Origin of the sequence: Chryseobacterium sp. UNC8MFCol, from assembly GCF_000482305.1 — a bacterium.
In the GTDB taxonomy this organism is placed as follows: domain Bacteria; phylum Bacteroidota; class Bacteroidia; order Flavobacteriales; family Weeksellaceae; genus Chryseobacterium; species Chryseobacterium indologenes.
The window spans coordinates 297,604-355,274 of sequence record NZ_KI535292.1 but is presented as its reverse complement, the minus strand read 5'-3'; the positions used below and the strand labels follow the sequence as shown (position 1 = coordinate 355,274).

Here is a 57,671-nt window from a genome sequence, read left to right as displayed (position 1 = left end):
ATAAAAGATTTTTTAAGTTCCTTTCCCGAAATTCTGTAATTAGTTATCAGTAACATAATCACCCCGCTGCCGCGCGAATCCTTTCGCGCGGCATTTTATTAATAATTACTTTTTGTAGACTAGCTCATTTTTATATCTTTATCTAAAACATATGGTGATGAGTAGAAATTATAAATTCCATAATCCGGAAGAACTATATTTTGTAAGCTTTGCTGTAGTAGGTTGGCTTGATGTATTTATTAATGAATATAAATAGCTTTTGTTGGAAAGTATAAGATTTTGCCAAAAAACAAAAGGTTTAGAAATTCATGCCTGATGCATCATGTCCGGTTATGTACATTTGGTTTTTGGAAGTATAAACAAACAGAAACCAGAGTTATTGATTGGAGATTTGAAAAGGCTTACAAATAATTCAATTGTAAAGGCTATCAAAGAAAATCCTAAGGAAAGCAGAAAAGAAATCTTATTGGATTACTTTTAAAAGAAGGTGCAAAAAGCTCAAATGTTAACAAGTATCAATTTTGGCGACATGATAATAAACCTATTGAATTATGGAGTAATAAAGTTATCAGTCAGAAAATTAACTATATCCATCAAAAACCCGGTTGAAGCAGGTTTAGTTTTTCGTGCAGAAGCTTATAAATATAGCAGTGCGGTTGATTATTCTGGTGAAAAAGGACTTTTGGACAATACTATAGTTTTTAGAATGTTTGATTTATAGTTTTCTTGGCCACAAGAAAGGATTCGTGCGGTAGCGGGGATTATATGATAGAAGGCGGTTTAAACAGTAGAAATTGGTCTAAGATTAAGAATTCCATACCAGGAGCAAAATCTACGATAGATAATACTCCAAGAAATATCGATATTTTTACTGGCTCTGTAAATAAATCCAAGCCACATATAACAATTAACCCTCGATAAAATCATGAAAATTGAACAAGAAATAATGCTTAATAAATATGGGCAGGGAATTATTACTCATGAACCTTTAGTAAGCTTATTTATAGAAATGAACACCGCTGAACAAAATAGTTTTATGAATGACTTTTTGTTTTTAATAATGCAATCTAAGCCATTGAATGAAGATATAGAAAAAGCTATTGGAGGAAGCGGATTAAAACCGACTTTTACACCATGTACCCTACTTAAAAAAGGAGTTGATAATAATAATCTTAAAAAAATTATCCAATTACCAGAAAATGAAAAATTTAAAAGCTTCAGATTACTTCTTGAACTTTATAAAATTGCCTACCAAAGACGATTTGAAGCAGAAAAAAATCATCCAAATAAATGGTGGTATTGGGATTTAACCAATCCAGGTATTGAGAATAAAATTTATAGTTTGTATAGTTAATTTAATATGAACTAAACATCAAAAAGCTACTCGTTTGAGTAGCCTTGTTGTTTATAAAATGTCTTGCAATTTAGTTTGTTTAAGGAATGCATCAAGGAGAGCGAAGACATGCTGTCTATTGTTCTCTTTTAGTTTTTGGATGTCAAGAATTTTGGAGACGATATTTTTATCCAGTAGAATATCCGTAGATCCGGGGGAAACACTTTTTTTAATGACTGATTCTGAGTCACAAGAGTCATTGTTTTATAGATTACCAGTAAATAATTTTGAAAGAACCGATGGAAAGGGAAACAGTTGTGGAAATACATATCAGACTTATATATGGACTGAAAGCAAGTCTGAAATTCAACAAAAAGTAGTTAACCCAACCTCAAAGAACGTTTTTAAACAAGCTATAACACCGCCATTTATATTAACAATATCTAGATTTTAAATCGAAAAACTTAAATTTAATAAATATGAAAAAAAGTATAAGTTTAATTTTATTACCTTTTTTATTTTCTTGCCAAAATATTAGTAATGAAGATATATATGGAAAATATTCACCCATATCATACAAGAATACATGTGACACTTTAACGATTAACAGGGATGGGGTTTATAACAGAGTAATTTACAATATAAAAGGAAAGAAATTGTTGAATTACAATTCGAAATATAAATTAAAAGGTAACACAATAGAGTTTAATGATTTTTATTTAAATTTTGATAAAGATTTAATTGCCTTTCCAGAAGATGTGAGGGATACTGATATGACCTATACTACTTTTTTTGAGAAAAAAGATAAAAATATTGTACTTTGCTTTGGCTACCATGATGGGGAGAATTGTTATAAAAAGATTATAGAATAAAAAAACGCTGAGCAAAGTCGCCCGAAAGTTTAGCACTGACGCCCGCTGCCGCACAAATCCTTTCGTGTGGCATTTAGTAATAATTACTTTTTGTAGGCTAGCTGAGTATAAGAACTTTTGTTGGAAAGTATAAGATTTTGCTAAAAAACAAAAGATTTATAATTTGATGCTTGGTGCATGATATCCAGCAATGTGCATTTGGTTTTTAGAAGTATAATAAAACAAACCCTGCAATTTTATTATTTTGTCAGTATTTCCATCAGTAAGAGAATGGAAACCAGTTTTTTCGACGATTTATAATCCGGGCTCAGCTTTTCACGGATTTCGCCCAATGCTTTGCTCAGTTTATTACTGACCGTTTTATTGCTTATTCCTAATGCTTCTGCTGTTTCATTTACCGACATATTCTTTCGTATTCGCATATCATATACTTGTTGTTCAGTTACGGGAAGTTGGCTGACCACTTCATCAATCATAGACAACAGATCTGATATTTCATTTTCCTCAAGAATTTCGAAATATTCCGAATCCGTAAGTTCTGATTCGTTGGGGATATCAAATTCGTCAATACTCAGGGTAGGAGGTGCTTTTTTGTAGTTGTTATAATAATCAAGTATACGGTAGTGAAGGTGGCGCAATAGATAGCCTCTGGCACTTTCAGAATCATCGGTTTGGATGCTATCCGTATTTTCAAGGATTTTTATCCAAAGATCCTGAAGAACTTCTTCTGCAATCTCCTTATCCTTTGTACGGACAAAAACAAAACGGTACAGACTATCCCAGTATCTTTCATACAGCAGCATAAATGCAGGGCGGTCTCCTGATTTTATTTTCTTTAATAATATGGAATCTGTCGGGCTCATAATCTGACCACAAAATTACCTAAAGGAAAATTAACTTTTTATGAACTTTGGGTGTATTAAGATTAAATATTTCTGAAAAACACTCCTTAAAAAGGAGCCCAATGTTGAGCAAATGTGAAAAACTGGAAAAATTATTAACAATTTGGGTGTAATATGAATAAAACGTTAATAATGCCTTAGGGAAGTTTTTCATTTTCACTGTCTTATAGATAGAAGTATCTGTGAATACCATGAAAGACTCTATGAAACGTTTAACCTATAAAAATATTGAATCCTTTGTTTTCAGACTTTGGGAAAGAGAAGTGACAGAAGATACCATCTCTGAAAAAGAAAGTGAACTTTTAAAACAATGGAAGTATCATACCGACCGGGATCTGGATCTCATTCATATGAAAGAATCAAAGGAAAGGGTACTCTCCGGATTAGAAAATTATTTTCCGCCAACAGCTATCATTCCTGTCAGCAGGTTTAAAAGATCTCTCTATAAAACCGCCGCAGTCATTATTCTGCTTTTGTCATTGGGAGGCATTTTTACCTATACAATGTTCATAAAACCTGATGTTTACATTGCAGGAGCCGGAAACCGTACTGTTTATCTTGAAGACGGATCTGTGGTTACGTTATTACCGGGAGCAGAACTTAAGATAGAAAAATCATTTCCTGCCTCTACCAGAGTAGTAGATTTGAAAGGAGATGCCGTATTTTCCGTAGCAAAATCAAAAATACATCCATTCATCGTCAATGCAGATGGTTTCAGTACCAAAGTATTGGGAACGATATTTAAGATTTCACAGTCCGGGAAGAAAAAAGCTGTAGATCTTTATGAAGGTAAGGTGGCGGTCTCTTCTGCAGGAACCCCGGTTTCTTACCTGAAGCCCAATCAGAAATGGACCAATTTCGGAATTGCCCATACCACAGCCATTATTTCAATGGTGCCGGATAAAAATTCAGGCAAAAAAGCTTTTGAGCTCTTGTCTTTAAGTTTTAATGATGTCCCATTAAAAGAAGTGATTACCATTCTGGAAGGAAACTACACTACAAAAATCCATTATCCCAAAGAAATGGAAGATAAGAAAATTACAGCCGATTTTACAGGAGGAACCTTCGGACAAAATATTGAATCACTGGCTTTCATACTGGGATTGGAGGTTCAGGCAAAAGATAATATCTATACTCTGAAAAAATAACAACAACCATCGAAAAAAATATAGTCAGATAATTTTAAATCAAAAAGAGAACACTTACGTATGAAAAGTTTGAAATGTGGGTTTACCATAGCAGCGTTATTTTTTACTGTCGCAGCAGAAGCACAGGAGTTGGTTCAGAAAGTTTCATTTTCTGTTCCAGCCAGCAAACCGTTAATTGAAGTATTGGAAGAATTTGCAGGAAAAAACGGGATGAGACTGGCGTATTCAAAGGTAGATATAAAAGAATTGAAGGTAAAAGGAGTAAAATGTGAAAATACATCTATCAACAGCTGCCTGAAAGATATTACCAGCGGGCTTCCTGTCGTATTTCGGTTACACGGAGACCTTATTTCAATAAAATATGAAGGTTCTAATGTTTCTATATCGGGAAACGGGCGTATTGCCGGAAAAATCGTTGATGAAGTGGGGAATCCCATCGCAGGAGCTGAAGTAGGTATTGCAAACAAGACCGTACAGACGGATAATAACGGAGATTTTACGGTAGACCTTCCATCGGGAATCTATACCCTTACGGTAAAGGCTCAAAAATACAATACGCTCAGGGTTGAAAAATTATCCGTTGTCAATAAAGAAACCAATACCGTATCATTTGCTTTAAATGCTGCCTCAGACAAAATTACAGACATTAAAGAAGTGGTGGTGACGGCAACACGTAAAGCAGATACACAGGCCGGACTACTTACCCAGCAGAAAAAAGCAGCTCAGATGAGCGACGGGATTTCCGCCGAACAGATCTCCAAAACACCGGATAGTGATGTGGGAGGAACCTTAAAAAGAGTCACAGGAATCACAACCATAGACAATAAATATGTAGTTGTACGTTCAATGGGAGAACGATGGAATACAGCAGCCATGGACGGGATTAATCTTCCCAGCACAGAAGCTTATAATCAGAACTTCTCATTTGATATCATTCCCACTGCCATGGTAGAAAGTGTCGTGGTAAGCAAATCAGCTACTCCGGATATGAATGCCAATTTTGCAGGAGGTTATGTGGAAGTGAAAACCAAAGATATTCCCAATGAGAACTTCACCACAGTAACATTTGGAACTTCGTATAATGACCAGGCAACCTTTAAAGAAGCTCTCACCCGTAAAAGAGGCAAATATGATTATTTCGGGTACGACGACGGAACAAGAGATTTTCCGAAAGGTCTGGAAGCCATCGCTATAAACAATCCTAAGATTTTCGATCAGTCTAAACAGTTTGTGAATGACAATTTTACAACATATAAGACCAGGGGAGACATGGGATCTAATATCCAGGTAGCTTTAGGACGTACCTATGCTCTCAAAAACAACAGCAAATGGGGTTTTGCAGGGGCCTTCATCATTAAAAATGAACAGAATAAACTCGATATTGATCATACGGGAAGAGGAAACTGGCTGGACACCAACAGCCCCAGAGATCCTGAAGGGAATATTACTTTTTATAATTTTAAAAACCAGGGAGCATCATACAATTACAATTCTACCGTAGCAGGAATGCTTAATTTCGGTTTACAGATTAATAAGAACAGAATTTCATTCCGTAATTCATACACCCATATTTATGATAATACACTGACAAGAATTACAGGCTGGAACGAATATACCGGCGGAAGCGGTATGGCCTCCAATGCTGAAGCTTCCTACAATTACTTTTACAATGGAATTATTCCCAATAACGATCCCTCACAGATTAAATCCTTAGATAAACCTTTTACCGGAAATACAGATTATCCTGTGTACCAGATGTTTTTGCAAAACAAATTGGAAGGAAATCATAAAATAGGAAATATGGAAATCAACTGGTTTGCAGCCAGAACCGGAGTTTCCTCCGATACCAAAGATTATACAATGCATCAGACTTTGTACAATTTTATAGGACACGAGATTTTAAACTATCATGAGGTCAACAACTCTTCCAGTGATTTTGCAAGAGGTTACATCGCCAGTAAGGAAACTGATTACAATTATGGGGCTTCCTTCAAGTGGAGTTTTGACCGGAATACATTTAAAAATGATATAAAAATAGGCTATGCAGGAGCTTCAAAGAATAATACCAATCAACAGCAGAAATTTTTACTGAGAGTAGATGAAAAAAGAAATGTACCCAACAGTAAGATTTTACAAATGTACGGTGCTCTTGGTGATTGGTTTGACGGTTCTCATTATGCACCCGGAGGAATTGTGTGGGAAACCAGACCGTTGTATAATAATGATAAATATGAAGGAGAAGTAGAGCAGCATGCCATGTATGTGATGTTTGATAACCGTTGGAGGAACAAATTCCGCTTAGTCTGGGGGTTGAGAGCAGAATATTTCCAATATGATCTCATTTCTCAACAGATCGATTCCGGCGATGCAAGAAATGTCAATAAACCGGTGATCGACGACAAGCCGTGGCAATGGATGCCTTCTGCCAATTTTACGTACAGCCCTACCAATAAGATGAATGTGAGACTGGCGTACAACAAAACCGTTATCCGGCCACAGTTCAATGAAAGAACAGGTTTGCCCTATTTTGATCCCATAGCCAATGGCCAGATTTATAATACCTCAATGGTATCTTCTGTAGTCAATAACTACGATTTTAAGTTTGAGTGGTTTCCCGGATTGGGAGAAATATTCTCTGCAGGAATCTATTATAAAAATATTGATAACCCTATTGAGCGTGAGGGATTCATTTCCGGTGAAGGAAACCTCTATCTCTATAATGGAAATTCAAAGAATGCCAAATTGAAGGGCCTTGAAGTGGAGGTCAGAAAAAACCTGGGTTTTATTGCTCAGAATCCAATTCTGTCTCACCTTTTTGTAAGCGGGAATTTTACCTATAACAGCACCAAAGTAATCGCTTTCAAAGACAAAGAAAAAACAGGCCCTGAGGATGCTACTTACGAAGTATCGAGACCGTTGTACGGGCAGACTCCCTATGCTTATAATTTAGGATTAATGTATGATGGAGAAAGACTTGGGTTGAGTTTTCTCTATAATGCAAAAGGTGACCAGTATATCACCGTTGGGTATTCATATAACGGAGAAGAAATACAGCGTCCTTATGCAGTGGCAGATGCACAGATCTCTTATAAATTCCTTAGAAACCGGAATCTTGAAGTGAAACTGAATGTGAAAAACCTTTTTAACAGGGTTAAAGAGTATTACAACAATTTCAATTCTTATGTAGCCAAAAAGAATGGCGGGGGCAGTGATGTTCTGACAGACAGAGAATCGATGGAACTGGCGCCCGGGGCTACAGATAAGTATGATAAGAATATTGATAAAATCTTATTCCGTGCTTACAGTGGAAGAATATTCGGATTAAATGTAATTTATACATTTTAATCTTTGATACAATAACAGATAAGAGCTCTTGACAGACCTCCACAGGTTTCGGAATCCTGAATATGAGCCGGATACATACTGATGAAGCGCACATCAGTACCGGATCAGCAAACAACCGGCCACTACTGTCTTTCCCGGACAATGGTGGATGCACAGGGAACGCAGGCAGATCAGCTCCTCATGAAATGCCTGGCGTACATAAAAACCAAATCGCAGGAATATAGAGGCAGGTATTTCTGAATATTAAAAACTTCCGGTATTACAAAACAACAACCGGATGCAACAAAAATTATAACAATGAAAAGATTAACTCTAATTGCAGCTGCTGCATTATCCCTTACTGCTTGTCAACATGATAACCTTGCAGATTCTTCTACACCGTTCGAAATGAAGCCTACTTCAGCTGAATACCTTACAGCTTCTTCACTTCCTGTTACTAAAGTGAGTGGTCCTATTACTTCCAACACAACGTGGAGCGGAGTGATCGAGATTGATGGTACTGTAGCTGTGAAAAACGGAGCAACACTTACCATCCAGCCGGGAACCTTCATCAAAGCTAAGCCAAACGCTGCCGGAGAAGGTTCAGGAATTCTTGTGATTACTAAAACAGGTAAGATCAATGCTACAGGTACAGAGTCTCAGCCAATTGTTTTTACAAGTTATAGACTTTTAGATGGAGATGAAGATACTACAGCAAGTCCGGGAGATTTCGGAGGTGTAATTCTTCTTGGTGATGCTCCTACCAACGTACCTGCTACGACAACTATTGAAGGTCTTACAGGAAGTGATTATTATTTCGGAGGTTCAAATCCTTCTCATAATGCAGGAATTTTGAAATATGTACGTATCGAATTCGCAGGATATGATTTCGTAGGGGCAAACTCCGGTAATGAAGTAAACGCTTTATCTTTAGGAGGTGTTGGAAACGGAACCACTTTAGATCATATCCAGGTATCTTACGGTCAGGATGATTCTTTCGAATTCTTCGGAGGTACCGTAAATGCTACCAACTTAATCTCTTTCGCTGCTGAAGATGATAACTTTGACTTCGATAACGGATATACAGGAACGATTACTTGTGCTCTTTCTTTAGCTGATTACAATTCAGCACACACAGTAAGCGGTGGAAGCCCTGATTCTAATGGTATCGAGCTTGATAACAATGCTACAGGTACATCTACTGCCTTGATTACAAACCCTGTGATCAACAATCTTACCATCGTAGGACCAAAATTTGGTGCAGCAGGACAAGGTGCCGCTTATGAAAACGGGATCCACATCAGAAGATACGGTAAATTAACGTTAAATGACGTTGTTGTGACAGGATATCCTACAGGAATCAGAGTAGAAGGTACAGGATCTGAGCTTTCTGCAGCTTCTAACTTAGGCTCAATCAAAGTTCATGGCTTTACAACTTCTGTAATGGGAGCAGGTACAGCAGGAATTCCTGTTGCTAATCTTCTTACGGGAACTACCGCTGCATCTTGGGGCATGAGCCAGCCATTCTTTAACGAAGGAAGCTGGAATGTATCGCCAAGAAACTGTGGAAACTTCCAGGGGATCTGGACAAAATACAATTTTGCCATTGTAGAGTAAAAAAAATTAAGCAGGGAACAGCATATGCTGATTCCTTGCTTTTCTATTTAAAAATCTAATGTAAGTATTATGAAAAAAATAATTTTATCATCTGTCCTGTTTTTAACTCAGCTGGCTACAGCACAAACCATGGTGTGGGGGAATACTTTTGATACTCCGGCTGATCTTCAGGGATGGTCTTTCCATGATTTGAATAACAATAACAACGGATGGATTCAGGGGCAGAATATTTATCACAACGGAACAGATATGGTATATGGAGCTGCCGGTGTCCTTCGTCATTCAATAAGTCTCTTACCAAACGGAAGTGCGGCAGGATTTACTACGGAAAATGACTGGATCATTTCTCCTCCTATTGATCTGACAAATGCCGGTGGAGTAGTTACTCTTGTTGCTTCTATCGGAAGACAGAGAACGACTCACACTATCGTGGGACGTGATCTGTATATCTTCGTAAGTACACCTCAAAAAGAAGTTCCTGCACTGTCTGATTTTCAGGCGATGACGGTAGACGGATCTGGAAATGATCTTCCAAGTCCTTACAAAATACAGGTAGGAGGCTCTACGAATCCTTTCCCTGCCGACCTTACTCAATTTGTAGAGAATCAGGTGGATCTTTCCGCTTTTGCAGGGAAGAAAATTTATATCGGAATGTGGTCAAACAGAAAGCCTTCCGGTAATAATATTCAAAATATCAATATTGATGAAATGGCTATTTATGCCACAGCATTTTTAGGAACAAAGGATGTAAAAAAGAATAAAAATTTAACACAGATAGCAGAAAATCCGGTAAAAGAAACTTTGAAATTAAAGCTTAACCCGGCCTTTAAAGAAAGTACAGCGATCGTAGCCATTTACAATGCTGCAGGGCAGAAAGTCATTAATGTTCAATATGCTCAATCTATTCATATCGGAGAATTGTCTGCGGGAAGTTACATCGCAGAAATTACCGATGGGAACACCGTTGAACGTTTGAAATTTATTAAAAAATAATCAATTAAGTCAGGTAAATCAATTATTACCGGGAATCCCTGATTGTCAATATATAAAATGGATAGCCCCCAAAAAAAGGTGATCCGAAGCATATCCGACTAGTTTTTTTATAATTGTGTATTGCCCCGCAAGAAGGGCGGGGCAATATTTTTAAGTTTAAATGATATAATTAATTCAAAAAGATGAATAAGATCTTTGCATTAGTATTCTTTACCATCCTGTTTTCATGCGCAGACAACACTGTCATGGAAAAATATGATAAAGCACAAAAGCCTGGAGAAGTCACTATTAAGGGGTTCTCAAAACCTGATGTACTTCAGCTGAGGTTCAACGGAGTTCCGGTTACTATTAACGGAAGTACTTCGTATACCAATAAAATAGAAACTCAACTTCAGTTTGTTCTTGATGAGGGTGAACACAACAAACTGGGAATATATAACAATGAAACAGGAACGGAAATTGCAAAATACACCATCAGCTACGATAATGTAGACGAGTATAAAAACCTGTATTTCTTTAACCTTCCCGGAGTTTTTCTCCAGACGTATGCTGTAAAACCTCAGGTGAACTTTGGGAAGATAGGATTTGAATTTATCTTTCCCAATCTGGGACAGTTTTCAGGATCATCCCTTAAAAATGTAAAAGGGATTCTGAAAAGAGATAACGGAGTAGTACTGGCCGAATTTGACAACATCGGAAAAGATAATTTTACTGCTGTGAAAATTTATAATTCTTTTAATCCGCTTACCCCTGCCTATCTTGAACTGTACAAACCCGGAACCACAGAACCATATGCAGGATCCCAGAAGATTGAAGTTAAAATCAATCAGCATACAGGAGCCAATATGATTGTTCTTCAGGAAAAAATGGAAAACGGAATATGGACGGTAAAAGGAGATATTGATATCTCGGGATATCTGTAGCAATATGAGACAAACTGTAGTATTTCAATGGCTTATTATAGCAGCCTTTCTGTTTTCGTGTACCAATACGGCGGATGACGGCCCGCCCGTCTTTCCGGAAGGAAGTACGGAGTCTGCTAATCTGTGGGTACAGGACAGTATGAGGCGGTATTATTATTGGGCAGATCAGATGCCTTCCAAACCGGATTATCATCTTCCGGCTAAAGATTTTTTCAAAAGTTTGCTGTCTCCTCAGGACCGTTTTTCGTTTATGGTCAATACTCAGGATCCCTCAAGCTATCCGCGCTCTATAAGGAATATGTACGGTTTTGATTATACGGTAATTCAGCTTGCCGGCGGGCAGGTCGTGACTGTGATAAAACTGGTCCTTAAAAATTCACCGGCGTTCAACGCAGGACTGGAAAGAGGAATGATCATTACAAAAGTAAACGGTAAACTAATTACGGCAGACAATGCAGAAGCGATCACTTCATCCATGAAAGAACTGACGGTGATTGATCTTAAAGTCGGATCCTGGAAAAACAATGCTGTTGCCGATGAAAAAGATATTACCGTGTATTATGGCTACTCCTCGGAACAACCTTTATTAGCCGGGATTTTTGATAAAAACGGTAAAAAGACAGCATATCTTTATGTGTATGACTTTCCGGATGGAATGACCTCTGCACTTTATCAGAAATTTGCAGAATTTAAAGCTGCAGGAGTTCAGGAACTGATCCTGGATTTAAGATATAATTACGGAGGTTCTGTATCCTCAGCTGCCGCCCTTTGTTCCTTGATTCCTTCAGGGATATCTGGAAATTCTCCTTTCATTATTTTTAAAGGAAATAAAAATGGCGGCGAAGTCAGAAGAACATTTGCCCAACAGGTTGCCTATGATCCCAAAGCCCTTGATTTTAATACATTGCGGACCAATGCACTGGGCCTGGGTAAAGTCTATATTCTGACGTCAAACAGTACAGCATCGGCGGCAGAAATAGTAGTTAATAATCTGAAACCTTATATACAGGTCATCCAGGTAGGAGATGTTACCTTAGGAAAAGATATGGCCGGATTTATCGTAGAAGACAAGCGTAAACCGAAAAAAATACCATGGCAGATTCATCCCGTTATCTATAAAGTGTTCAATGCCAATGGATCAGGAGAATACAGTAACGGGATTACTCCACAAACTAAAGTCAATGAGTTTATTGAGTTGCCATTGCGTCCTTTGGGCGATCCGGATGAAACATTAATTTCATCAGCGTTGACTGATGTATATGTAAAATCAGTGAACGGTCATTCCTCCTCACATCAGGTTAAGATTTTATATCAAAGTGATGTGCCCGGTGCAGAGAGGAAAGCCTGGTAAAATGGGAGACTTGTCGCCATTTTATCTGTTTCAGTTTTTATTACCATTTCACCCAATTAAACAAAATAGTAAAATTATGCAGGGAATAGAACCTAAACTTCACACAAGCCTCACCAGCAAGATCGAAAACTATCGTCTTCTGGTTGAAGCTTTGGAAGACCCTGAGTCCCGGTCTTCTGATATTGCGGTGCAAATTTCAGAACTACGTAATTTGTATGAAGATTATTTGTCCAGTAAAAAGAACCTTGAACAAAGTATAAAGAATTACAAAGAATATCATGAGAATTTAAGAAAAAGACTGACGGTAAGATACCGGGAACTTAAAAGGAAGGCAAGACAGAAATAACAGCTTTATTGCCTGATTTTATAGCGGATTTCATACATTTATACCTTCAATCTTACAGTGATGAATGTATGATTTTTGATGAAACAAACCTTTCCGGATTCATAAACCTGTTCTGGCAATTTTCATGGCCACAATGGATCGTGTTCAGTTTTGTCATCAATATCTTCTTGTATCTGTTCTCTATAGGGCTGTATCTCTTTATTGATAAAACCTGCCGTAAAAAAGCATTGCAGGAAAGCGATCATCCCGTTACATCATCTGATGCGTGGCTGAGCCTGCTTACAGTGGCTTGCAATAGCCTGGTTTTGCTGACGGGAGCTTTTTTATGGAAGACCGGATGGATAGAGTTGGGACAAAATAAATCCGCAGGTATCATTTTCCTTGAAGTAACAGCATTGCTCCTTTGTATGGACCTGTTCATGTATTTTTTTCATTATGCAGCGCACTTACCACTTATATACAGGATGTTGCATGGAAAGCATCATACGCATGTAAGCACTAATTTTTTAAGTCTTTTTGTACTGCATCCTTTTGAAACAATCGGATTTGGACTGATGATGCTGGTTATTTTGGCGGGGTATGACTTTTCCGTAATTTCAATTTCCATCTACTTGATCATCAATCTTATTTGGGGAACGATAGGACATCTCAACCGGGAGTTTTTCCCTGCCAGTTTTGATAGACTTTTTGTGGGGACGACCAGGTTTCATAATCAGCATCACTTGGATGAAACCAAAAATTTTGGATTTTACACTTCTATTTGGGACAGATTATTCCGAACCTACAAATAGGATCTATATAATTGTTTAGAGCCGGATGTAGCGAATTTTTGTCGCTTATTTTATAAGATCGCTAAAAGTCACACTTAGCTGTTGTCATGGCAAGCCGAAGGCGAAACAATCTTTTAATACTCTTAAAAATCTGCCATTTCTTATCGTTTTAAACCAGTATCTTTTGTTGACCTTCAGTTTTTTATACTGTCCATTTTTATGATTAAAGCTTAATTTGATTTAAAACTTTAGCTAGCAGGTAATTAAAATTTTCCAGTTCCTGGGTAGTGAGTATAGAGGCTGTCTGCCGGGTAATATTCTTTCGGAAAGTTTCAGAGTTTTCTACGATAAACCTCCCTTTTTCCGTCACCGAAAGATTGAATTTCCGCCGGTCGGTTGTATCCTGTTTCTGGATAATAAAGTCATGACTGAGCAAAAATTTTAATTGCTTTGATACCGCTGCCTGACTGATTTTAAATGCCGTAGAAATCTCTCTTCCTGTTGCATTTTCCTTCCTCATGAGAAACTCAATAATATTATAATGGGTAGCCGTAACTCCATTAATATCACCTCTGTTCATGTGAGCAAGAATAAGACATTGAAAATCAGTAAAGGTGTTAAAAAATTCTTTTTCAATGGTTTTCATAAATAATATGCTTAACTTAGTTAATTATTAACAAAGTTAAGTATTTTTATCATGGAAAATATAGAAATTACCAATGCCAGACAAAATAATCTCAGAAATGTTTCCATAAAAATTCCAAAACATGAAATTGTGGTTTTTACCGGGGTTTCCGGTTCCGGGAAATCATCACTGGTTTTTGAAACCATCGGAGCAGAAGCCCAACGTCAGATTAACGAGACCCAAAACAGCTTTATCAGAAACCGCCTGCAGCATTACGGAGTGCCGGATGTAGATAAAATTGAAAATCTTAACGTTCCGATCATCATCAATCAAAAACGATTGGGAGGAAATGCCAGATCTACAGTGGGAACAGCTGCTGATGTTTCCGCTTCTTTGCGGCTTTTATTTTCTAGAATGGGAAAACCTTTTGTTGGATATTCCAATGTTTTTTCATTTAATAATCCCCAGGGAATGTGCCCCGAATGCGAAGGACTCGGATTTGTGCAGGCATTGAACATCAATACCCTGATTGATAAAAACAAATCGTTACTGGAGGGAGCAATCCGTTTTCCGACATTTCAGCCGGGAGGCTGGCGTCTGACCAGGTATACCTTATCCGGTTATTTTGATAATGATAAAAAGCTCAAAGACTTTTCCGGTAAAGAATGGGAAATGCTCTTATATGCTCCGGAACACAAGCCTAAACATCCTCATAAAGATTGGGGAAAAACCGTTAAATATGAAGGAATCATCCCCAGAATTGAAAAAGCATTCCTGAAAAAAGATTCCAAAGAAAATATTACAAGAAAAGATGCCCTGAATACTATTGTTATGACCAAAACATGCCCTGTATGCGAAGGTAAACGTCTAAATGAAAAGATATTATCCTGTAAGATCAAAGGTAAAAATATAGCCGATTGTTCTTCGATGGCCATTGATGAATTATTGGAATTTATCAATTCACTGGATTCTAAAATGTATGAGGTTGTAATCAGCGAGCTTTCCGTAAAGTTGCAGAACATTATCACCATCGGACTGCAATACCTTACACTGGACAGAAGTACAAACACCCTTTCAGGAGGTGAATCGCAGCGTATCAAAATGGTACGGAGTCTGGGAAACAGCCTGGTTGATCTCCTGTACATTTTTGATGAACCGAGTATCGGTCTTCATCCCAAAGATCTGCAAAATATCATATCGATTATCAAGCAGATCAGGGATAAAGGGAATTCTGTTTTAATCGTAGAGCATGATCCGGATCTGATCAAAATGGCAGATCATATTGTAGACATGGGACCCGGCTCGGGAAAGAATGGAGGAGAGGTAGTATACGAAGGTACCTTTGAACATTTGAAAGCTTCCAAAGGCAAAACGGGCGCTTATTTTGCCAGAAAGCCCTCTGTAAAAAATCAATTCAGGAAGCCTGACGGAGTATTGAAGATTGAAAATGCTAATTTATACAATCTTAAAAATGTCAGTGTAAACATTCCGACCGGGGTGATGAGCGTCATCACCGGAGTGGCAGGATCCGGAAAAAGTACTTTGATCAATCGTGTGTTGCCGGATTTTTTCCCCGATCTCACCATTATAGACCAGTCATTGTTTGCAGCGAGCGCCCGGTCGAATTTGCTTACCTATCTGGGAATATCGGATACTGTACGCAAACTTTTTGCCCAATCCAACCATGTTTCAGAGAAGCTGTTCAGCAGAAACAGTGAAGGCGCATGTCCCAATTGTAAAGGATTGGGGGTTGAAAGAATAGACCTTGCCTTTATGGATGATATTGAGCAGCCTTGTGAAGTCTGTAGCGGGTCAGGTTTTAATCCTGATGTATTAAAGTATCAGTATAAAGGAAAAACGATTGCAGAAGTGATGAGCATGACGGTTTCGGAAGGTGTTCTTTTTTTTAAAGATGAATCTGTGCTTAAAAATTTCGATCTTTTACTGCAGTTAGGATTAGATTATCTGACATTAGGACAAAGATTGGACAGTTTTTCAGGAGGTGAAAGACAGCGTCTGAAATTAACGAAGGAACTGAAAAATACCGGTCAGATTATTGTTTTAGACGAACCCAGCACAGGTTTACATCCCAGTGATACACAAAAACTGCTGACTTTTTTTAATCATCTTGTAGAACAGGGTAATACATTAATCGTGATTGAACACAATCTGGATATCATCGCACAAGCCGACTGGATCATCGATATTGGCCCCGGTGCAGGAAAATATGGAGGGAAAATTGTATTTGAAGGAACTCCGCAAGATCTTTTGAAAGACAAAAAGTCATATACTGCAGAGTTCCTAAGAAAGCATATTCACTAGATTAAAAAAAGAAACCTCCTCCACTTTGAAACATTATCCTCTCTAATACCGTTTCAGATTTCAGATCCCAGATTTTTTTCAGTAGGTGAACCCTCCAGCAATAAAGTCAATTCGTCACATCGAACAATTTTATCATCCTGAATGGTGAATTCTGCCAATACTTTATGTCTCACAATGCTGCCATCTTTCAGGGCCGACTTTGCGATATGATGCGTAAAAATAATATTTCCGTTTTCAGCATAATTAAGGATATCGATCTTTTGTTCAGTTACTTTCTCTTTCAATTTCTGAATGTGCAGAATAAACTCTTCGTAATTGAGTTGTTTGTGATCTACAAACTGAACGTAATCTTTTGAGAAATATTTTTCAATCAATGATAAATCAAATACAGGATTTTCTAAAATACTGCTGAAAACCTGCTGGATAATATGTTTCATAAAGGTATTGTTATAACACAAAATTATATCCAAATTTGATAAGCAAACGATAACATTTGTTAACGGTTTATTGAGAAAATAACCATAAAGATTCTGGATGGAGATGCGAGTACACAGGCTTTATTGTTGTATAAACCACAAATGCACGAATAACTTTCTTGTAGAGCGTATTCGTGCATCCGTGGCCTTACATTATTTAGTTTCTATAGAAGGTATGTTTGTAATAACCAGCCATTTGCCATCTTCATAAACACAGGTGATGAGTGAAGAAAACCGCAATGCTGAACTTTCAAGAGAAACCTTAGCATAAGCGATATTGTTTTTCTGTTCCACAAAATGATAGGTGATCTGACGAGGCTTTCCGCCAAATATTTTATCCCGGACGAGGTTGATGTATTCCTGCTTAGGAATGATGAAAATTCCCGGTTGATCAAAAAATCCGTCCTGAATATTCTGATAATCTTTGTGGAGAATTTTTTCTAATAGTTTGGTGTCACTATGATCTCCACCTTTAATGAATTGCTCAATGGTGTATTTAATCTGTTCCATAATCAATTGAATTGTTTTAAAATTTCGGATTGTTGTAAAACGATCTTTTCTGTATTTCTGATTTCATCTGTTACCGTACCATTCAATGGGAAGTAGCTGATATCAGTAATTCCCATGTGGTTTAATAATTGGGTAAGGTGAATTTCCAACGGATTTCGTGTTTCGGGAGTCATCCCACCCATTGAAGAGATGATAAAGGCTTTTTTGTTATTGAGTAAACCTTTAAGAGAAATATTTCCTGTAAAGGTTTTTTTTGTTCTGATAACGCTGTCAAAATACGCTTTTAATGAAGAAGGAATGCCATAGTTGTACATAGGACAGGTAATCAGAATATCATCACATTGATATAACTCATCAATGAGTTCGTTGGATAAACAAATACTTTCCGTATCGGGATTTTCGCTGAAGAAGGCATTTACCGTCTGTTGGGTGATATGAGGAATAGGCCACAGGGTTACATCTCTTTCAATAATACTACCATCAGGGTGTTTTATTTTCCAATGCTGAATAAAATAATCACCTAATCTTCGTGAATAAGATTGCTCTGTTCTTAAACTGCTGTCGATTCTTAGAAGTCTTTTCATACTTTTTTCTTTAAAGACACACAGCATTTCTGAAACGTGACAGATTATTGCAGTCTTTTTAATTTTTCAGGATCTACAATAGAATAAATTTCACGGATCATGCCGTTGGCATCAATATCCAGGATGTGACAGTTATAAATTCGGTTGTCCTGCCAGAAACAAATGGCAGGCTGATGATTAAAGATATGAAAACTATGAGGTTTTTTACCCAAAAACTGTTGTTGTACATAAGCGAGAAGCTGTGCCGTAGCTGATTTTCCAACTTCTACTGCTTTGATAACGCGTATCCGTTTTCCACCGTCTGCAGACAGCTTTATTGCATCAGTAAGCAGTTTTTCGATATTGGGAATATCTCCTTCACTTAAAGCCAGTTGATACTGCTGAAGAATATCCGCATGAACAGAGATATTGACGCTGTCCGGCTCATATTTAATATCCTGCAATTGCTGTCCGGCACGGCTTAGTAGTTTCCTGGAATTTTCCACTGAAATATCCAGGGTTTCCGCAATTTCCTGATGAGAATAGTCAAAGGCTTCTTTTAAGATATACACTGCACGTTCTCTTGCATTCAGCTTTTCTAAAAGAACAAGAAGGGTGTAGCGTGCAGTTTGTTCCTTAATCAGTTTATTTTCTGCATTTTCAAAAGAAAGAGGCTCCGGAAGCCATTCTCCATACACCATTTTTTTACCGTGTCTGTTTTTAAAATTAATCGCATGATTAATGGTGCTTTTGATCAGAAAATTAGTTTCATTCCTGATCTCGGATTTATCCAAAGAAATATATTTTTCAATTACATCCTGTACCAGATCCTGCGAATCTTCATAAGAACCGGTAATATTATAGGCATAGGTAAGCAGACTGTTGTATTTTTCCTGCATAATATTTCTTTTTAAGACAAACTTAGTGAAGAAAACGTGACAGATGATTAAAAGATAAAAGATAAAAGATAAAAGATAAAAGATAAAAGATAAAAGATAAAAGATAAAAGATAAAAGATCTTGTCGTTAAACTTCAATAGCTGCTTTTCGCGAGCATGATTTGTGACAATTGGTGCATCTGGGGTCAAAAAGCAAAACTATTGATATTTCCCCAATTTGGGCGGGCTTTAGCCCGCTTTCAATTTTACGGTTACATGTTAATCCTACATGATCACAGAATCAATCATAAAAAACCGCATCGGATCCTTCCCATGCGGTTTATAGAATGTCGGTTTTACGGTTAATCGTTATCCACTCTGATCCATTTTCCATTGTCTGTCCCTTCATAGAAGTGATCGTTATGATAAATGACAGCTCCCACGACATGCGGTTTGCTTGCCGGAAGTGTCAATGTTTCAGGAGAAGCGTTAGTATTTCGGATCATAAAAACATCATTTCCTTCCCTGACCACGATTCCTGTTCCTGAAATAAACCTGTTTAAGCCGTTGTCAGTCGGAGGATTGGCTATTGTTGAAGGAAGTAATTCTGTGATACGCCGTGCTCCGGCTGAAGCGGTACAACCCCTCAGAATACCGTTCATCAGCATCATCACGCCCGGAGTCGGACATTCCGGATTGACATTGATCACAATTTCTTTATTGTTGAGATCTATCGGACAAGCCTGACCATTGGCAAATCTCATCCCTTTCAGACGGTAAACAAATGTTCCGACCTGGTTCCCGGGATGTAAAATAATGGCTTCTCCATTGCTCGCTGAGGTAATCGTTTGATCCGGCCCACCGTTCAGAGTATAGGTGAAAATATAAGGCTGCGCAAGTGATCCTTTGAATTTTACCTGCACGTCGCCAGTAGTCTGTCGTATGGTACTTGTTGACGAAGAAATGGTAGAATCAACCGGTAAAGTAACGGAAGAAATGCTGAAATCTTCAGTAATATTACATCCATCCTGACCATAGGTAACATTCACTCTGTAATTTCCGGGCTGTGCAAAACTTATCGACGAGCTGTTACCGATCACTACTGAATTAAGTGAATTGATTTTAGTCCATGTATACGATGCATTAGGATCTGTTCCAAATAAGGTGGAGGCGTCATAAGTCTTTGGAAATTCCGAAGCACAAAGGGTTTTATTTCCCCCGAAACCTGCGGCCTGTACATCAGTCGGAATTATATTCAGATTGGCGGTATTTCCGAGATCCTGACTGTTCCCATAAGCATTGACCGGGCGTGAGAAATTCATATCCTTAATAGAAGCATAGAACATGGTGTATTTTGCTGCAGGATCAAGATTAATCATATTCTAACCTGTCGTTGATCTGAGTACAGAAATTCTGTTACATGGAGTTCCTGTCATAAACAGGTTTTCAGTAACTGTCTGGTGGCTGTTTACCTGATAAGATCCGGGATTGAAGTATAATGTTTTATATTTTCCGGAAGAGGAGAGCGTACTTACGGAATTCACTGAAGAACTTCCCAGAAAGGTCATCTTACTGAAATCCCATATTTTTGTTCCCGTATTGAGATTTCCATCCTTCCATATCGTAAGGTCTCCCAGAATTGAAGCTTCCGGAGTATTGGTGACAAAATACCCTGTTTCTATTTTGGTTTCAGACAGTTTCAAAGTCACCGGATTATTTCCTGAATTAATACTGAAATACGGACTGTAAAAATTATAGGCAGGCAGGCTTGCCATATAAAAGTTGGGTGTCCCCGCACTGTTTACTCTTGTTCCGTTCACAACTGATTGACCGAAATCGACAACAGGATTATTGCTGGTAGTTTGGTTCCAGCTAAAATTAACGAGGGTCATGGGCTGGCTGTTGGTTTTAAATCCGGCCACATTATTAAAATTAATATCTCCGAGATAAGGACTTTTCAATTCAAAATAATCCTGTGCATTGATATTAAGGTAGATATACGCTCCTCTGGTATTGATATAACGTGTTTTTCCACTGACCGTTCCCTGAGACAGAATGATATTGCGGGGTAAGCCATAAGGTGAGACGGGAACATTGATCTTAAGATCATTTTGCAGCACCAGGTTTCCATATACATTCAGGTAATACATAGCATTGGTGCTCGCTCCGAAATCCAGTATCGGTTGGTTAATAGCATTATTGAATGTAATATTATTAGCTTTTGAAAGATTGCTCCCTTTGATTATAATTTTACTCTGTCCGGCTGTAAATCCCGAATTCTGATCGAAAAAAACATTATCAGCACCATTTGGAATATCACAACCTGTAATCGGTGCTCCTCCCGAAGTCAAAGACCAGTGCAGCGGATCTCTCCATTCTCCCTGACCGCCTACCCAATAAAGATTTCTTGCATTGGCCGGGATTGCATCCTGAAAATTAATTCCGGTATTTCCTCCCAAATCGGTACTTTTTGTGGTGAGATAGGTTTGACCTCCCGAAGACGAAATCATTTTAAACTGCACCCTGTCCATTGAATAACCGGAAGGATTGCTTGTATAATCAGGAAGGATCAGTGACCTCGGCTGAAGGCTGTTGGATGAAAAAATAAGCTTATCAACACAGTCTCCCAGCATCAGCAGCGACTGGTTTACCTGAAGATTGGCTTCTAAAGCAATATGGTTGTTCTTTTCGATCGTCAGGTGATTAACCGTCAGCGGAGATTTTATGGTTAAAGAAGGATTTACCTTATCAAGTCTGGATCCCGATGCTGAATGAACAATGAAGTTATTGATAATTCCGCCGGTCAGGTTAAAATTCATTACATAATCGTTAGCACCTGTTGTATTGGTAAATTCTATTTTTTCAAAATAATGACTAAGGTTGTTAGAGGTAATTTCATTCGCTATACTCCCTGAAGCTTTGATGATTTTAATGACACTGTTCGCAGTATTGACAACAGGTTTAGCGGTATTGACCATGAAAGTGGAGTTGATGGTAATATCTGCGTTATTCATCAGCAACTGATCTCCGTTTACATTCAATGTCACAAGTTTCAGAAGAGTTCCGCTCATGTCCAGAACATTTCCCGGAATATTGTTTTGAATGATATGAGAGTTCCCGTCAAGGTCATAGGCTGAAGTTCCCCTGTTTATTTTCCATCTGGCATTTCCCGAAAATGTAAGCACGGAAGAAGCTCCGTTAGGAGTCAGGCTCTTGATAATATCAGAGGGTTTATTGGTATTAATAAAGGTAAATCCGCTGAAATATCCCGCATCATAATATCCGGGATGAAGGACCATATTTCCGTTCACATACATTTTATAATAATTGTTCGTTCCCCCGAAATATGATCTTGAGCTGGCCGGTAAGCCACTAAAAGTAATATCATTCACAGTTACATCACCGGATAATTGTATGGCGGTAATGCCATTGGTCATAAACCCTGAATTCTGATCAAAAAATACATTGTCATTGCTTGTGGGAATACCGCAGGTAGAGGTAACTCTCGAACTTGTGGAATCAAGTGACCAATGTGTAATATCAGTCCAGTTTCCCGATCCTCCTTTCCAGTAAAAATTTTTGGCATTGGCGGCAGTGAAATTGATCCCGGAGTTATTTCCGCCGTCAGTTGAATTACCCGCATTGATGGGCTTTGCCCCCTGTACCGGGTTGATATATGCTGCATTAATTCCGGAAATATTCATTCTGTTCAGCTCAACAAATCCATTTCCGTTGATGGCATTTCCCAGAACAAGATTATTTCCTCCCGATCCCGTAAAGTTAACCGCCAGATCACAGTCATTACGGTTGTAGACAAAGGTTTTGTTAACCATTAATTGGGTGGAAGAATCGTTCATCATAATATGGGAAGAAGAATTGATGATGAAATGATCCGTTTTATTAGCATCAAGAAATCTGATATCTCCTGCATTTACCTGAAGTATTCCGGTATTGACAGATCTAAGATCTCCCTGAAAGGTACCTTCCTTAAAAATTTTGCCAAAGTAGTGATTGCCGTTCCCTGAGTAATAATACTTTCCGTTATAGTTTTGGACATACACAGACGTGTTGGGTGCTGTAATCGTCTGTCTGGTATTGATATTCAGGGTAGTCATTTGCAGGATAGCATTATCGATACTGATCGTGTTACCGCCCAGCCAGAATTCCCGGGCCTTAATTTTTCTGCCGTCTGCATACAGATTACTCACGATAGCATTGTTATCAAAATTAAAGTTGGCGGCCACCTCCACATCGTATGGGGATGAAATGGTAGCAGACATCAGGTAGAAATTATCATTACCGGAAACATTCAGCTGGGCTATTTTTTGCCCTTCAAAGTTCATATAACGATTGGCAGCCGGACCTGTATTATTGTATTTAAAGATATTGAACATGCTGGCAGATGCCAACATATCCTTTTGGAGGTATACATTACCGTAGACATAGGTGACAGGATTGTAGACCGGGGTAGCAGGAGCGTTATTCCAGGTCATGTTATGGACAAAAACGGGTCCTGTAGCGGTAATAGTATTGTTTCCTAAAGTAAAACCGGAGGAAGCATTAAAGACTACATCATCGTACATATGAGGAATACAATTGGCTGCCGCACCGCCCGAGGTAAACGCCCAATGGGAAGGATCGTTCCAGCTTCCGCCACCACCGATCCAATACAGCGTTTTGGAAGGAATTCCGGAATATGTAATATTACCGGTATTATTGCCACCATCCATTCCGGCAGTCATTGATCCGCCGCCGGTAAGTTTTACCGCAATGAGATTATAATCCGACAGGGAAGCTGTACCGTTTCCATTGATTGAGGAAGGGAGAATCATATTCACAGGAGTTGTATTGTCTACTCCTCCAAATCGTGGAATATTTCCGTTACATGAAGAATTGGCAATCATTGTCTGAGTAACCTGGAAATAATTGGGGGTGAGACTCTGGTTTTGTCGAAAGGTATACAAACCACCGTTTAACACGAGATTATTGATGTCAAACTGCTGCGCTCTTAGTACCACATTTCCTCTGCCCAGACTAAGATTTTTAATTTCATATCTTTTTCCCGAAAAATCACAGCTTCCATCACCCAAAACCACATCATTTGCTTGTAATACATTGGCCGTGATATTGAGTCCGTAAAGATCGATTTTATTGATATTCAGCTCATTTCCCGTGATAGTACTGCTTCCGGTTCCGGTCCCTGTTAACTCGTCTACTTTCAGGGAATTACCCGCAGAAATCTGATAATATGCTCCTGTTGGCAGGGTGATTTTTTTGATATCCTGTGTTGTCTGAATAGTCAGCGATGAAAAAGAAAGTGTAGCCTGGGTGAGGTTGGCAGTTGAATTAAACTGCATGGCATTCGTTGCTGTCAGGGTAGAGGTTCCGAATCTGGAGGCCGCAGTTGATGTATGGGTCAGATTCTGTGCGGTGATGTTTTTATGATCGGTGTCAAGAAGTGCACTGTCATTGATATTGAACTGAAAGAGGCCATTACTGGTAAAATTTTTGACCAGCTTAAAAGTCCCGTTCCCTTTAAGATTAAAAGATGAAATATACGATGTGCCGACGAATCCCGGACTGATCAGGTTATCTTGGATATCAATGAGATTGGGCGTCTGATTTGAGCTGTCTGAATACAGATTCATGGTAACATTGTAATAGACACCTGCATTGGATTTCCACTTCAGATTTCCGTAAATATTAAAAACACTGTCTGAAGGAAATGCAAGTTTTCCTGTAAATGAATCATCAATAATGAAATCTTTACACGTTGCTGAAGAAGGAATTGTCAGCAATCCTCCCGCTGAGGTAAATCCGCTTCCGGAAGTGATGTATACATTATCATAACGGGACGGGATAATGGTGGCGGTCTGCCCGGACACGGAACCGATGCGCCAGTGGTTCAGGTCGCTCCAGGAACCTGTTCCTCCTACCCAATAATAGTTGTTTTGGGCCAGAAAAGTTTGGCTGACCAGAAATAAGAAAATAAAATACAGTTTAAGTTTCATGGTATTTGAATAGCAAGATTAACAATGAGCCGAGACTTGTATATCCGGCTCCCGATGCGTTGCAGAGGTCTAAAATTGACCTTCAATCAATTATTTTGACTTTTTCATCAATTGCATCTCTCTTTGTAATTCTCCGATTTTTTTATCTTGTTCCTGAACCGTTTTTAAAAGCAGCGGAATCAGCTCATTGTAATTTACGGATTTGTATCCTTCATGATCTGTGCTAACGATATTAGGCAGGAATTTTTCAACTTCCTGGGCAATCAGACCATACTGGAGCTGAGCATTTCCTCCTTTCTTTTTTCCAGCCTCATTCCAGAAATAGGTGACAGGTCTTAACTTTAATAATGATCCTTCTGACAAGTCTATGTCCGTAATATTTTGTTTCAGTCTTTCATCAGAATTGTAATCAATCGCACTGGCTTTTATGGTCCCCGCTACATCCAGTTTTGCCGAAGCTGAAGGAGCTGTTCCGATTCCGACACTTCCGTTACCTGAAAAAACAAGATTTTTACCGTTGAGATCAACATTTCTTGCTGCCAAAGGAGTGGTAATACTGCCATCTGCCGTGTAAATATTAGAATTTATCCCTACACTCTCCCAATTGTTACCGTTCCAGAAATAATAGCCCGGTTGCGTTATTTTTGATACTTTTGAAGTAGGAGAGGCGGGGGCGGCAGTTGCATAAATCATCAGTGATTCGGTTCCCGGCTGTATATTGGAGGTCATGGTCTGAATCTGATCTCCGGTGAGGCGGGGAATCAGGAGACCCTCAGCTTGCGAAGAACCATCTGTTTTGGCATTGATATCCAAAGTTGCTTTGGGATTTACCGTATTAATACCTATTTTACCAGCCTGAGAGTACATGGATGAGCTCATAGAAACAGTGCCGAAAAGGCATAAGATGAACATTGCAGAATAATTTTTCTGCAAAAAAATAGAGTTTTTCATAGTTTTTTTAATTGCTGATTATTTGAATATATCTCAATCTCCTTAGTGCGAAGATGACGTTTTCAGGAGGTTTTTTACGATGAGCTTGGATTTTTCAATCAGTTCATTGGATCTGTATAGCTGGCTTGTAAGGATGCAGCTTTCAAAAAGTAAATAAATATGTGCAGCAAGAATGTCATCCTTAAGATCTTCATCGAAAGATGCTCTCAGTTTACTTTTATGAGTGCGGATCAGGGTATGGATTTCTTTTTTATCAACCGGTATTTCGGACATAATATTCAAAAAACTGCAGCCTCTGAAATCCTCTTTTTGATTCATATATATCAGAAAGTCAAATGATCTTAAGAATTTCTCTTCAGTGGTCTTCGCGTCAGAGGTAAAACTTTCAAGCTCGGAAACCCAGTAATCAAATCTTCTGTTGAAAAACTCGATGCAGAGATCGTCTTTTGACTTAAAATGCTGATAAAAGCTGGCCTTAGAAACATCAGCTTCCTCTATAATCTGATTGATACCGGTGCTGTTATAGCCCTGTTGATGAAACAATGTCATCGATGTCTGTAGAATTCTTTCGCGGGGTTTAGGCATAGGATTGAGGTTTGCAACAAATTTAAACAAAAAATGAACAGACTGGTATGTGTGTTAATAAAATCTTAAATGTAGATCATAGCTGTTGTTGCACATCCATAGTTAATCACCTCGTAAAAAGCTTTTTCGAGTTATAAAGAACAGATATAAGATTTATTTTTCTGAAAATGTTTTAGACAAATCCTCTTGCATAAAAAAGTTGGAAAAAGAAAAATAGTAAGGTAAAAATCCAGACTACATAAGGATGATAACGGAAATTTTCTTTCAGAATATAATGTAAAGCCTTCAATAATTTGAAAAGTCCGATCATACCGAGAATGAGAAATAGTAAAAATACGATAAAAAAAGCGTAATCCCTTGGTGTGTAAGTTTCAATTTTTTCGAGATGAGTAAGGTAAGACTGTACATCAATGGTCTGTCCCAGAAACATGGCTGAAAGTATTAATAGAAAAAACGGGGTAGAAGTGTACACTGTAGTATAAATAAATGAAAATAATAAGGTACGGAACGTTACTGAATTTACCTTTTCCCTTTTATAAACCAATAGAATGACACTGAATAAAACAGCGGTAAAATTATTCATCAAAAATATAAATAAGGCTTTTTCAACCATACTTAACCCTTTGATTTTGGAAATGAAATTTTGCTCTCCACCATAATCCATTAAAAGAACCGAGATCATAACGGATGTATATACAGAAAGTTTAATAGGCGACAAATAGTCCTGGAAACGTTCAGTCTCATCTTTTTCCATTGCATGCACGGAAAAATCATAACAACGGGACGGCTGCTGAAATAATTTGAAAATAGTTACAGGAACTAATAAGATTTCAATAATAATCTGGAGACAAAGTTTCTCAAAGCTATCAATCAGTTTCTCGAACATACGGATCTGGTTTAAGTGAGGAGGGAATCTACTTCGTATGCAATTTAAATAAATTTTGCATAGGTTGTCCGGACAAGAGCAGATGAAATTGAAAATAACTGTCAGGGCATGAAAAATAGCCATAAATTAAACTGGCTGGAAGAAATTTCTTCCGGCCAGTTTAATTTTTATTTAGGTAACCCTTTTTTTAGAGCATCATGTGCCTTTTCAATAGCTTTCCTTTCCTTCCAGTCCATATACCTTTTTTTGTAACGACCTTTCATGAAATTGTCAAAATTACGTTGAATGGCCAGATTCCAAAGGGAATGTGCTTTTACAGCCCAGCTTTTATCCCAGGCACGTAAAGAAATAGAGAACGACCCATCAAGATATTTCATCCAGTGCCACCATCCGGTAGGCATAAACAGGGTATCTCCATGTTCCAGGAAACATTCAATACCTTCAATGCCGTCCAATGCAGGAAATTTTTCAAAATCAGGGTTGGCAATATCATAATCTTCTAATGCATAGGTTGCATAGGGAAGTTTGTAGAGACGTGTTTTCCACTTGTATTCAAAAAGAAGAACATGTTTTCTGCCGTTGAAATGTGTATGGAAAATGTGGGGCATATCAATATCGTAATGAAGGAAGGTTACAGAACCTTTGCCTCCGAAAAACATACTCGGATATTTGTCAAGAAATCCTCCCATCAGATTCTTGGGCGGAATATAATCGTCCAGTAATTTGGGAGCAAATTTAATAGGATCAAAAAAGAAAATTCTAAGATCGGTAGGTTCCCGCTGAATCAGATCAAGATAATCTGCAAAAGGCATCTTCGTTGTCGGAGTATTGATAGGTGCTGCAGGATCAGCTTTAGAACTGTCATATAAGGGAACTTCAACATCACCCACGACCTCTTTCATGTAATCCATCGTCCATTTTTGATAGGCAGGCCATTTTCTAGCCATATTCTTGATAACCACTGGCTTACATGGTTTTAGATATTTTTCACGGAAGTCTTCTTGTGAAATGTCATCTACAACATCGATAGGTTTAAGGAGTATTCCCATTCGTTCAAATTAAAGAGCTAAATTATTAAATATTTATGAACAATAAAAGGAAAGCATTTAATTATTTGGAATTAATATAAATAAAAATGAAAAATACTCTTCACGCCTCTTCAATAAAGATTATGTCGGCATATTATTCTAATTATTTCCGTTATAAATGTTTCTGAGTATCATCACAAAGCTCGGTATAAATCACTGAACTCCAAAATCAGGATTAAATACTTGTATCCAAAATAAAAGGAGCCCTTGCACATGAGCAGGGGTTTTGTTTTGCATCACAATTCCAATCCTTATATTTGAAGTATGAAAAAAACAGGTATACTCGCATTATTTTTAGTCGTTTTCAATAGTGGATATCGTGCACAAATGAAATCTTTACCAAAGTTGGAGTCTGGGGTTTCATACGAACTGGCCCAAGTACGAAAGAATACATTAAGTGATATTAAATATGACTTGCATCTGAAAATTCCCGAAAGCAGATCGGAAAGCATTACAGGAACAGAAGTACTGTCTTTCAACTATAAAAAACAAAATGATGCGCCGTTGCAGATCGATTTTAAAGAAGAACCTTCTTCACTCATTGCTGTATCCGTGAACGGACAATCTGTAAAACCTGTTTTGGAAAACGAACATGTCATCATTGATGCAAAATATCTGAAGTCAGGAGCCAATCAGATTCATTTTACCTTCCTTGCCGGAAACGGCGCTTTGAACAGGCGTGACGGATATTTGTATGCTTTATTTGTACCGGATCGCGCACGAACGATGTTTCCGTGTTTTGATCAGCCTAACCTGAAGGCCAATTATTCATTAACATTAACTATACCTGAGAAATGGAGCGCTATTGCCAATGGGAAATTAAAAGATACCACTTCTCAACAGGGACAAAAAACCTTGCAGTTTGCTCAGTCGGATTTACTTCCTACTTATTTATTTTCTTTTGCTGCGGGGGATTTTAAAAATTTTACGGAGAAAATCAGTCAGGAGGACTCCAGAATGCTATATCGTGAAACCGACTCTGTAAAGATCAAAAACAGCATGGATTCTATCTTTACACTCTACCAAAATTCTCTTGATTATTACGAAAAATGGACAGGTATCAAACATCCTTTTCAAAAACACGGAATGGTAGTGATCCCGGATTTTCAATTCGGCGGAATGGAACATCCCGGAGCGATCCTATTTCAAAATTCCACCTTGTTTTTAGACCAGAATGCTACTCAAAATCAGTTGAACAACCGTTCCAATCTTATTGCTCACGAGGTAGCTCATCTGTGGTTTGGGGATATGGTGACCATGGATTGGTTCAACGATGTCTGGATGAAAGAGGTATTTGCCAATTTTATGGCAGATAAAAGTACCGGAGCTTCCTCAGATAAAAGTGTATATGACCTGAAGTTTTTAACGACCCATTTTCCGGCTGCTTATGGCATAGATCGTACATTAGGCGCCAATCCGATCCGACAGGTTTTAGATAATCTGAAAAATGCAGGAATGATGTACGGCCCGATTATTTACAACAAGGCACCGATTATGATGCGTCAGCTGGAGCTGTTGACCGGGGAAGAAAATTTTAAAAAAGGAGTAAGTGAATACCTTAAAAGATATGCCTACAGCAATGCTAGCTGGCCGGACCTGATCACAATCCTTGATCAACATACTCCGGAAGACTTACAAAGCTGGAATAAAGTATGGGTGAATGATCCCGGCAGGCCTGTCATTGATTATACGATCAAATATAAAGGCAATACAATTGACCGCTTTACCATCACCCAACATCCGGAATATGGAAAAGAGCAGAAGTTATGGCCACAGCAGTTTCAGGTAAGTTTATTCTATGCTGATAAAATAGAGAAAGTAAATGTAAAACTATCAGGTCAACAACAGGAAATAGCAGAATTAAAAGGAAAAGCAAAACCTCTTTTCGTCCTGCAAAATTCCTCAGGAATAGGCTATGGCGTGTTTGGAATTGATAAAACCATGATGCCCAACTTTTATTTAATAAAAGATCCGGTAAGCAGAGCCAGTGCCTATATTTCACTGTATGAAAATATGCTGAACGGTTCAGGAGCCACTCCACAGGATGTATTACATTTTATGACCGAACAACTCTCAAAAGAAACTACAGAACTGAACCTTCGGTTGATTACCGGTTATATTTCCACTATTTATTGGGAGTTTCTACCCGGAAATGTTCGATTGAAAGAATCAGAGAATGTAGAAAATATGGTATGGAAAGCACTACAAACCCAAGCGGCAAAAAATAATAAGAAAATTTTATTTGACAGCTATCAGGGAATTTTCCAGTCTCAAAAGGCATATGATACCCTTTATACGATTTGGAAAACTCAGACCCCGCCAAAGGATGTGTCCCTTAATGATGAAGATTTCACAAGTCTTGCGCTTTCTTTATCATTGCGAAATCCCGACAATAATAATTTGTTGCAGGAACAGTTGGCAAGAATCAAAAATCCGGACCGTATCAATCGTTTTAAAATTATTATGCAGGCAGCTTCATCAGATCAGAAAGTACGGAACGATTTTTTTAACGGCCTTGAACAAAAACAGAACAGAGCCAATGAATCAGCTGTTGGTGCAGCACTTGGTTATCTACATCACCCTTTAAGACAACAGACGTCTATTCAGTATCTTCCAAAAACATTGGAGATGTTGCAGGAAATACAAAAGACCGGTGATATCTTTTTCCCGGATAACTGGCTTCGGTCAACCTTTAGCAGTTATCAGGATCCGAAAGCATTGGAAATGGTGAACCAGTTTATTTCAAAACACCCGGATTATCATACTATTTTGAAACATAAAATTTTACAGGCAACAGATAATCTGAAAAGAGCACAAATTCTGGTAAAATAGAATTTTTAGATTTGTTTTTAAAACCACAAATTTCCTCAATTATCTTTGATGATTGGGGAAATTTTTATTGTAGGATTATCAGGAATCCAGAATAACAAATTTATTTCCCCATATTTCTGGGATCTACACAGATTTTTATGTATATTTTTTGCCACTAATGCACGAATAGTAAAAGACATTTGTGCATTAGTGGCAAAATAAATCAGACGTAGACAACAAAGCGTAGTTCGAATAAAAATCTTTGATTTTTTAAAAACTTAAGTGTTCTTCTCATTGCACTACCTTTACCTTAAAAGACTTAAGTGTTCAAAAAAACTTTGTGCCTTTTGTGGTTTAATTATCTTCCAAATTCTTAAAAATCAATGAGATATGTGGAATCAGTAGAAAATAACACTAAGTATAAAATACAGTCCGTTGAAAGGTTTGTCGTATACTAGTATTTTCAGATACACATCTTCCATTTTTTTAAAAATAACTATCTTCGGCTTCATAAAAAAAATGATATGCAAGTATATGAAGGGATTTCTGTGGGGTTGTATCTGTTGCTAATGATAGGTATAGGCATATATTCCTATAGAAAATCGACAAGTAATTCAGAAGAATTTTTAATTGGAGGACGAAAAATGGGAGCTGCTGTTACCGCTTTATCTGCAGGAGCTGCCGATATGAGCGGGTGGCTGTTGATGGGAGTTCCTGGGGCCATGTATTTATCCGGGATTTCAAGTTCGTGGATTGCTATTGGTTTAACGATCGGTGCTTTTCTCAACTATATTATAGTGGCACCAAGGCTCAGGATTTATACGGAAGTTGCTCAAAACGCCATTACTTTACCCGTATTTTTTGAAAACAGATTTAAAAATAAGAATCATCTGTTAAAAATTACCTCTTCTATTTTTATTCTGGTATTTTTTACCCTCTACACATCCGCAGGAATGGTTTCCGGAGGAAAATTGTTTGAATCAGCTTTCGGAATGGATTATACCGTAGGGTTGTTATTAACCAGCCTGGTTGTTGTTTTATACACCTTTTTAGGCGGGTTCCTGGCGGTAAGTCTTACCGATTTTGTTCAGGGAACCATTATGGTGCTGGCTCTCGTTATCGTTCCTATTGTTGCCATAATGCAGATTGGAGGAATTGGAGAAACCTATTCGTTGATCGAAGCTAAAGATCCTAAATACCTGGATTTATTTAGAGGAACAACGACGGTAAGTATAGTATCTTTATTAGCCTGGGGGCTTGGATATTGCGGACAGCCACATATTTTGGTTCGTTTTATGGCCATTGATAAACCTAAGGACTTAATAAAAGCAAGAAGAATTGGAATCACCTGGATGATTTTTACTGTTGCCGGAGCATTAGCCATAGGATTAGTAGGAATTGCTTACCTGCAAAAATTTGACCTGGAAACCATGGTAAAATTTGATGGCTCAAAAACAGAAGCGGAAACTATTTTTATTTATTTCTCCCGTATTTTGTTTCATCCGCTGATTGCGGGATTCCTGTTGACTGCGATTTTGGCAGCTGTGATGAGTACTATTTCTTCTCAGTTACTGGTAACTTCGAGTTCATTAACAGAGGATATTTATAAAGCTTTCCTGAATAAAAAAGCAACTTCAAAACAACTGCTGATTGCCAGCAGGTTATCTGTACTATTGGTGGCCGTGATTGCGGTTCTTTTATCCTTAAACCCTAAAGACAGTATTCTTAACCTGGTAGGAAATGCCTGGGCAGGTTTTGGTTCCGCATTTGGACCATTGATTCTGCTTTCTCTTTTGTGGAAAAAGACAACATGGCAGGGAGGATTTGCAGGAATGTTGGTGGGTGGTATAACTGTGCTGGCATGGGTATATCTTCAGCATCCGTTAAAAGACTGGTATGAAATTATCCCTGGATTTACCCTTTCTCTATTAACCAATATTGTGGTTTCATCATTGACTTATCAACCTGATACCACTATTGATCGTGAATTCAATGAGATGAATAAGATCATGCAGGAAGAATTGTAAAGAAATATTACGATATTATAATACAAAAACCCTCACTAATAATGAGGGTTTTGTATTTGGGTATTCAATCAGATTAGTTGCTTTTGTGTTGCATATTTTGAAAACTCTTCTCGATCATGATATCCGACAATCAAGACAAAAATACTTAAAAGCCATCCTGCTTTCCAGATATTGATGTGGAACGCAGAAGCAATTTCTGGCAAAACTCCAATCACTGCAAATTCCGTAGTGGTAATTCCAAAAACGCCCATATAAAGTACATACATATTCCTGTTCATATTCATAATTTTTTTGTGCAAATTTGCAAAATGAACTATTGGAAAGCTATATACTTACCTTTTTGAAAGTATTAGCCCAAAAAACATTATTATGCCTCAATTTTTTCACGATAAAAGACTTTATTATACTCCCATTGAATTTGGTCTAAGCCATATTGGAGGAACCTGGAAAATGCCTATTTTGTGGAGATTACAGGAAAAGCCACTGCGTTTCAGCGAACTGAAAAGAGACATTCCGCAAATCACGGATAAAATGCTGACCAGCCAGTTGCGTGAATTGGAAAGTAAAGAAATGATTCATCGTGAAGTATTCCCTGTTGTTCCTCCAAAAGTAGAATACAGTCTGACCGAAAAAGGGAAAAAATCTATTCCGGTTATAGAAACCATTATGCAGTTCGGCTATGACCTGATGAAAGATGAGGGAATTGTTTTCCCGCCCAAAGAGTGATTATATCCGGTTATTTTTCTGTTAAATAAAAGCTTTTTCATACCTTCACTCTAATTTGATCATAAAAATCTATTTCAAATGAAGCTGAAATTAGGCATATTAGACCAGTCACCTGTTACAATGGGTAACAATGCTGCATCAGCATTAGCCAATAGTATCAACCTCGCCTTATTTGCCGAAGAAGCAGGATATCACAGTCTGATGTATTCTGAACATCATGGAGTAGAAGCGTATGGAAGCTCAAGTCCCGAACTCTTATCCGCCATCGTTCTCAGCAAAACAAAAAGAATAAAAGTTGGAACAGCCGGAATTATGATGAGGAATTATTCCGCTTATAAAATGGCTGAATGGGCTAAGCTGCTGGGAACTCTTTATCCTGAACGTTTTGTGCTGGGACTGGGAAAGGCTCCCGGAGGCTTGAAAGATGCAGTTATGGCTCTGAATAATCATAAACCGGTAGTATTATCCAATCTGGAAACGAAACTGGAAGAGATCATTCGTTACATGACGGAAGAAAGTGAAATGTACGATGAGCTTATTGCTCAGCCTACCCAGGTAAAGCATCTGCCGGAAATTGTTTGGCTCGGCTCCGGAATGACCTCTGCTCAGGAAGCCGCAAAACACGGAATAGGTTATTCTTTTGCTGCTTTTATGAACAGTGAAAATGGTAAGGAATATACCGAAGCTTATCTCAGGGAATTTGATCCGGCACAATATGCTTCCAGGCCGTCATTACAGGTGGCTCTTGCCGTCTCTGTTGCGGACAGTCCTGAAGAAGCGAAGCGTAATGCTTACGGGATGGCTTATCAATTTTTACAATCAAGGCAACTGGTTAGCCCCGAACCTGTGTATCCTGCCGAAATAGTGGAAAAAAAAGTATTGGGAACCTCTCATGAGGACGATTTTTTTACTATCTTGGACAGAATTATCACAGAGACACCACAAACGATTTCTCAGCGATTACAATTGATCTCAGAAAAATACCATACAGATGATCTTCTGATATTATGCAATATGTATCATGAGGAAGATCGTATAGCTACTTATCAGAGTATTATCAAAAATAATCAATAATTCCTGTAGCTTTCTCTTGCTTTTGTTAAGTTATATCTATTAACATTAATTTAATCCTTACGAAATAAAATATGTCAAAATTATATATCATGACCGGCGGTCCCGGTGCAGGAAAAACAAGTCTTTTGGAAGAACTGGAGAAGCAGGGATTTATAATTGTACCTGAAGAAGGCAGAAGAATTATCAAAGAACAAATGATCGCCCACGGAGATGCTTTACCATGGATGGACAGAAGAAAATTTGCAGAACTTATGTTTAAAGGTTCTGTAAATGCCTATCAGGAAATGAGTAAACGTACAGCAAATGATACTGTTTTTTTTGACCGTGGAATACTTGATGCTATAGGCTATATGAGGCTGGAAAAACTTCCTGTACCCAAAGAAATGGAAATAATCGCCTGCGAAATGGCTTACCAAAAGAATGTTTTTATTTTTCCTCCCTGGAAAGAAATTTATAAAAATGATCCCGAAAGAAAACAAACTTTGGAAGGAGCAATATCTACATTTGAATGCATGCGGGAACTCTATCTGGAATATGGTTATAATATCATTGAGGTGCCGAAACTTAGCATTCAGGAAAGGGCCGGATTTGTTCTGGACTCTATTGATTAATTATTTGTAATTTGGAGAGCATGTTTTAAATCTATAAACATGAATATGGTCAATGATTCAGTACGGAGGGAAATCGTTAAGCTTGCAGATCATGATTTGCAGGTAAGAGAAAAGCTGGCTTGCGAGGGAAAACTTTCAGAAGGTTACCATCCGGAAATGGAAAAAGTTCATCAGGAAAATGCAAAACGCCTCCGTGAAATTATAGCAGAAATAGGCTTTCCGACGATCTCAAAAGTAGGAGAGGAGGCCAGTGATGCTGCCTGGCTGATCATTCAGCATTCCATTGGTGAGCCTCAATTCATGAAAGCCTGCTATCAGATGATGGAAGAGAATAAGGAAGATGTTAATCCTAAAAATAGAGCCTATCTGTACGATCGTATTCAAGTATTTCAAAGCAGACCGCAAAGATATGGCACCCAGCTTTATACAGCAGGAATCTTTCCTGTAGAAAATAAAGAAATGCTTAATGAAGAACGTGTAAAAGCAAAGCTGCCACCGTTGTCGGCGAAACAGATCAGTCAAATCCCGGAGATTGAAAATATTCCCGAAATCGATAATAAAAATCAGGAATATAACAGTTGGAGAAAAAAAGTCGGGTGGCTATAATCTGTTCAGTAATAATAAAGAAAGCCAGTGGAGAATTCCATCAGCTTCCTTCATAATGTTGCTGTTTTTTTATTTTAATACAATCGGGATGAGCAATCCTTAGTCTTTCAATAAGGGTCTTGGATCAAATAATACTTTCAATGAATGAATTTTCCCATCCAAAATTTCATACCACCCTGAGGTTAATACTGTCTGTTTGCCCATATTGATATTATACCAGAAACAAATGTCCTGGTCTGAGGTAAAGGTTTGAAGAATCTCATATTTGAACTTCATCTTCTTCATATCTTCAATATAAGAAGATGCGCTTTCTCTGCTACCCAACACGCCATTGAACTTAAAATCCGGATCAAGACAGCTTTCGGCTTTGTCAAAATTTTCCTCATTTAAATATTGGATAAACTGTTCTGCTACGTTTTTGGTTGTATCGTCCATAAGTTTTTGCATTTATTTAAAGACAAAATTAGCAGTTCCGGGTCTATTGAGTTTGTGATTATCGTCACAAAAAACTAATCCGTATGTACTTATTTTTGAACGTTGATGATAATGACAGGAGGGCGATGTACATGCTGTTGAAAATCGGGGCGTAATCTCAGCAGTTCCTGATCAGGACAGGGTTCTTCAAGATTTTTCAATACAAATCCGGCTTCCAGAAGGTCATTGACAATAGTACTGAGCTGATGATGGTATTTTTCCACATCTTTTACAAACCAGTCTTGTTTTCTAAGCCCTTCCTCACTGTACCGGTTAACCGGCCAGTATGGTTCACCATCTAGTTCTTGCCACGACTTCAATGCAGCAGTACAGACAGGATGCTCCATCGAAAACAGAAATTGTCCTCCGGAAGTTACTCCGTTGAAGATTTTTTGAAATAGTATCTTTAGATCTTCAATATAATGCAGGGTCATTGAGCTTATAATCAGATCGAATCTGTTTTGTCCAAAATGATAATCTTCAAGGGCAGAACACACCCAATCTACTTTTGCAGATGAAATCCTGTTTTGTGCTTCCGATAACATCTTTTGTGAAATATCCAGTCCTGTGATCTTTTGAGGATCCTGGATAAGCAATGCCTGAATCTGATGTCCCAATCCACAGCCCATATCAAGAACTGTTTTTCCTTTGACCGGAATTCTAAGCCTCTTCATTACAGGTTGTTCTAATAATTCATTAAGTCCCTGATCTCCGTCGCGCATTGCTTTATAACGCGTGAAAAATTCGGTATTATCGTAAATATTTTGTTTCATAGGATATTTCTAAGTATGAGTGCGCACAGATATTTTTTTATGCTTAGCCTTAAGGAATTTTTTAAAATCCGTTTAAATTACAAAAAAATGAAGGCCACAAAAGAAGAATTACACCCGTTTCTTCAGATCCTGACGTTTATCATACAAAAACCTGCAGTCCGAACTACAGGTTTTCCGTGATATAACGCATTGTATTATGTGTTGACTAGAGATATTTAAGTATTTTATCCAGTAAATTGTCTATTTCGTTGATATTGTTGTTAATGCATTGTTCTGCGGTGTTGTTTTGCAGACAGGCTTCCAGTTTTCCTTTTAATCCCAGAAGCGGTAAATAGAAGATGATCGGGATTTTTGCGATAACGGCCGGATCATTGAGGTCTTTGTCTATATAATTTCCCAGACAGTTAAGCGCACATTGGGAATCTATATGTCCGGGTGATTGCGGGCAGCTATTGATACAGGCAATCAATGCATTTCTGTCCCGGGCAAATACAAGCTCTACTTTAGCGATTATGCCATCATTGTCGGAAATAATATGTACATCGTAAACAGCGCCACTCTTGGCCGTTACTGTTTTATGCGCGGTAACAGAACTTTTGATGGCGGGGTTCTGATACATAATAATTTTATCGTTGGGATTGATATCTTTTCCATAATAAAACGAAAAGATGCACAGCGCCGTGATCAGGTACAGTCGGGTAATTAAATTTGTTTTCATAAGATTTCATGGTTTGGGTTGTAAAATATAGGTCAAAGTGATCTGAAAGAGAACCGTAAATAAAGTATGAACTCTATTTATAAAATGCCACAGACTTTCATTATGGATAATTGTTTGTATTAAATTAGTTTTTTATACTAATCTATATCATAATGTTTTATGGTTTTACATTAATTCCAAATATAGTGAATTTTATGATATGAAAACTATTTTTTTAAGTTTATTTTGTTGCTGCTAATACTAAAATTCTGTTTTTTGCATATTCTATCTGCTCTTTTTCCTTTTCGGTATCCGGCTTGTTTTTAAGATACATCTGATAATACTGAATTGCATTTTTAGGCTGTTTCAGATGGAGGTCATAAAGAAGACCTAAACGATAGCTTATGATAGGACTGCTTCCAAAACTAAGCCCTCTTTTATAGGTTGTTGCCGCCTCGTTGTATTGATTTTTATCTTCATAAATACCTGCCAGGGCAGCATAATAGAGTGGTATATGTTTAGAAATTGCTTCATCAATTGTTTTTTGAGCATACGCAGCAGCGTTGTCATAGTCTTTCAGTTCACGGTAACTTAACGTCATATAGTATAAAATGCCTTCATTCTGAACCTCAAGCGTTTCCAGGATCTTATACATAGTAATGCACTTCTCATAGTCTTTTACATAAAAATAGGCTTGTCCTAAATCGTTCATAACATTGGGGTCAGCACGGTTTTTCAGCAGTTTTTCACCTGTTTCAATACTTTCCTGGTATTTGCCCAGTTGATTAGACAAGGGTAAAAGTGCCTGTTGAAGGCTAAAGTTTTCCGTATCCGCGGCAATTGCTGTTTTTAATACTTCGTAAGCAGGCTGATACTGTTTGAGTTCGCGGTACACCATAGAAAGGTCGTATGCTACGTCCGGTTCAGTCTTGGAAAGACTATGGGCCTTTTTAAGATACCTTAATTTTCCTTCAGAAGTGTCTTCGTACGCTGCCAGTTGTTTATACGCACTAAAATTCAGACTATCCAGCTGAATGATTTTTTGAAGATATGTTCTGGCATTGGATACATTACCCCTTCTCGAATTGATGCCGGCTAAGCTGAATAAAACAGGTAAGCTGTCCGGGTGAAGATCATTGACTTTCAGATAGTTTTTCTCAGCTTCCGGTAATTTGCCCGCCATCATATGACAATAGGCAATTTGCGTTAGCGCTTTAATATCCTTTGTATCTGAAGGATAAATGCTTTGCAGGTATTGGGCAGCATCAGTATACCGCTGTGTTTCATAATACTCGAGAAGTTTCCCGGTATCAATTTTTACCGCCTGTGCGGTCAGACTCTTACCACAGATAAGAATAATGAGCAGGGCAAGCCAGACTTTCATGAGTTATTAATTTTATATCTAAAATATAGGTTATTGGATAAGCAGGCAAGTTTTGCTTCAATAATTTCTGTTAAAAATATACATTCAGGCAGAAGAATGCTTATATTCACAATATATAAACACCCTTATATTCATCAGTCTGAGATACTAAATTTTTATACAATGGAAATAAGATCTGTAAAAGCCTTCATTGAGTATTACGAGAGAATCCGTTCAAGAACGAATCGTTTAATTGAGATTGTTCCTCGTGACAAGCTGGATTTTACCTATAAACAGGGAAAGTTTACCATCGGGGATCAGGTCAGGCATATTGCCACTATTGAGCGTTATATGTACGGTGAAACCATTTCGGGAAGAAAGAGTGCTTATCAAGGCTGCGGAAAAGAATTTGCAGACGGCTACGAAAATGTAGTAGCTTTTTTCAATGAGATGCACAGGCAGACTATAGAAATTATCAGTGGATTATCAGATGAAGACCTTAACCGGAAATGCATAACCCCGGGAAATAGCGAAATCTCCATCTGGAAATGGCTCAGAGCCATGATAGAACACGAAATTCATCACAGGGCAGAAATATATATTTATCTGAATCTCCTCGATGTGAAGACTCCCCAGATTTTTGGGTTCTCAGCAGAAGAAGTTCAGGAAATGAGTGTGAAGCTATAAAATAAATAAGTTCGATTACATATAAAAAATAATGACCGCTATCATTTTATTTCTCCTTTTAGTGGAAAATGTCTATTCTCATCAATGGTGTCGATTTCTTTTAAATGGCTTATAAATAAACTGTTGTTCTTAATTTTAAATCAAAAAAAATAGAAATATTCTCGAAAAGTCGTAAAACTACTACAAATTTTCAGATTCATGCCATAATATTTTTTGAATACAGCGAACCGTTTTATCTTTGTAATGCAATCAACCCATCACAAAATAATAATAACGATTAAAATGTACTGATCATGGCTGAAAAAAATTCGAGAGGAATCTTAAAATTCAACGGAGGAGAAGGACAAAAACTACTCAAACTTAATTACACAGTGTCCAGAACGATTGATGTGTCCGGACGTGTCGCTTCGGATCCTTCCAACGCATTGATCAAACTTACAGTGGAAGCTACTGAAAAGTCTGACATTCTTGAGAGCCTGCTGAACGGAAAATACAAACCCACCAGTGGAGAGATTACATTCAACAAATCCCATGAAGAAGGTACACTCATTACCTTACAATGGAAAAACGGATATGTCATCCAGCATGAAGTTGATTTTGACGCAATCGACAGCAATAGCATGTTGATCAGCTTTATTGTAAGCGCAGAATTGATCAACTACGGAAACTCGGAATATGATGGTCTGTGGCCGTCATCAGGTAACTGAAATTTAGAATCATCCTCGGTAAAATAGTACAAACATTATAGCATAGCTCATATTCTGTTATTTGTTTTCCATTTACCGTTTTTATTATATATTTTGACTTAATTGTCTGGTAGTCATAAAGATGATGTACGGGCAAAGAAGGGTTTATTTGAGGTTTTTTCAGGTAAATCTTTTAGCATATATACTATAACACCAACATATCAAAATAATTACATTATGTTTCAGGATGATCAATCACCCAAAATACCACTTCCTAAAAATGAAATTCCTGCTGTAAATAAAGCTCAGGAATTCGTAAAAAACGAAGCTGTAACCAAAGCTAGTCAGGAAATACAGGAAAAATCCAGTGGAACAGTAAAGAAAGTTACCGAGAAAATGGCTCAGGCTCAGCCCTATACAGGAATCGTACAAAACGGTTCCCAGATGTTCATGAACCAGGTAAAGCAGCCCAATTCTCCCACTTTAGTAGAAAACAAAGTCTGGTCAAAACAACCGACTTCAGGAATATATAATGCCAGTACCATTCCCGGAAATCAAATGCTGGGAATAAACAGGGTGGTAAAACTTGAAATCGTAATCGATGGAAAAGTCATCAAACATTTCAAGCATTTTAAATTAAAACAAAGCGCTATAAAACATCATGAATTTGATCTGACACTGGCTTATGATACCTTGGGCAGCCCCGAAAACCATAATCTGGAAGAAGCTCAGAATTTTCTGGGAAAACGAATTACAGTCATCTTTAGATACAAAGATGTCGAAGACGGTCCTGAACGAAATTTTGTGGGAGTCATCACAGAGGTAGGTTTCAGCCAGGAAAAAGGAAGTCTGGGAAATATTGTCCTCACCGGCGCAAGTCCTACAGTACTTCTGGATGCAGCGCCTCATATTCAGAGCTTCGGTGGAGCTCAGGAAATCAGCCTGAATAGCATTGCCGATCAGGTGATCAAAGAAGGTCTTGGACAGAATTCATTTGATTTCAGGGTAGATGCTGCCCATGGAAATGTATCTTACAGCTCACAATACGAAGAAACCCATTACAATTATCTGGCAAGAATTGCAGAAGCCTATGGAGAACAGTTTTATTATGATGGGGAAGTGCTCCATTTCGGAAAACTGCCACCGCAGGAAAAACCTGTCAAATTAACTTATGGAAGCAGTGTGAGCGATGTGAAAATCAGGATGAAAGCCCAACACGTTAATCCGTCTTTTTATGGATACAACAGTAGTAAAAATGAAAAATTAACCGCAGGAAAATCAAAAATTAATCATACTTCGAATCTGGCCAAACGGGCCTATGAAATTTCAGAGAGAATCTTTACCACACCTTCCTTACGGGTGGCTCCCATAAAAGCTGTCTCCTTTATGGATGTTGAAAACTCTCAAAAAGGAACCGCCGGCAGCAAAGCTTCAGAAGTATTTGTTATTTCAGGCACAACCACCGTTCCGTTCCTTTATCCCGGCTGTATTGCCGATATTGAAATGCGAAAAGCTGAAAGCAGTGAAACCACTTATTTTACCAAGCTGATGATTACCGACATGTATCATGAGGTGGATGCCAGAGGGTACTATACCGGAACATTCGATGCGATAGCTTCCGATACAGGATTTATCCCAAGACCGGAATTTCATACTCCCAAAGCAGATGCTCAGTTTGCTAAAGTAATCTCCAATACAGATCCCCAAAACCAGGGAAGAGTGAAAGTTCAGTTTGACTGGCAGAACGGTTCCACAACTACAGAATATATCCGTGTGATGACTCCCGATGGCGGTGGAAGTGAAAAAGTAAGCAAAAACCGTGGATTTATGGCGATCCCGGAAGTAGGGGACCAGGTCGTTGTGAATTTTGCCCACCAACACCCTGACCGACCTTTCGTAATGGGAGGAATGTTCCACGGTGGAGTAGGTGGAGGCGGAGGAGCCGGAAATAATATTAAAAGTTTGAGCAGTAAAAGCGGACATACCGTAAGCCTCAATGATGGTGGCGGAATTACTGTACAAGATAAAGATCAGAACTCAGTTTTTCTGGATGGCGCAGGAAATATAACCGTTGACAGTAAAATTACCATCACACTGACCTGTGGAAACAGTTCCATTTTTATGGATAAAGATGGAAATATCCAGATCAAAGGAAAAGAAATTATAGTCCAGGGTGAAAATATCGGTGTAGGTGGAACAACCAGCGTTGGAATTGGGGTTGGGCCTGAAAATGGCGACCCTACATCAGGAATAGGAATAAAATCTGAAACCCTGGATGTGGGAACCAAAACGCTCTCCATGGGAGCCGAAACAGAAGCCAATCTAAGCGGAAAAAAAATCAACATCGGAGGCGGAAGTGAAACCAATATTGTAAGTGGAACAGTAAAACTGAATTAAAACTGATGAATCCTGTAGATCTGGAGTTGGTAAAATTAAAAAGACAGTGGAAGAAGGTTGTTTCCAAAAATGAAGAAAAGCCGATGCTTATCTGTGTGGGAGAAAAACACGAAACTGATCTTTTTGACGGATTTTTAAAATCAAAATTATCTGAAGACGAAGAAGGAAATGATATCTTTTTGCTTCATTATCAGGAGTTCAGCGGGATGAATTCTTTCGGACAAACCTTACTGGATGAATGAAAAGAATATTATGAAATGCTTGGAAAAAGTGAAGAAGGGATTCCCGTATGGAAGACTGATATTTCTGATGAAAACTTTACAACAGATGCCTACAAGGCTTTTTACCCTTTATTGGAGCTCAGGAAGAATTTTCCCGATATCAGAGATTCCAAAATATATCTCTACATCGCTCCGGTAAGAATAAGTGATATTGAAGAATTATCACTTTGGGTAAAAGAATGGTGTAAAATCTGTGAAAAGTCAGAAAATAAAGACATCAAATTGGTCTGGGCAGAGCATCACACCTATAAAACTTTGCCGCATAATGCATCGGCACACAGTTTCAGGGTAAACGTTGATATCCATCAGCTTATGCAGAATACGGCAGCCCATACCAACCGAAAGAAAAACAGTGCGGATACGGATTTTCAGCAGCAGATTCTCATAGCGAGCAATCATTTAAGTAAAGGAAGGTTCAGAGAAGCAGAGCACGCCCTTAAGACGGCCGTAAAACTGGCCAAAGGACAAAACAACAAGCAGGGCGAAATTTCAGCCTACTTTATGTTGACCCAGGCTTATATCGCTGATAAAAGAAAAGACAGGGCCGAAGATACGTACATGACTATTTTTGAAGAAGTAGAACCAGATTCACCATTGCAGGTTCAGATGTATATGAACTATGGGAGTTATGCATTAGGAAATTCAAAAAAACGAAAGGCAGAACAGGCATTCGAAAAAGCAGCAGAAATTGCACAAAACATAGGCGAACCTGCCATGGCAATCGAATGCTACAGAATTATCGGAACCCTGAATGATTCTGTTCTGACAAAAGATAAAATGATCAGGTATTTTGAAAAATGCCTGGACATTGCAAAACTTATGGAGCCGTCGGCAAGAGAACAGAGCAGTATACGATTTGTAGCCTCAATGCTTATCCTTACCTATGAAGCAGATACAGACAAAAAAAATAAACTGGACGGCGAAATGAAAAGTTATTTTGGTGATGACTGGAAGGTGAGTGTAGAAAGACCAAAAGCAGGTTAATCTCAAATTAAAGTATCATGGCAGATCAAAATAAAAATAATATAAAATCTATAAAGGTTTCAAAGCCGGATATGAACCCGGACCGTTCTCTGAAGGTGAATGCCGATGTCACATCGGTAAGCTGGGACAAAACCACACAGGGATGGAAACATGGAATGAAAAACAATTTTGATTCACTGAATCCTGTCTCTATGGTGAAATCTGTAGCCGGAGGAGATGACACTCAGGCAAAAGCCGGAGGTACAGGAGGTGGCGGAGGCGGAGACAGTGCTGTGACCGCAGAAAAAGCAGCACCGGAAAGCAAGGTAAAGCTGATAAAGGTGAGTAATCCCACCCTTTCTTCTACAGCTGTTCAGCATACCAGTAAACATTTTGATATTGTTCTGGCTATCGATATCCACTGGACATTGATTCCGCCGCCGCCGTCATTCATGCTGATTCCATTGCCATTGCCACATCCGTTTATCGGAATTGTCTTTGATATTATGGATTATATTAAATTTTCAATTCCGATTCCTCAATTTATCAGGAATATGAAACCCGATCTTCCCGAAAGTATTCCGATGGGAGGCTCAATATATGTTCATGGCAGACATAAGGCGACTACAACCACCAGTGTGATGGGAGTTATTATTCCCTTTAAACATGTTACTTCACTGATTCCTGTATATATGATTCCCTTTCTTCAGGAAGCTCCTCATGAAGGCGAAGTATATTATGGCTCACAAACAGTTCTGGCACAGGGAAGTAAAATGAGTGGCAATCAGCCACAGCAGGTTCTTACTTGTATGGGATTTCCTTTCGGGATGACCATGTTGCCGGCGATGCCCAATAAACCAAAGAAAAATCCGCTTGCTTATTTTGCTTTTTACAATAATTTTTCAAGCATGTATATCCAGATCAATACCGGTGGCCCCGTATTGGTAGGAGGTGCTTTCGTTCCCCATGTATATACTCCGGGAGAGATGATGATGCGACTGGCAGGGATGTTTCTGATGAGAAGCCTGACCAAAGGAATCGGAAAGGGGTTGACTAAGTTTAATCATTTTTTACAGGGAAAATTCGGAAAAACCAATCCTGTTTCAAAGGCCTTATGTAAGGTAGGGCTGGAGCCGGTGAACTTTGCTACCGGTGCCATGCTTTTTGAATGGGATGACTTTAAAATTGAAGGTAGTACCCCTATATCCTGGGAAAATGTGTGGTATAGTGACAGACCATATCAGCACGGAATAGTAGGGAATGGTGTTTTCAATAATCATGACCTTTATATTGTTCCGGATGAAGAAGATAAGGTAGCAGCATGGATTCACCCTGAGGAACTCCAGCCTATGGCAATTCCTTATCCTGAAGTGGAAGAAGAGCCTACCTACTATAGAAGCCAGAAAATCTGGCAGTACAGACCGGATGAAAAAACCTGGATCATTCGTAAAGGAACGGATATTTATACCTACCAACGTTTCCATCACCATACAGAAGGCGTGATCTTCAAAGTTGTTCATATCGAATACGGTGATGGAACCGTCAGAGAATATGAATATCAGGATCAGAATATAGTTTTAAAAAGGATCAAAGACGTTAAAAGTGGTTCCCGTATAGAAACTGTTCTTCATCCTGAGATTAAAAAGATTTCGGAAGTCTATTATTGCTATAAAAATCAGAGAGATCTGCAGGTTCGTTACGATTACGATGAGTCCGGAAATCTTACGCATGTCTGGGATATTCATAAGAAAGCAATTATTTTCCAATATGATGGTGAAAACCGCATCATTAAAAGAATCAACAGAAATGGTATGGTGTACCAGTGGGAATATGATGAAAAAGGAAGGGTAATTCATACAAAAGGTCTTGACGGATTTATGGAAGGAAGATTGCGCTATGACGAGGAAGAAGGGTATACGGAAGTTATCTATCCAAGAAAAAATAATAAAACAGAACAATATTTCTACGATGAAGATTATCTGGTCTATAAAATAATAGATGGTGAAGGCGGCGAAACATGGTATGATTATACCTCCTATAATGAATTGAAAATGATAGGAACTCCTGAAGGAAGAGTTCAGGGCTATACCTACGACGATATGGGGAATATTGCGGTTTTCCACAGTCCGGATGGTGAAGAATACCATTATCAGTACAATGAATTCGGACAGGTGATCGCACGTTTCACACCTTCAGGTACTTCGGAAATCTGGAATTATGATGATGAAGGAAAATTAATCAATTATACAGATGCCGCCGAAGAAAGCATTTATTATCAATATCGCGATGATGAAAAGCTTCCGGAAAGCAGCAGGCGAAAAGATATTACCACTCATTACGAATACAATCAGAGAGGGCAGCTCACCAGATTGTCCAATACCGTAGGGAAAGAACAGTACTGGAAATATGATGAGTACGGAAGATTACAGGCCTTTAGTCCAAAACCTTTAACCAGAACCCTGTGGAACAGGGATAGAATGGGAAGAGTTGTGGAGATCAATGAACAGGGACAATTGCCGTTGAAACTTAGGTACGATGCTTACGATCTTCCCGTGTATGCTACCGATGGGCAGGCCGAATGGCTGATGAGCTACACTCCAATGGGTAGCTTAAAACGGCAGGTTCGCAGGAACTCACTGACATATAAAAAAGAAGAAACACTGGTTTTCGGATATGATGCATATGAAAATTTAACCACTATTACCAACGAAAAAGGAGAGGTTTATCATTTTGAAAGAAATAACAACAATGAAGTAACCGGAGAAACAGGTTTTGACGGTCAAAAGAAATTTTTTGTGAGAGATAAAGACGGTCTGGTTACCCAAAGCAGAACCCCTCACGGAAAAAATACATTGTATGAATATGACTTGGGAGGACGCCTTACTCAGGTTCATTATCCTGATGGAACCTGGGAAGCTTACCAGTACGATACGTCAGGGTTACTGATCAATGCAGATAATGAAAACAGCAGTGTTGCCTTTCAAAGAAATAAATTAGGTCTGGTTACATCAGAAAAACAAGGAGAACATTCAATCCGGTATCAATATGATCATGATGGAAATCTGGTCAGCCTGCAAAGCAGCCTAGGGGCAGATATTGATTATACCTATAATGAGTTGGGATTGCTGACGGGCGTTGCTGCCAGAAATGACGATACTCCTTTGCCATGGCAGATGAATCTGAATATCACCCGTAACGGACAAATGCACAGCCGTGAAATGACCGGAGGTGTTGAAAGTACTTTTGAATTTGATCATATCGGGATGCCCGTAAGTCAGAAAGTTACGGTCAATAAAAAGACCACTACTTTCCATAAAGATTATCACTGGGGCGCCGGAAGCCGATTGTTACAGGTAATGGACAGGGTTACCGGTGGAAGAACAAGATTTGATTATGATGCCTTCGGAAGCCTTATGGCTGCAGAATACCCCAATGGGGAAGTTCAGTATAAAAATCCTGACGAAACAGGAAGTGTGTATGAAAGTATAAAACGTACAGATCGGGTGTATGATAAAGGAGGAAAACTGATGCGGGATAAAAACTGGTTTTACCATTACGATGAAGAAGGAAATTTACTCTTAAAAAGTAAACGCCCCATCAATACTGTTACACCTGATCACCAGGAAGAACAGGCCTATACACATCCTTTTTATAAAAATATCGCTTCCAACTGGACCAATACCTCAAAACTTCCGGAGGGAACTCATTTACCCGATGTAAGCAAGGACCTTCCAGAAGAAGTGCAGAACCCGGAATGGGAGCCCGGAGACTGGGGCTATTCCTGGATGGGTAACGGAATGTTGGCCAGCGTAAAACGCCCTAATGGTAAAGAAGTAAATTTTGAATATGACGCGCTGGGAAGAAGAATTTCAAAAATTGGAACAAAGAAAATAACTCGTTATATTTGGGACAGTGATGTTCTTTTACATGAATGGACTTATCATATTAATGATATCCCTCAAAATGAAATTGATGAAGAGGGAAACTTATATATTTCCAATGAGCCGAAAGAAAATATAATAACCTGGATTTATGAAGATGACGGGTACACGCCCGTAGCAAAATTAATTGGGGATGAACGGTATTCGATACTAAGCAATTATTTAGGTACTCCCATTCAGGCTTTTAATGGAGATGGTATTTTAGTTTGGGAGAGAGAACTTGATATCTACGGGAATGTAAGAAGGGAAAAAGGTGTTTCTAATTTTATTCCTTTCCAATATCAGGGTCAGTATTATGATGATGAAAGTAATTTATGCTACAACCGGTTCAGGTATTATGATGTAGATTCGGGATTATATATTAGTAAAGATCCCGTAGGTCTAATGGGAGGTTTCGGTTTATATAATTACGTTAAAGATATCAATGTATTATTGGATATTTTAGGTTTAATGGCCAATAATACTGCTATTGGTGATATGGCAGAAAAGAACTTTGTAGAGGGACTGGAGAAAAGAGGCTGGAAAATATATACTGAAATTAAAAACGGCTCTCAAAATGGTATTGATGTAGTAGCCCAGCATCCATTGACTAAAAAGGTTCACGTTTTTGAAGTGAAAGCAAACACATCAAGATTAAGTGTTCTTCAGAAAGGGGATGATTATATTCAAAATATCTTAGACGAGATAAGAAACAAGGGCACCTTAAGAGGACAAAAAATGGATGTGGGAATGGTAAGAACGGCAAACATTATTGATAGAGATATTAAAGCTCATGGTATAGAAGGCAGATTAATTAAATATAAAGTGAATAAAACTACCGGTGATGCTACGATGACACGGATGAGCAACTGGCCACAGAAATATAGATAAACTATGGAGCATAAAAAAATAATCAGCGAATTCAACAAGCAAATTAATAAAACAAAAAACGAAGGAGTAGATCAAACGGAGATCAATCAGTATTATGAATTGATTAAAGAAAGTATTCAGGATGATATTAAAGACGGTTTTAAAAAAACAATAGCCAGAAATCTTACTTTAGGTATTGGAGTACATGCAGGAGAATATCCCAAACATTTAATCTTAAATGACCAAAAAGAAGGCTGGAAATACATTACTCGTTACTTACTATGGCAGAAACATATTCTGGAAAAACTTTTTAATGAAAAAGAAGTGACTCCAAGATCTGTTGGCTGTATCATCGGACTGTCTGTATGGTGGGGGATGGAAGACCTGGCTGAATTATCCAGAGCGTATTTTGGGCTTTTATTTGAAGATGACAGAGAAAAATATAAGCAGAAAGAAATATATCACCTGTTTATGGCAATCTTATATGATCTGTATACAAAGAAGGAGGTTAATAAAGACCTATACAGTGCTTTACCTGATGATAGTGTTTATAAGAAATTTCTTGATCATTGGGATACAACAGATGAAAGTCTGTTAAAAGATTTGCTTTTTGAAATAAGCGATTTCCATATTTACAGTTCTTTAGATTTAAAAGATAAATTTTCTGAAATTTTATCTCTGAACTATATCCCGGTTGAGATTAGATTGATTGAAAAAATCAGAGAAGGAAAAGGGCTTGTTAATATTCAGGTTGATCATCCTTTGTTGAAGACTCAGCTGGCAGATATCCCCGATACAAAATATGAATGGGATCTGTCCAAGGATGAAATATATCAGTTTTTACTAAGGAGAGAATCATGATCCGGAGGGCTCCTGCAAGGTTCATAATTGGAAAAAGGTGAATGATGCCAAATATTAACCATGCTGTATTAATCGGTAGCTCTGCGGAGCGTGTGTACCATGCAATCACAAACCAGGAGCAGCTTTCAAAATGGTGGACTGCGGGTGCTAAAGTCGTAGCAACACTCAATAGTATTGCCTATTTTCCTTTTGGTAATGGGTATTCCAAAGAGATGGTTGTTACAGAGTTAAAACCTTTTGAAACAGTCAGATGGTATTGTATAAAAGGTGCAGATGAATGGATAGGAACTGAAGTTTTATTTCAGTTGATTCCCGGAAATAAAGAATCAATGTTATCATTATATCCTGAAATTTCAGGGCAGATTGAACAGATGAAAACGGAGGACGCAACACTGGTCATTTTCAGACATAGTAACTGGAAATCAGAGACTCTCATGTTTGCTGAATGCAATTATACATGGGGAAGGTTTTTAAGAAGCCTACAATTGTTATGTGAAACGGGAAAAGGACATCCGTGGCCTCACCAGCACGAAATTGATCTGTGACAGACCAGTAAAAGTATGAACCAAATCTTATCAAATATATTATGAAAAAAATATTCTCGGAACTTAAAGGCTTTGTTATTTATAATCCGGATCTCCTGGCAAAATATCTGCAGGAAAATAACTTGCCGGGAACCAATATTTTGAAATATTTTGTCGAAAACGAACATGGCGATGAAATTACAAAATTAGGAATTGCGATACCTGTTATAGGCGTAGAGGAAGATTATTACACTTTCAGTATCTCAGCACCAGGACAACCTATCCTTGCTCCGGAAGAAGTTGCCGTTCAATCTGAAGACTGGGTATTTCAATCAACGAATCATGAAATGAAAATTGTCGGTATCGGTTATCTTAAAGACATATCTTCCATTACCGATGAAAATAGCATCAGCCTTTCCATAGAAAACGGATGGTTTTCGCTAAAAATACAAGGCGGAATGAAAAATGGAGAACGATTATTTGAATTAATTATACAAAAACAGGACTCCAAACCTATTTTTAACGGTGATTTGACCACTGAATATTACTACAGATAAAAAATAGCCGCGTTTTTGTAAGAACCCGTTGTGAAATCAGATTTTTTTTATTCCCGTACCGGAATATCCTAAATGGTTGTGATCCACCGGATTTCATTTCGGTGTAAGAACCAAGACCTTTTAAAAACCGTGCAAATACTAATTTTCTTGAAAAAATATTTTGTCAGTATTAAAAAACTTTCTATATTTGCACCACTGAAAACAACGATACAATCGGAGTTTAAGGAGAGTTGGCAGAGTGGTCGATTGCGGCAGTCTTGAAAACTGTTGACTGTAACAGGTCCGGGGGTTCGAATCCCTCACTCTCCGCAAAAAAAAGCCTTAGGATTAAATTCTAAGGCTTTTTTATTTACATCATCCCGAAGTGATAGTATAGGGCAGTTTTTCCGGAATCCGTCTTAAAAGTTGGGGGCTAAGCAAAAATTTTGTTAATCTGAAGACAAAAAAGTTCTGCCCTTTTTCACTCTTTTAAGTTATATTCTGGAGCTTTACGGATATAAGAATCAATAAGGCTGTGCCTAATCTTTGCTTAAATAAAAAAATTAAACCTTCATTACATTTACATTATAGAATGATAAATATTTTAAATCTCCCGGTTTTTGAGACTTATCCGAATTATCCGCTAAGTGTTTTTTACATACTGTCAGCTATTTTTTGTTTTTGTTAAAAGCAAAATAGACAATAAAAATACTTATGGCCATTAAAATAGATGCTAAAAGGAACGGAGCTCCCGGAAACCTGAAAGGAGCCGCTTCTGTCGTAAAATAATAAAATAAATGAGTCATGATAGGAGGTCCTATGATGGATTTTACGCTTACTAAACTTGTCAAGGCTCCCTGTAGCTCACCTTGTTCATTAGAAGGGATGTTTTTGGTGATTACAGATTGAAGGGCAGGTCCGCAAATTCCTCCTAAAGAGTAGGGAATGAGAAAAACAAACATCATCCAGCCTTCCCGCGCAAATGCAAATAAAAACAAACCAACTGTATAGAACATCAGTCCGTAATAAATACTTTTCTTTTCACCGAGTTTAGGCATTGTCCATCTTATCAAAACCCCTTGCACCAGTCCCAGCAGTAAACCAAGTACTCCAAGGGAAATACCTACCAATTGTTCCGTCCAGCCAAAAGTATACATTGTAAAGAAATGCCAGCTACTCTGTACAGCATGAATACCAATATAGACCAGGACCAGTGCGATAACCATGGTTGATATATCAGGTTGCCTGCTTAAAAATTTAAGTGATCCGACGGGATTGGCACGCTTCCATTCAAATGGTCTGCGTTTATCTTTACTTAAACTTTCAGGAAGAATAAAATATCCATACAGGAAATTCAACAGGCATAGACCTGCTGCTGCATAAAAAGGAAGTCTTGCCCCATAATGTCCCAATAATCCACCGATGACAGGACCGATAATAAAGCCAAGACCCAATGCAGCACCGATCATTCCAAAATTTTTTGCCCTATCTTCATCTGTGGATATATCGGCTATATAGGCAGTTGCTGTTGAAATACTCGCTCCCGTCAGTCCGGCAATGACCCTGCCCAAGAATAGCCAGGCTATAGAAGGAGCAAGAGCCAGAAAAATATAATCTATTGCAAACCCGAAAAGCGAGCATAAAATAACAGGACGCCGTCCGTACTGATCACTGAGATTACCTACGACAGGCGAAAATATAAACTGTGTAAATGCATAGGCAAAACCAAGCCAGCCGCCATATTGAGCCGCTGTATTGATGTCACTGTGAATAAGTTCTTTAATAAGTTTGGGAACCACCGGAAGTATAATTCCCCATCCCGTAATATCAATCAGCAAAGTCACAAAAATGAATCCGATGGCTGCTTTTTTTGTTGAATTTTTCATGGGGTAAAAATAGAAACAGCAGAGATTTCCGGTCTTTACACTTTTGTGGGGTTTGCGTTCAATTTGTAATATGAATTTCGAAATGTTTTTACCAAAACGAAAGTCATTGCACTATTAATGCACCTTTTTAAAGTAAGAAGAAGGTGTAATGTCCTGGAATTGAATTGTCATAACGGTTTTGAACGGGTAATATACCGATAATGAGATCTATTGTTCATTTCTAAACGCTCCCGGTGAAATACCCGTAACTCTTTTAAAATATCGGCAAAATAAACTGGTTTCTTCAAAATTAAGCTCTTCACTGATCTGCTTGATGGACAAATTTGATGAGGTGAGTAATGTTTTAGCATGTAATATAACGGTGTGATCCACCCACTGTAATACGGATTTTCCTGTTTTTTGTTTCAGAAAAGTAGAGAGGTATTGAGGAGTAAGGTGAAGTTTTTCCGCATAAAATTTTACAGTACGTTCCTGTCTTGCATACTTAGAGATCAACAGATAGAAATCATCAATAATTTCATGGGTACGGTTCTTTGTCAGGATTCTATGATCTTTCAAACCGGAATATGCCTCAGAAATCATACACATCAGGCTTATAACAAGATGTCGTAACATTTCAGCTTTTCCGGGACTTTCTTTTTTATGATAAAATTTTTGGATAAGATTAAGCAGTTCATTTTGGAGAACGAATTCCTCCTCTTTAAGTCTGATGACCGGTCTCCATCTGATTTGATCGTTCATAATGAATTCACGAAGGATAGGAAATGAAGTAATAAAATCCGAGGAAAGAGCAATACTTACGATCTCTGCATCGTCACTCAAGGATTTTGTATCAATCATTAATTGAGGCTGCAAAACAGCAATGTCGCCTGTGTTGATTTCATATTCAAGAAAATGGATCTGCGCTTTCATGGAGCCTTTCATTAAAAAGCCCAGCAACAATCCGTCAAAAAGACGTGTATGCTTGTGGTATTCTTTTCCCGGATGATGCTGTTGATGAAGAACAGCTATTCCATCCATCTTTTTTGAAACATCAATATTATACAGCGTATGGACGTTGTCTAAGGTAATAAATAAAGCCATATTCAAATGTCGGCAAAAATGCATATTGATGACAAATATTTTATTATTGAATCTGAGTTCAGATTAATGTATCCAAATTCAGGTTATTGAACTACCGGAATTTGTCATAATTTATCCACAAAGCTGTGGCAATATTTTTACATATGTTTTTTTTTCTGGCCGGTGGGAACATCTAGTTTTGTAGTACTAAAACTGCCTGCAATGAAAAATAACATGATACTTTTTTCTTTATTTAAGTTGTTTCAATAGAACAAATTGATTTTTGGGCTGATCTCTTTCAATGGTATTTGCAAGTAATACTGTACATACATAATGGTTTTCAATTTTGCAGACTGCCAATACACAGGAAAAACACTCAACTATAATTATATCATAATGTTTAAAAAATTAACTACAGTATCAGTGCTGACAGCATTGTTTTCTTATAGCCTTGTATATGCACAAAGCGTTGGGATAAATACGGACAAACCGGGTTCAACACTGGATATTAACGGATCTTTAGCCGCAAAATACAGTACAGTCAATGCTGCAACGTATGCGATGACTTCCGGAGATTTTCATATCTCTTATAACGGGTCAGGAAATACAACTTTTACATTGCCGGCAGCCGTATCAGGTGAAGGAAATTTTAAAGGCAGAATGTACAACATTAAGAACAATACTGCTTTTATCATAACCATAAATGCGGCAGCTTCAGAGACAATTAATGGAAATGCCAGTGTCACGGTGGCTCCCAATCAAAGCTTACAACTTATCAGTACCGGCCTTACAGGTGCAGCTTCCACATGGGATGTATCAGGAAATTCTTCAGCCGCAATAACAGCAAGTAATGGTCTTAGCCTTGTAGGAAATGATGTCAGGCTTGGTGGAACACTGACCCAAAATACCGCTATCGACTATGCAGATAAGGCATTGTATCTGAGAAGCAATAATACAGGTTTCGGACTTACCGGAATCAGTAATATCAATGCGGGAACCAACGCGGCCACGATTTTACAACTGACGAATGATTCGGGGAACGCCCTCAATATGTTTTTAAACTCTTCTACAAGATCTTTAGACGGCGGAGCCAATGCCGCGACCATAAATAATTCAGGTGGTCCGCTGACGGTGGCCGGGAATAATAATGTAGCACAATTTGCGATCGGAACGAGCGGACTGCAGTACAATTATGCTACCTTAGACAGGCTAAGGGTAGACAGTAACGGCGATATCTACATGAACAGACCTGAGGAACCCGGAGGTGGCGGAAATAAAATATCCGCGAGCAAAGGACACCTTGACCTAAGCGGATACAATACACTCAATGGAAGCAGTACACAGGTTTACCTGGGAGCTGAAGGATTTAAATACAGCTATAATGCCAGTACAAAGGTAATTATTGATGGTAATGGAACAGTAAGTGCCGCGGGAGGTTTTGTAAACACCTCAGATATGCGTTTAAAAACTCAGATTAAAGAAATTACATACGGACTGAATACTATTATGGCTTTGCAGCCCAAACAGTACGAATTGTCTGATCATATTGAAATTAAAGACGGAAAACCTGTAGTGAACCCCGCTCTCAGCACACAACATAAAATTGGTTTCCTAGCTCAGGACCTTTACCAAAAGATTCCGGAGGCCGTTTATAAGCCTAAGGACGAGACTAAGCAGGCGTGGGGTGTGGATTATGCCTTGATTGTTCCGGCTTTAACAAAAGCGATCCAGGAGCAACAGGCAGAAATAGAAAAGCAAAAAGCAATAATTAATAAGTTGGAAACTGAATTACAATTCATCAAAAAGAAGTTAGGATTGTAAAGTATAAAAATGATAAAGGAAAATTTTGCTTCCATGAGATTCTAAAAACATAAAGGATACAGATATACATGATTTCTATCCAAAAATTATGTATGCCAAAGCTTTGATCCCTCAGTTTTCAATGTTTTTTACCACAAAGCTTGTAAAGGAAAACAATCTTTTGTAATTAAAAAATAGCCATGTATACTGTATGGCTATTTTTTATCTGTAATGACTCTCAAGGTTTGCAAGAGTAAAAAAACGACCGTATACTTGGAAGGAAAAGATTAAGGAAAAGTTCCTTCTGAGAGGGACGGTCGTTACACATACATTTATACTAATTAAAAATTACTCATTTTATAGCGATGTCATCATCCATGATCATGCTCTTCGGTGTCAGGTTCATCAACTTCCCCGTTCGAAAGTAGGACTCTTTTTTTACCTGTGAAACTCTTGTATGTTCTTATTTGTAAATTAGTACGCATTAATTTATAAATTGATACATATGTAATGTTTTATTAATCAGTGTTTTGTGTTTTTAATAAGATTGTTTTTGTGGTATGTGTATTAATTAATTTCACCGGATTTGTTTATTTTTGAAATAACAGCATAGGTAACGGATGAAAGCAAAATTCCTCAAATGTATTTTTTTTATTATATTCTTTTTCGTTTGTGTGAATTTTCATGCGCAGAAATATGATGAAGACTATTATGAGAGTTTAAGGACAAAATATGAGGACCTCAAGGAGAATGATGTCCGGGCATTGCCCTTTATCAAAAAATTGCTCAGTAAAGCAAAAAAAGAAAAATATTATCGTATGCTTGTGACCGGGTATATAGATGCTCTTTATTCTTCACCTGATGTTACAGAAAAGCTCAAATATGCAGATAGTACAATATGGGCTGCCCACCTGTCTAAAACGCCTGGCCTGATTAGCAATGCCTATTTAAGTAAGGGAAGTGTGTATTATTTTAACTTAAAAAAATACCAGCTAGCTCTTGACGAATATCTGAAGGCCTATGAATATTCCCAAAAGATTGATGATTATGAAAGAAATAAGATTATCTATTTCATAGGAGTTGTTAAAAGTTATGTAGGGTACTATAATGAAGCTTTACTTCATTTTAAAACAACAAGTTCTTTCTTTGAGTCCGAATTGAAAAAGCCGGATCTGTATCCCAATATTATTTTTAATCATAAAAGAGGATATTATAACAGCGTTCATCAGATGATTATCTGTTATAGAAATCTGGGTAACTATAAAGCAGCAGATTCATTAATCAACATTGGGCTGAAAGGTACTGCAAATGATAAAGAATATTATCTGGAATACACCTACTTTCAAAAAGAAAACGGGATAAAGGAATATCGAAAAAAAGAATATTTGAGATCCATCGCTTCGCTGCAAAAAGCTTTGCCACCTTTGCGTGAGCTCAATGATTTTGCCTGGTTAGCGGTTGATTATTTTTATACCGGGAAATCATATTTGGGCAATCATGATATTGCGCAGGGAATTGTTTATCTCCAGAAAGTAGATTCCATATTCAATAAAAATAATTTTG

50 protein-coding genes and 1 tRNA gene (2 of these 51 only partly in view) are annotated in these 57,671 nt (G+C 38.0%); 32 read left to right on the top strand and 19 right to left on the bottom strand.

Annotated elements, in window-relative coordinates; all coding sequences use genetic code 11:
* From M030_RS0121960 to M030_RS0121930, 4 genes are all read left to right on the top strand, one after another.
* Positions 1–39 carry the 3' portion of a hypothetical protein gene (locus tag M030_RS0121960; protein WP_027375376.1) on the top strand. Its footprint begins 354 nt before the window's first position, so 39 of the gene's 393 nt are visible here — the last part of the coding sequence; its start codon lies off the left edge, out of view; it ends in the stop codon at positions 37–39.
* Positions 40–502: 463 nt separating this feature from the next.
* Positions 503–721 carry a hypothetical protein gene (locus M030_RS26030; RefSeq protein ID WP_027375375.1) on the top strand — a complete coding sequence of 73 codons (219 nt, stop codon included), beginning with the start codon at positions 503–505 and terminating at the stop codon, positions 719–721.
* Positions 722–925: 204 nt separating this feature from the next.
* The gene (locus tag M030_RS0121940; protein ID WP_027375374.1) at positions 926–1,354 is read left to right on the top strand and encodes a DUF5958 family protein; all 429 of its coding nucleotides are present in this window, start codon (positions 926–928) and stop codon (positions 1,352–1,354) included.
* A 458-nt stretch (positions 1,355–1,812) separates the two neighbouring features.
* Positions 1,813–2,205, top strand: a complete 393-nt coding sequence (locus M030_RS0121930; protein ID WP_027375372.1) for a hypothetical protein — start codon at positions 1,813–1,815, stop codon at positions 2,203–2,205.
* Positions 2,206–2,444: 239 nt separating this feature from the next.
* Here the strand turns inward: M030_RS0121930 and M030_RS0121925 are convergent, their stop codons facing one another.
* A complete protein-coding gene (locus tag M030_RS0121925; RefSeq protein ID WP_027375371.1) occupies positions 2,445–3,068 on the bottom strand; it encodes an RNA polymerase sigma factor in 624 nt (207 codons plus the stop codon).
* 242 nt (positions 3,069–3,310) lie between these two features.
* Here M030_RS0121925 and M030_RS0121915 point away from each other — a divergent pair, with 242 nt between their 5' ends.
* The 9 genes from M030_RS0121915 to M030_RS0121875 all read left to right on the top strand — a co-directional run bounded on the left by M030_RS0121915 (position 3,311) and on the right by M030_RS0121875 (position 13,600).
* Positions 3,311–4,255: a FecR family protein gene (locus tag M030_RS0121915; RefSeq protein ID WP_227533114.1), complete on the top strand. Its 945-nt coding sequence runs from the start codon at positions 3,311–3,313 to the stop codon at positions 4,253–4,255.
* A 60-nt stretch (positions 4,256–4,315) separates the two neighbouring features.
* Positions 4,316–7,600 (top strand): TonB-dependent receptor, encoded by a 3,285-nt coding sequence (locus tag M030_RS0121910; protein WP_027375368.1) that lies wholly within the window; start codon positions 4,316–4,318, stop codon positions 7,598–7,600.
* An 81-nt stretch (positions 7,601–7,681) separates the two neighbouring features.
* Positions 7,682–7,840 carry a hypothetical protein gene (locus M030_RS25675; RefSeq protein WP_155860296.1) on the top strand — a complete coding sequence of 53 codons (159 nt, stop codon included), beginning with the start codon at positions 7,682–7,684 and terminating at the stop codon, positions 7,838–7,840.
* A gap of 57 nt (positions 7,841–7,897) precedes the next feature.
* On the top strand, positions 7,898–9,196 hold the full coding sequence (locus M030_RS0121900; RefSeq protein WP_027375367.1) for a hypothetical protein: 1,299 nt from the start codon (positions 7,898–7,900) through the stop codon (positions 9,194–9,196).
* A 69-nt stretch (positions 9,197–9,265) separates the two neighbouring features.
* Positions 9,266–10,189 (top strand): T9SS type A sorting domain-containing protein, encoded by a 924-nt coding sequence (locus M030_RS0121895; protein WP_027375366.1) that lies wholly within the window; start codon positions 9,266–9,268, stop codon positions 10,187–10,189.
* Positions 10,190–10,371: 182 nt separating this feature from the next.
* A complete protein-coding gene (locus tag M030_RS0121890; RefSeq protein WP_227533113.1) occupies positions 10,372–11,112 on the top strand; it encodes a hypothetical protein in 741 nt (246 codons plus the stop codon).
* A 4-nt stretch (positions 11,113–11,116) separates the two neighbouring features.
* Positions 11,117–12,463, top strand: coding sequence for a S41 family peptidase (locus M030_RS0121885; protein ID WP_027375364.1), 1,347 nt, complete (start codon positions 11,117–11,119; stop codon positions 12,461–12,463).
* Positions 12,464–12,539: 76 nt separating this feature from the next.
* Positions 12,540–12,809, top strand: a complete 270-nt coding sequence (locus M030_RS0121880) for a hypothetical protein (protein WP_027375363.1) — start codon at positions 12,540–12,542, stop codon at positions 12,807–12,809.
* 68 nt (positions 12,810–12,877) lie between these two features.
* Entirely contained in the window at positions 12,878–13,600 is a 723-nt protein-coding gene (locus tag M030_RS0121875) for a sterol desaturase family protein (protein WP_027375362.1), read from the top strand.
* 202 nt (positions 13,601–13,802) lie between these two features.
* Here the strand turns inward: M030_RS0121875 and M030_RS0121870 are convergent, their stop codons facing one another.
* Positions 13,803–14,225 carry a MarR family winged helix-turn-helix transcriptional regulator gene (locus M030_RS0121870; protein WP_027375361.1) on the bottom strand — a complete coding sequence of 141 codons (423 nt, stop codon included), beginning with the start codon at positions 14,223–14,225 and terminating at the stop codon, positions 13,803–13,805.
* 51 nt (positions 14,226–14,276) lie between these two features.
* Between M030_RS0121870 and M030_RS0121865 the strand changes: the two genes are divergently transcribed.
* On the top strand, positions 14,277–16,526 hold the full coding sequence (locus M030_RS0121865; RefSeq protein WP_027375360.1) for an ATP-binding cassette domain-containing protein: 2,250 nt from the start codon (positions 14,277–14,279) through the stop codon (positions 16,524–16,526).
* A gap of 53 nt (positions 16,527–16,579) precedes the next feature.
* Here M030_RS0121865 and M030_RS0121860 read toward each other — a convergent pair whose 3' ends face one another.
* The 10 genes from M030_RS0121860 to M030_RS0121810 all read right to left on the bottom strand — a co-directional run bounded on the left by M030_RS0121860 (position 16,580) and on the right by M030_RS0121810 (position 28,434).
* A complete protein-coding gene (locus M030_RS0121860) occupies positions 16,580–16,963 on the bottom strand; it encodes a limonene-1,2-epoxide hydrolase family protein (protein ID WP_027375359.1) in 384 nt (127 codons plus the stop codon).
* Between the two features lie 192 nt (positions 16,964–17,155).
* The gene (locus M030_RS0121855) at positions 17,156–17,512 is read right to left on the bottom strand and encodes a nuclear transport factor 2 family protein (protein WP_027375358.1); all 357 of its coding nucleotides are present in this window, start codon (positions 17,510–17,512) and stop codon (positions 17,156–17,158) included.
* A 2-nt stretch (positions 17,513–17,514) separates the two neighbouring features.
* Entirely contained in the window at positions 17,515–18,096 is a 582-nt protein-coding gene (locus M030_RS24720) for an FMN-dependent NADH-azoreductase (RefSeq protein WP_172957748.1), read from the bottom strand.
* A gap of 44 nt (positions 18,097–18,140) precedes the next feature.
* A complete protein-coding gene (locus M030_RS0121845; RefSeq protein ID WP_034722943.1) occupies positions 18,141–18,974 on the bottom strand; it encodes a sigma-70 family RNA polymerase sigma factor in 834 nt (277 codons plus the stop codon).
* Between the two features lie 340 nt (positions 18,975–19,314).
* Positions 19,315–20,331 (bottom strand): hypothetical protein, encoded by a 1,017-nt coding sequence (locus M030_RS0121840; RefSeq protein WP_027375356.1) that lies wholly within the window; start codon positions 20,329–20,331, stop codon positions 19,315–19,317.
* A 3-nt stretch (positions 20,332–20,334) separates the two neighbouring features.
* A complete protein-coding gene (locus M030_RS0121835) occupies positions 20,335–24,963 on the bottom strand; it encodes a hypothetical protein (protein WP_027375355.1) in 4,629 nt (1,542 codons plus the stop codon).
* 90 nt (positions 24,964–25,053) lie between these two features.
* The gene (locus M030_RS25130) at positions 25,054–25,914 is read right to left on the bottom strand and encodes a tail fiber domain-containing protein (RefSeq protein WP_051585210.1); all 861 of its coding nucleotides are present in this window, start codon (positions 25,912–25,914) and stop codon (positions 25,054–25,056) included.
* A 42-nt stretch (positions 25,915–25,956) separates the two neighbouring features.
* Positions 25,957–26,499 (bottom strand): TetR/AcrR family transcriptional regulator, encoded by a 543-nt coding sequence (locus M030_RS0121820; protein ID WP_027375354.1) that lies wholly within the window; start codon positions 26,497–26,499, stop codon positions 25,957–25,959.
* A gap of 172 nt (positions 26,500–26,671) precedes the next feature.
* Positions 26,672–27,385 carry a hypothetical protein gene (locus tag M030_RS0121815; protein WP_027375353.1) on the bottom strand — a complete coding sequence of 238 codons (714 nt, stop codon included), beginning with the start codon at positions 27,383–27,385 and terminating at the stop codon, positions 26,672–26,674.
* A gap of 167 nt (positions 27,386–27,552) precedes the next feature.
* A complete protein-coding gene (locus tag M030_RS0121810; RefSeq protein WP_027375352.1) occupies positions 27,553–28,434 on the bottom strand; it encodes a cupin-like domain-containing protein in 882 nt (293 codons plus the stop codon).
* Between the two features lie 303 nt (positions 28,435–28,737).
* Between M030_RS0121810 and M030_RS0121805 the strand changes: the two genes are divergently transcribed.
* Together M030_RS0121805 and putP are read left to right on the top strand one after the other, a co-directional pair.
* Positions 28,738–31,305 (top strand): M1 family aminopeptidase, encoded by a 2,568-nt coding sequence (locus M030_RS0121805; protein ID WP_027375351.1) that lies wholly within the window; start codon positions 28,738–28,740, stop codon positions 31,303–31,305.
* Positions 31,306–31,808: 503 nt separating this feature from the next.
* Positions 31,809–33,311: a sodium/proline symporter PutP gene (gene putP, locus M030_RS0121800; RefSeq protein ID WP_027375350.1), complete on the top strand. Its 1,503-nt coding sequence runs from the start codon at positions 31,809–31,811 to the stop codon at positions 33,309–33,311.
* 68 nt (positions 33,312–33,379) lie between these two features.
* On the opposite strand, the gene M030_RS0121795 is transcribed toward putP, so the two are convergent.
* Positions 33,380–33,589 (bottom strand): hypothetical protein, encoded by a 210-nt coding sequence (locus M030_RS0121795; protein ID WP_155860295.1) that lies wholly within the window; start codon positions 33,587–33,589, stop codon positions 33,380–33,382.
* 91 nt (positions 33,590–33,680) lie between these two features.
* On the opposite strand from M030_RS0121795, the gene M030_RS0121790 reads away from it, so the two are divergent.
* The 4 genes from M030_RS0121790 (at position 33,681) to M030_RS0121775 (ending at position 36,328) form a co-directional block, all read left to right on the top strand.
* Entirely contained in the window at positions 33,681–34,037 is a 357-nt protein-coding gene (locus M030_RS0121790) for a winged helix-turn-helix transcriptional regulator (protein ID WP_027375348.1), read from the top strand.
* Positions 34,038–34,115: 78 nt separating this feature from the next.
* A complete protein-coding gene (locus M030_RS0121785; RefSeq protein WP_027375347.1) occupies positions 34,116–35,111 on the top strand; it encodes an MsnO8 family LLM class oxidoreductase in 996 nt (331 codons plus the stop codon).
* Between the two features lie 71 nt (positions 35,112–35,182).
* Positions 35,183–35,722 (top strand): AAA family ATPase, encoded by a 540-nt coding sequence (locus M030_RS0121780; protein WP_027375346.1) that lies wholly within the window; start codon positions 35,183–35,185, stop codon positions 35,720–35,722.
* 39 nt (positions 35,723–35,761) lie between these two features.
* Entirely contained in the window at positions 35,762–36,328 is a 567-nt protein-coding gene (locus M030_RS0121775; RefSeq protein WP_228375333.1) for a DUF6624 domain-containing protein, read from the top strand.
* 99 nt (positions 36,329–36,427) lie between these two features.
* Here M030_RS0121775 and M030_RS0121770 read toward each other — a convergent pair whose 3' ends face one another.
* From M030_RS0121770 to M030_RS0121750, 4 genes are all read right to left on the bottom strand, one after another.
* Positions 36,428–36,763 (bottom strand): nuclear transport factor 2 family protein, encoded by a 336-nt coding sequence (locus M030_RS0121770; RefSeq protein WP_034722965.1) that lies wholly within the window; start codon positions 36,761–36,763, stop codon positions 36,428–36,430.
* Between the two features lie 89 nt (positions 36,764–36,852).
* Complete coding sequence (locus tag M030_RS0121765; RefSeq protein ID WP_027375343.1) at positions 36,853–37,575, bottom strand: class I SAM-dependent methyltransferase; 723 nt, start codon at positions 37,573–37,575, stop codon at positions 36,853–36,855.
* Between the two features lie 205 nt (positions 37,576–37,780).
* Entirely contained in the window at positions 37,781–38,293 is a 513-nt protein-coding gene (locus M030_RS0121755) for a hypothetical protein (RefSeq protein ID WP_027375342.1), read from the bottom strand.
* A gap of 220 nt (positions 38,294–38,513) precedes the next feature.
* Positions 38,514–39,656 (bottom strand): tetratricopeptide repeat protein, encoded by a 1,143-nt coding sequence (locus M030_RS0121750; RefSeq protein WP_027375341.1) that lies wholly within the window; start codon positions 39,654–39,656, stop codon positions 38,514–38,516.
* 162 nt (positions 39,657–39,818) lie between these two features.
* Here M030_RS0121750 and M030_RS0121745 point away from each other — a divergent pair, with 162 nt between their 5' ends.
* The 10 genes from M030_RS0121745 (at position 39,819) to M030_RS0121705 (ending at position 51,690) form a co-directional block, all read left to right on the top strand.
* Complete coding sequence (locus M030_RS0121745; protein WP_027375340.1) at positions 39,819–40,322, top strand: DinB family protein; 504 nt, start codon at positions 39,819–39,821, stop codon at positions 40,320–40,322.
* 293 nt (positions 40,323–40,615) lie between these two features.
* Positions 40,616–41,029, top strand: coding sequence for a type VI secretion system tube protein TssD (gene tssD, locus M030_RS0121740; RefSeq protein ID WP_027375339.1), 414 nt, complete (start codon positions 40,616–40,618; stop codon positions 41,027–41,029).
* A gap of 216 nt (positions 41,030–41,245) precedes the next feature.
* Entirely contained in the window at positions 41,246–43,405 is a 2,160-nt protein-coding gene (locus M030_RS0121735) for a type VI secretion system Vgr family protein (protein ID WP_027375338.1), read from the top strand.
* A 5-nt stretch (positions 43,406–43,410) separates the two neighbouring features.
* Entirely contained in the window at positions 43,411–43,647 is a 237-nt protein-coding gene (locus M030_RS25955; protein WP_228375331.1) for a hypothetical protein, read from the top strand.
* 15 nt (positions 43,648–43,662) lie between these two features.
* Positions 43,663–44,670, top strand: coding sequence for a tetratricopeptide repeat protein (locus M030_RS24705; protein ID WP_228375329.1), 1,008 nt, complete (start codon positions 43,663–43,665; stop codon positions 44,668–44,670).
* Positions 44,671–44,687: 17 nt separating this feature from the next.
* Positions 44,688–49,460, top strand: a complete 4,773-nt coding sequence (locus M030_RS0121725) for an RHS repeat-associated core domain-containing protein (RefSeq protein WP_027375337.1) — start codon at positions 44,688–44,690, stop codon at positions 49,458–49,460.
* A gap of 3 nt (positions 49,461–49,463) precedes the next feature.
* Positions 49,464–50,300 carry a hypothetical protein gene (locus M030_RS0121720; protein WP_027375336.1) on the top strand — a complete coding sequence of 279 codons (837 nt, stop codon included), beginning with the start codon at positions 49,464–49,466 and terminating at the stop codon, positions 50,298–50,300.
* Positions 50,301–50,344: 44 nt separating this feature from the next.
* Complete coding sequence (locus tag M030_RS0121715; RefSeq protein WP_051585209.1) at positions 50,345–50,845, top strand: SRPBCC family protein; 501 nt, start codon at positions 50,345–50,347, stop codon at positions 50,843–50,845.
* 41 nt (positions 50,846–50,886) lie between these two features.
* Positions 50,887–51,381, top strand: a complete 495-nt coding sequence (locus tag M030_RS0121710) for a hypothetical protein (protein WP_027375334.1) — start codon at positions 50,887–50,889, stop codon at positions 51,379–51,381.
* A 224-nt stretch (positions 51,382–51,605) separates the two neighbouring features.
* A tRNA-Ser gene (locus tag M030_RS0121705) sits at positions 51,606–51,690 on the top strand.
* A 338-nt stretch (positions 51,691–52,028) separates the two neighbouring features.
* Here the strand turns inward: M030_RS0121705 and M030_RS0121700 are convergent.
* Together M030_RS0121700 and M030_RS0121695 are read right to left on the bottom strand one after the other, a co-directional pair.
* The gene (locus M030_RS0121700; RefSeq protein ID WP_027375333.1) at positions 52,029–53,246 is read right to left on the bottom strand and encodes a TCR/Tet family MFS transporter; all 1,218 of its coding nucleotides are present in this window, start codon (positions 53,244–53,246) and stop codon (positions 52,029–52,031) included.
* A 207-nt stretch (positions 53,247–53,453) separates the two neighbouring features.
* Complete coding sequence (locus M030_RS0121695; RefSeq protein ID WP_027375332.1) at positions 53,454–54,329, bottom strand: helix-turn-helix domain-containing protein; 876 nt, start codon at positions 54,327–54,329, stop codon at positions 53,454–53,456.
* 375 nt (positions 54,330–54,704) lie between these two features.
* On the opposite strand from M030_RS0121695, the gene M030_RS25125 reads away from it, so the two are divergent.
* Together M030_RS25125 and M030_RS0121685 are read left to right on the top strand one after the other, a co-directional pair.
* A complete protein-coding gene (locus M030_RS25125) occupies positions 54,705–56,129 on the top strand; it encodes a tail fiber domain-containing protein (protein WP_185097407.1) in 1,425 nt (474 codons plus the stop codon).
* Between the two features lie 653 nt (positions 56,130–56,782).
* A protein-coding gene (locus M030_RS0121685; protein WP_185097406.1) for a helix-turn-helix domain-containing protein crosses the window boundary here: on the top strand, positions 56,783–57,671 show its 5' portion. It continues 773 nt past the right edge of the window; only the first 889 of its 1,662 coding nucleotides appear in the window; it begins with the start codon at positions 56,783–56,785; the stop codon falls past the right edge of the window.

Excerpts from the sequence above, each read along its gene's own strand:
- M030_RS26030 (WP_027375375.1), top strand. The coding sequence starts at position 503 with ATGTTAACAAGTATCAATTTTGGCGACATGATAATAAACCTATTGAAT.
- M030_RS0121940 (WP_027375374.1), top strand. The coding sequence starts at position 926 with ATGAAAATTGAACAAGAAATAATGCTTAATAAATATGGGCAGGGAATT.
- M030_RS0121930 (WP_027375372.1), top strand. The coding sequence starts at position 1,813 with ATGAAAAAAAGTATAAGTTTAATTTTATTACCTTTTTTATTTTCTTGC.
- M030_RS0121925 (WP_027375371.1), bottom strand. The coding sequence starts at position 3,068 with ATGAGCCCGACAGATTCCATATTATTAAAGAAAATAAAATCAGGAGAC.
- M030_RS0121915 (WP_227533114.1), top strand. The coding sequence starts at position 3,311 with ATGAAACGTTTAACCTATAAAAATATTGAATCCTTTGTTTTCAGACTT.
- M030_RS0121910 (WP_027375368.1), top strand. The coding sequence starts at position 4,316 with ATGAAAAGTTTGAAATGTGGGTTTACCATAGCAGCGTTATTTTTTACT.
- M030_RS25675 (WP_155860296.1), top strand. The coding sequence starts at position 7,682 with ATGAAGCGCACATCAGTACCGGATCAGCAAACAACCGGCCACTACTGT.
- M030_RS0121900 (WP_027375367.1), top strand. The coding sequence starts at position 7,898 with ATGAAAAGATTAACTCTAATTGCAGCTGCTGCATTATCCCTTACTGCT.
- M030_RS0121895 (WP_027375366.1), top strand. The coding sequence starts at position 9,266 with ATGAAAAAAATAATTTTATCATCTGTCCTGTTTTTAACTCAGCTGGCT.
- M030_RS0121890 (WP_227533113.1), top strand. The coding sequence starts at position 10,372 with ATGAATAAGATCTTTGCATTAGTATTCTTTACCATCCTGTTTTCATGC.
- M030_RS0121885 (WP_027375364.1), top strand. The coding sequence starts at position 11,117 with ATGAGACAAACTGTAGTATTTCAATGGCTTATTATAGCAGCCTTTCTG.
- M030_RS0121880 (WP_027375363.1), top strand. The coding sequence starts at position 12,540 with ATGCAGGGAATAGAACCTAAACTTCACACAAGCCTCACCAGCAAGATC.
- M030_RS0121875 (WP_027375362.1), top strand. The coding sequence starts at position 12,878 with ATGATTTTTGATGAAACAAACCTTTCCGGATTCATAAACCTGTTCTGG.
- M030_RS0121870 (WP_027375361.1), bottom strand. The coding sequence starts at position 14,225 with ATGAAAACCATTGAAAAAGAATTTTTTAACACCTTTACTGATTTTCAA.
- M030_RS0121865 (WP_027375360.1), top strand. The coding sequence starts at position 14,277 with ATGGAAAATATAGAAATTACCAATGCCAGACAAAATAATCTCAGAAAT.
- M030_RS0121860 (WP_027375359.1), bottom strand. The coding sequence starts at position 16,963 with ATGAAACATATTATCCAGCAGGTTTTCAGCAGTATTTTAGAAAATCCT.
- M030_RS0121855 (WP_027375358.1), bottom strand. The coding sequence starts at position 17,512 with ATGGAACAGATTAAATACACCATTGAGCAATTCATTAAAGGTGGAGAT.
- M030_RS24720 (WP_172957748.1), bottom strand. The coding sequence starts at position 18,096 with ATGAAAAGACTTCTAAGAATCGACAGCAGTTTAAGAACAGAGCAATCT.
- M030_RS0121845 (WP_034722943.1), bottom strand. The coding sequence starts at position 18,974 with ATGCAGGAAAAATACAACAGTCTGCTTACCTATGCCTATAATATTACC.
- M030_RS0121840 (WP_027375356.1), bottom strand. The coding sequence starts at position 20,331 with ATGATTAATCTTGATCCTGCAGCAAAATACACCATGTTCTATGCTTCT.
- M030_RS0121835 (WP_027375355.1), bottom strand. The coding sequence starts at position 24,963 with ATGAAACTTAAACTGTATTTTATTTTCTTATTTCTGGTCAGCCAAACT.
- M030_RS25130 (WP_051585210.1), bottom strand. The coding sequence starts at position 25,914 with ATGAAAAACTCTATTTTTTTGCAGAAAAATTATTCTGCAATGTTCATC.
- M030_RS0121820 (WP_027375354.1), bottom strand. The coding sequence starts at position 26,499 with ATGCCTAAACCCCGCGAAAGAATTCTACAGACATCGATGACATTGTTT.
- M030_RS0121815 (WP_027375353.1), bottom strand. The coding sequence starts at position 27,385 with ATGTTCGAGAAACTGATTGATAGCTTTGAGAAACTTTGTCTCCAGATT.
- M030_RS0121810 (WP_027375352.1), bottom strand. The coding sequence starts at position 28,434 with ATGGGAATACTCCTTAAACCTATCGATGTTGTAGATGACATTTCACAA.
- M030_RS0121805 (WP_027375351.1), top strand. The coding sequence starts at position 28,738 with ATGAAAAAAACAGGTATACTCGCATTATTTTTAGTCGTTTTCAATAGT.
- putP (WP_027375350.1), top strand. The coding sequence starts at position 31,809 with ATGCAAGTATATGAAGGGATTTCTGTGGGGTTGTATCTGTTGCTAATG.
- M030_RS0121795 (WP_155860295.1), bottom strand. The coding sequence starts at position 33,589 with ATGAACAGGAATATGTATGTACTTTATATGGGCGTTTTTGGAATTACC.
- M030_RS0121790 (WP_027375348.1), top strand. The coding sequence starts at position 33,681 with ATGCCTCAATTTTTTCACGATAAAAGACTTTATTATACTCCCATTGAA.
- M030_RS0121785 (WP_027375347.1), top strand. The coding sequence starts at position 34,116 with ATGAAGCTGAAATTAGGCATATTAGACCAGTCACCTGTTACAATGGGT.
- M030_RS0121780 (WP_027375346.1), top strand. The coding sequence starts at position 35,183 with ATGTCAAAATTATATATCATGACCGGCGGTCCCGGTGCAGGAAAAACA.
- M030_RS0121775 (WP_228375333.1), top strand. The coding sequence starts at position 35,762 with ATGAATATGGTCAATGATTCAGTACGGAGGGAAATCGTTAAGCTTGCA.
- M030_RS0121770 (WP_034722965.1), bottom strand. The coding sequence starts at position 36,763 with ATGGACGATACAACCAAAAACGTAGCAGAACAGTTTATCCAATATTTA.
- M030_RS0121765 (WP_027375343.1), bottom strand. The coding sequence starts at position 37,575 with ATGAAACAAAATATTTACGATAATACCGAATTTTTCACGCGTTATAAA.
- M030_RS0121755 (WP_027375342.1), bottom strand. The coding sequence starts at position 38,293 with ATGAAAACAAATTTAATTACCCGACTGTACCTGATCACGGCGCTGTGC.
- M030_RS0121750 (WP_027375341.1), bottom strand. The coding sequence starts at position 39,656 with ATGAAAGTCTGGCTTGCCCTGCTCATTATTCTTATCTGTGGTAAGAGT.
- M030_RS0121745 (WP_027375340.1), top strand. The coding sequence starts at position 39,819 with ATGGAAATAAGATCTGTAAAAGCCTTCATTGAGTATTACGAGAGAATC.
- tssD (WP_027375339.1), top strand. The coding sequence starts at position 40,616 with ATGGCTGAAAAAAATTCGAGAGGAATCTTAAAATTCAACGGAGGAGAA.
- M030_RS0121735 (WP_027375338.1), top strand. The coding sequence starts at position 41,246 with ATGTTTCAGGATGATCAATCACCCAAAATACCACTTCCTAAAAATGAA.
- M030_RS25955 (WP_228375331.1), top strand. The coding sequence starts at position 43,411 with ATGAATCCTGTAGATCTGGAGTTGGTAAAATTAAAAAGACAGTGGAAG.
- M030_RS24705 (WP_228375329.1), top strand. The coding sequence starts at position 43,663 with ATGCTTGGAAAAAGTGAAGAAGGGATTCCCGTATGGAAGACTGATATT.
- M030_RS0121725 (WP_027375337.1), top strand. The coding sequence starts at position 44,688 with ATGGCAGATCAAAATAAAAATAATATAAAATCTATAAAGGTTTCAAAG.
- M030_RS0121720 (WP_027375336.1), top strand. The coding sequence starts at position 49,464 with ATGGAGCATAAAAAAATAATCAGCGAATTCAACAAGCAAATTAATAAA.
- M030_RS0121715 (WP_051585209.1), top strand. The coding sequence starts at position 50,345 with ATGCCAAATATTAACCATGCTGTATTAATCGGTAGCTCTGCGGAGCGT.
- M030_RS0121710 (WP_027375334.1), top strand. The coding sequence starts at position 50,887 with ATGAAAAAAATATTCTCGGAACTTAAAGGCTTTGTTATTTATAATCCG.
- M030_RS0121700 (WP_027375333.1), bottom strand. The coding sequence starts at position 53,246 with ATGAAAAATTCAACAAAAAAAGCAGCCATCGGATTCATTTTTGTGACT.
- M030_RS0121695 (WP_027375332.1), bottom strand. The coding sequence starts at position 54,329 with ATGGCTTTATTTATTACCTTAGACAACGTCCATACGCTGTATAATATT.
- M030_RS25125 (WP_185097407.1), top strand. The coding sequence starts at position 54,705 with ATGTTTAAAAAATTAACTACAGTATCAGTGCTGACAGCATTGTTTTCT.